The sequence below is a fragment of the Microbacterium pseudoresistens genome, from assembly GCF_013409745.1.
In the GTDB taxonomy this organism is placed as follows: Bacteria; Actinomycetota; Actinomycetes; order Actinomycetales; family Microbacteriaceae; genus Microbacterium; species Microbacterium pseudoresistens.
Genome location: NZ_JACCBH010000001.1, coordinates 1797864 through 1854536 on the forward strand (window position 1 = coordinate 1797864; position 56673 = coordinate 1854536).

The following is a 56673-nucleotide window of genomic DNA, read 5'->3' on the forward strand; positions in this document are numbered from 1 at the left end:
CGGTGGACGCGCGCGTGCTCTCGCACCGGCATCCGATCACGCCGTACGACGGGCGTGAGCTCACCGGCGTCGTGCGCGCCTCGTACCTGGCCGGTGAGCGGATCGATCCGCAGGTTCCGCGCGGCCGTCTGCTGCGCAACGACGGAGGCGTGACGCCGCGCCTGCGCCGACCCCTCCGAAACCGACTGACCACGCCCCACGGGGCGGAGAAGGAGAAGACCGCATGAGCGAGACCGCAACCAGGCTCGAGGTCGGCCAGGACGCGCCGGACTTCACGCTGAACGACGCGCAGGGAACGCCGCAGTCGCTGGCCGATCATCGCGGCACTCCGGTGATCGTGTACTTCTACCCCGGCGCGTTCACACCCGGCTGCACCACGGAGGCGTGCGACTTCCGCGACAACCTCGCCTCCTTCCAGGGCGCCGGCTACACGGTTCTGGGCATCTCGCCCGACCCGGTCGCCAAGCTCGCCGAGTTCGCCGAGGCAGAGCAGCTGGCCTTCCCGCTGCTGTCCGACGAGGACTCGGCAGTGGCCAAGGCCTGGGGCGCGTGGGGCGAGAAGACCGTGCAGGGTCGTACCTTCGACGGTCTGATCCGCTCGACGTTCGTGATCGACGCCACCGGGCGCATCCAGATCGCCGAGTACGCGGTCGACGCGCAGGGCCACGTCGCGCGACTGCGCGAGGCGCTCGGCCTGTAGTCCGGACAACCCCGCTCGAGACCCCGCTCTCTCGTCGATACCCCTGATTGTGCGCATGCACAGGCAGGCGTCTCGACGACAGGGCGGGGTTTCGGCGTCGATGGGGTTGCCATGCGCGAAGAGGGTTGATAGAGTTACCGCATGCTGAAATAACAGTTCCACGATACGAAAGCAGCGAGTGACTCGGTGAAACGGGAAGCTCGATGAGTTCGTATTTGTACGCCGTGGATGCCAGCAGAGACAGAAATGGATCAAGCAATGCTGCTTGAGGAGTTCAATGGAGCCGATCGCCTCGAGGCGATCGCCGCGCTCCGACCGTGCGTCGATGTGACGCGCTGGTGCGAGCACCTCGTCGACCATCGCCCGTACGACTCGATCGAAGCCCTCGAGGCGGAGGCGGCCGAGGCCGCTGCACCGTTCACGCAGGCCGAGGTCGAGGCGGCACTGGCGCACCATCCCCGTATCGGGGAGCGTGCCCAGGGCGAGAGCCGTGAAGCGTCGCTGTCCCGCTCCGAGCAGGCCGGGCTCGCCCCGGATGCGTCGGTGCAGGATGCGCTGCGAGACGGCAATCGGGCCTACGAGGATCGCTTCGGCCGGGTCTTCCTGATCCGCGCCGCCGGCCGCACGAGCGAGGAGATCCTCGCCGCGCTGCAGGAGCGCCTGCGCAACGACGACGACACCGAGGAGCGCATCGTCGCGGAGCAGCTGAGGCAGATCGCCCTGCTGCGCCTGAAGGGAGCCGTGGTCGCATGACCGTGTCGCACATCACCACTCACGTGCTCGACGCTGCTCAGGGGCTGCCTGCCCCTGGCATCGCCGTGCAGCTGTTCGCGAAGAACGCAGGCGAGTGGACGCTCGTCGCCGAGGCGGTGACGGATGCGGATGGGCGCGCCAAGCAGCTCGGACCCGAACGGGTTCCCGGCGGCACGTACCGTCTCCACTTCGACACCGGCTCCTACTTCGCCTCTCGCAACACCCCCACCTTCTACCCGGAAGCGGTGCTCACGTTCGTCACCGACGATGAGGCGGCGCACTACCACGTGCCGCTGCTGCTGAGCCCGTTCGCCTATTCCACTTACCGAGGAAGCTGAAAGACATGACCGACATCCTGACCAACCCCGTCGAGACCACCGCCACCGATTCGGGCATCGTCCTGGGCGCGAACCAGTACGGCAAGGCCGAGGTGCGCGTGGTGAAGATCACCCGCGACTCCGAGCGCCACGAGATCGATGACCTCAACGTCACCTCGCAGCTGCACGGCGATTTCGAGGCAGCCCATCTCGAGGGCGACAACGGCCACGTCGTGGCCACCGACACGCAGAAGAACACCATCTTCTCGTTCTCGCGCGACGGCATCGGCACCCCCGAGGCCTTCCTCCTGCGTCTCTCGGACCACTTCACCAGCTCGTTCGACTGGGTCTCGGGCGGCCGCTGGGAGGCCGAGAAGTACGAGTGGGAGCGCATCCAGGTCGATGGCGAGGGCCACGACCACTCCTTCGTCCGCAAGGGCCAGGAGACGCGCACCGCGTACGTTCTCGCCGACGGCGACGAGCGTCACGTCGTGCAGGGTCTGAAGGGCCTCACGGTCCTCAAGAGCACCGAGGCCGGCTTCGTGGGCTACCCGAAGGACCGCTACACCAGCCTGCAGGAGACGACCGACCGCATCCTCTCGACCGATGTCACCGCCCGGTGGCGCTTCGCCGAGGGCTCGCGCGACCTCGACTTCGACGCGATCTACGCCGACGTCAAGCGCATCCTCCTCGAGGAGTTCACACGTCGCTACTCGGCCGCGCTGCAGACGACCATGTTCGACATGGGCCGCGCCGTGCTCGAGGCTCACCCGGAGATCGCCGAGATCCGCATGTCGATGCCGAACAAGCACCACTTCCTCGTGGACCTCTCGCCGTACCAGCTGGACAACCCGGGCGAGGTCTTCTTCGCTTCGGACCGCTCCTACGGTCTGATCGAGGCTTCGGTCACCCGTGAGGGCTCGGACCCCGCGCTGAAGGTCTGGCAGTCCGCGACCGCGTTCTGCTGATCGCATCCGGTCCGTAAGGATCACGCCCGCACGCCGGGTCCGACGCTCGCCGCGTCGGGCCCGGCGTGCGGCATTTCCGGGAGCGGCAATGCGGGCGTGAGCACCTAAAATCGCTGGGTGGCCACTCCGAAGATCGTCTTGTTCTACGCGTTCGCGCCGTTGCCCGATCCCGAGGCGATCCGGCTGTGGCAGCGCGATCTGTGCGCCTCGCTGCAGATACGAGGGCGCATCCTGATCTCCGCCGACGGCATCAACGGCACGCTCGGGGGAGACCTGCCCGCCGTCAAGCGCTGGCTGCGCTCGTTCCGTGCCTACCCGGCCTTCCGCGACGCGGATGTGAAATGGAGCGAGGGTACCGCGATCGACGCCGACGGCTTCAGCACCGACTTCCCCGCGCTCAGCGTGCGGGTGCGCGACGAGATCGTCTCGTTCGGAGCCCCGCACGAGCTGACCGTCGATGAGCGCGGTGTCGTGGGCGGCGGCGAGCGGCTGAGCCCCGAAGAACTGCACGAGCTGGTGGCCGCGCGCGGCGAGGAGCTGGTGTTCTTCGACGGCCGCAACGCCGTCGAGGCCGGGATCGGCCGCTTCCGGGGCGCGGTGGTGCCCGAGGTCGACAATACCCGGGAGTTCGTCGGGCTGCTGGATTCCGGCGCCTTCGACGACCTCAAGGGCCGCCCCGTGGTGACGTACTGCACGGGCGGCATCCGGTGCGAGGTGCTCTCGGGGTTGATGAAGACGCGCGGCTTCGACGAGGTGTACCAGCTCGACGGCGGCATCGTGCACTACGGCGAGACCTTCGGCGACGACGGGCTGTGGGAGGGCTCCCTGTACGTGTTCGACGGCCGCGGATCGATCGACTTCAGCGACCACGCCGCCGTCATCGGGCGGTGCGCCGGGTGCGGCGGCGCGACCAACCGCACCGCGAACTGCCCGGATGCGTCGTGCCGCCGCCAGTTCGTCGTGTGCGCCGACTGCGCGGCTGTGCCGTGCGAGGACCACGCCGAGCGCGTGAACACCGACCGAGGCCGTTAGGGCGTGTCTGACAAAGCGAGCGGTCGCGCCAACAAGCCCTCGCGTTAGCCGTTCCGAGGGCCGACTTGCAACGTGCACACGGTCCATATACGCTGTGTCTACGCGCGTAGCTGTGCCGTAGATATTGGAGTGCAATGGAGCCTGCAGAGTCGGGTCAGAACACACATGTGCTGACGATCGGATCGATTCATCTCGACCAGCAGTTTCTGGTGGATTCGCTCCCGCAGCCCGGTGAGACCGTTGTCGCGCACGCTGTCACCCGCGGGCTCGGCGGCAAGGGCGCGAACCAAGCCGTCGCTGCTGCGCGCTCGGGCGCCCGGTCGGAGATGGTCGGATTTGTCGGAGACGACAGCAAGGCCTCAGAGCTCCTTGCTTGGTTGAACGAGTTCGGGGTGTCGACGCCCGGCCTCATCACCGTCGACGATGCAGAGTCGGGTGTGGCCGCGGTCGTGCGGGACGCTGCGGGGGCGAACCAGATCATCGTGAGTCCCGGGGCGAGCTCAATCGGTGAGATCTCCGACGCGGCGCTCCGCGCAGCGATCGGCCGGGCCCGGATTCTGGTGCTCCAGGGGGAGATCCCGGTGTCGCTCTCCCGTCGGGCTGCGACGATTGCACACGCCAGTGGCGTGCGCACCCTGATCAACCTCGCCCCCGTTGTCGATTTCGGCGAAGCCCTGCGCAACGCCGATCCGTTGATCGTCAACGAGATCGAGGCCCGTCAGCTGCTGGCTCTGGAGGGACCGCACGACGATTTGACACTCGCCTCGCTCCTGTCCGAAACGGCACGCAGCGTCGTGGTGACCATCGGAGATCGGGGCGCCATGCTGGCAACGACGGAGGGCACCATCCACGTGCCTGCGCCCCGACCTGAGCGGGTCGTCGACACGACCGGGGCGGGAGACGCCTTCGTCGGTGCGCTCGCTGCGCGGCTCGCGTTCGGGGCCGACCTCGAGAGCAGCGTGAGGTTCGCGGTGGCGGCGGCGACGATGTCGGTGGAATCGGCGGGAGCGGCGGCGAGCTATCCCCTATTCGAGGAGGTGCTCCGGTGAGTGCCAAGCGTGTGAGCCGCGACGATGTCGCTCGGCTCGCGGGAACGTCGGTCGCAGTCGTGAGCTACGTCATCAACGGCGGCCCTCGCAACGTGAGCCCGGAGCGGCGTGCGCGCGTGCTCGCGGCGATCGAGGAGCTCGGTTACGTACCCAACCCGATCGCTCAATCGCTCGCGGGAAGCGGTACGGGCACCGTCGGAATGATCGTGCCCAATCTCGACAACAGCTTCTTCGCCGAGCTCGCGCTCGCGGTCGAGGAGGCGGCATTGCAGTCGGGGCGCCTGGTCTTCATCGGCAACTCCGCCGAGGCGCGCGAGCGCGAGACCGCGTACGTTAAGTCCTTCGTCAGTCACCGCGTAGACGGGATGATCTTCATCGGCGTGAGCAAGCAGATGTCTCTGCAGTTCGCGGTGGATGCCGATATCCCGGTCGTGGTCGTCGACCGCTCGAACCCGCACAGCATGATCCGCTCGGTGAGCATCGATCACATCGACGCCGCGGATGCCGCGACCACTCATCTGCTCTCGCACGGATACGACTCGTTCGCGTGCGTCACCGGAATCGAGAGCACGTTCGTCAGCGACGACCGCATGGAGGGCTTCGCGACGGCTCTTCGACGCGAGGGCCGCGAGCCCCATGCGATCGTGCGCACCGCCTATTCCTTCGCCGGCGGCGTCGAGGCGTGGGCGCGCCTCCGAGAAGGCACGCGCGCGGTGCTGCCGCGAGCGGTGTTCTGCGCGAGCGACGATCAGGCGCGTGGTTTGATCTCGGCCGCCACCGCTGATGGCGTTGCGGTGCCCGAGCAGCTGGCCGTTGCGAGCATCGACGGCACGAAGCAGGCAGCGACGCTCCGGCCGACGCTGACCACCGTGCGTCAGCCGAGCGAAGTGATCGCCCGCGCCGCGGTACGTCGCCTGTTCGACGACAGCCAGGCAGAACTTCATTGGGAAATCCCCACCGATCTGATCATCGGCCGATCCTGCGGCTGCACGCCCTGAAACGAGGAGAGAACAGTGGTCAACGGAGATCCGGTCGGCGAGCGGTCGCGCGCTGTCACCCTGCGGGTGGCCGGCATCACGAAATCGTTCGGTGCCGTCGTCGCGCTGCGCAACGGCGAGCTCGCCCTGCGAGCGGGGTCCGTGCACGCCCTGATGGGGGAGAACGGTGCGGGCAAGTCGACGATGGTGAAGATCATCGCGGGTCTGTACTCACCCGACGCCGGTGTCATCGAGATGGACGGGGCAGAGATCGCCTTCCGCAACACCGCCGATGCCAAGGCCGCTGGTATCGCGATCGTGTACCAGGAGCCGACGCTGCTGCCCGACCTGTCGGTCATGGAGAACATCTTCATGGGCCGGTTCCCGCGCACCCGGATCGGCAACGTCGATCGCTCGCGCATGCGCAAGCAGTCGCAGGCGCTCTTCGCCCGACTGGGCGTGCACATCGACCCCGACCGCGTCGCCGAGGGGCTCTCGATCGCCGATCAGCAGATCATCGAGATCGCCAAGGCCATTTCCATGGACGCACGCGTGCTGATCATGGATGAGCCCACTGCCGCTTTGAGTCCGGCGGAGGTGCAGCGACTGTTCACGATCGCACGCGCGCTACGCGACGAGGGCTGCGCGATCCTGTTCATCTCGCATCGGTTCGAAGAGGTGTGGGATCTCTGCGACACCGTCACGGTCATGCGCGACGGCGCCTACGTCTCGACGGCCACGATCGCCGACACCACCGAAGACGAGGTCGTGCGCCGAATGGTCGGCCGCGACGTCGAATCGCTGTACCCGCGTGGAGAGCGCGACTCCGGCGACGTCGTGCTCGAGGTGCGGGGTCTGACCGCCCTCGGCGTCTTCCACGACATCGACCTCGAGGTCAGGGCTGGTGAGATCGTCGGACTCGCCGGGCTCGTGGGTGCGGGCCGCAGCGAGGTCGTCCGTGCGATCTTCGGAGTTGACCGCTATGACAGCGGCGAGGTGCGCGTCGGCGGCGTCGCTCTGCGCCGCCACGACGTCCCCGCCGCCATGTCGGCGGGCATCGGCCTCGTTCCCGAGGACCGGCGTCATCAGGGACTCATCCTCGATTTCGGACTCTCCCGCAACGTCGCGCTCGCCGTACGTCGCACCCTGGCCAGGTTCGGCCTGCTCACGACACGGCGCGAGAACAGGATGTCGGGCACCTGGCTCGCTCGGCTCCAGGTGAAGGCTCGGGCACTCGACACTCCCGCAGGCACGCTGTCGGGCGGCAACCAGCAGAAGGTCGTCCTCGCGAAGTGGCTCGCGTCCCAGCCCCGCCTGCTGATCGTCGACGAGCCCACGCGCGGCATCGACGTGGGGACCAAAGCGGAGGTGCATCGCATCCTCGCCGAGCTCACGCACGCAGGCCTCGGCATCCTCATGATCTCCTCCGACCTGCCCGAGGTGCTCGGCATGGCCGATCGCATCCTGGTGATGCGTGAAGGCCGCGTGATGGAGGAGTTCGATCACGCAGACGCAACCGCCGAGAACGTCATGTACGCAGCCACCCACGGAAAGGGGGTGTCGGTATGAGCGTGCCGACCCGCACGGAGGGCAGGCCCGCCTGGCAGCGCTTCGCCGCCCGCACTCTCACCTCGCGCGAGGCCGCGGTGGCCATCGTGCTCGTCCTCCTCATTCTGGTGGCGACCATCCAGCGTCCGAGCTTCCTGTTCGGCCAGGACGGCATCCGCGACCTGCTGCTGACGCCGTCGATCCTTGTTCTCCTCGCAGTGGCGCAGGCAGTGGTGCTCATCACGCGCAACATCGATCTGTCGGTCGCGTCGACGCTCGGATTGAGCGCGTGGCTCGCCGGCACCGTTGCATCCAACATGCCGGGCGTGCCGTTGCCCTTCGTTGCGCTGGCGGCTCTCGGCATGGGAGCGCTGCTCGGATCGGTGAATGCCGTTCTGATCGCCGTGGTCGGCGCCCCGGCGCTCGTCGTCACACTCGGCACCCTGTACGCCTTCCGCGGGATCAACGTCATGTGGGCGGGCGGGAAGACGATCAGCGCGTCGGACATGCCGGCAGACTTCCGCTCGTTCGGGGTGAGCTCCGTGTTCGGCGTGCCGACGCTGAGCGTCATCGCGCTCGTGCTCGTGTTCGTCGTCGCCTGGTATATGCGATACCGCCAGAGTGCGCGCGAGCTCTACGCGATCGGTTCCGACCCGGCAGCGGCACTCATGCTCGGCCTTCCCTCGAAGCGGCTCGTCTTCCTCGCTTTCGTCGCCAGCGGTGCGATCGCCGGTCTCGCCGGATTCCTGTACGCCGCCCGGTACGGTGCCGTCGACTCGCAGGCAGGCAGCGGCTTGGAGCTCTCTGCCGTCGCCGCCGCCGTCCTGGGCGGGGTCGCGATCTTCGGCGGATCGGGCACCGTGTGGGGCGCGGCGATCGGAGCCGTGCTGCTCATCACGATCAACCGCACTCTGCCCCTGCTCGGCGTTCCGCAGTTCTGGCAGCAGGCAGTGGTCGGCGCGCTCATCATCGGTGCGATCATCCTCGACCGCCTGCTGTCGTTGCAGCGAGCACGCAGGCTTTCCGCGATCCGGGAGAAGGAAAATGACTGACGTCCTGGCACCTCGTCCCGCGACCGCTCCCCGGACGTACCTGACGCATTCTCAGCCGCTGTGGCGTCGGATGCTGATGACGCACGACGCCGTGATGATCGCCATCCTCATCGTGGTGTCGGTGGTCGCGGTCAGCTCGATTCCGCGATTCGGTACCCCGCTCACCCTCAGCTACCTGCTCCTGGATGTCACGCCCATTCTGCTGTGCGCGCTGCCGGTCGCGCTCATCCTCATCTCCGGCGATATCGACCTGTCGGTCGCGAGCGCGGTCGGCATCAGCAACGTGATGCTGGGCTGGTTGTACGCCCAGGGCGTCGGGATCGAGTTCGCGATGCTCGCCGGCGTCGCCTGCGGACTCGTGGTGGGCGTGGTGAACGGTTTCCTCGTCGCGGTGCTCGGTCTGCCTTCGCTCGCCGTCACCATCGGAACGCTCGCGCTGTTCCGCGGAATCGCCATCGGCATGCTCGGCACCGATTCGATCACCGCCTTCCCCGTCGAGCTGAAGTCGCTCGCGAACGCCAACTTCCCGGGATCGGGTGTGCCGCTCGTGACGGTCGTGCTCGTGCTCGCGATCGTCGTGTTCGCGATCGTGCTCCATCTGACACCTTTCGGCCGCTCCGTGTACGCGATCGGTCGCGGGCGCGACACGGCCCGGTTCTCGGGGGTGCGCACGGCTCGAGCGACCTTCCTGCTGTTCGCGCTCAGCGGGCTCGTCGCCGGTCTGGTCGGCGTGTTCTACACCTTCCGATACGGCAGTGCGCGCGGCGACAACGCCGAGGGCCTCGAACTCGCCGTCATCGCGGGCGTCGTGCTCGGCGGGGTCTCCATCTTCGGTGGACGCGGTCGCATTGCGGGCGTGGTCGCGGGCGTCCTGCTCATCGGGCTGCTCCAGAGCGTGCTGCGCTTCCTCAACAATTCGGCCGACGTGATCAACATTGCGATCGGCGGCCTTCTCGTCCTGTCCGTCGTGATTCCGCTGCTCGCGGGACGGATCTCTCAAGCTGTCGCTTCAGCGCGACGCCCGAGCCTCGCCTCCACAGCGGCGGGGCATGAACCTCACCGAAAGGGAGACAAATGATGGAACGCTCAATGAAGAGCCGCCGCTGGCGGGTCGCAGCGGTCGCGGTCGCCGTGGCGGGGGCCGTGACTCTCGCCGGGTGCACGGGCACGGACGGCGGTGACGCCGCAACCTCGGAGGGCCTCAGCATCGGCTACGTGCCCAAGATGCTGGGCAACCCCTACTTCGACCAGGCCGGGCTGGGCGCCGAAGAGGCGACTGCAGAACTCGGCGGCGAATATGTCGAGGTCGGCCCTGAGGTCGGTGCTGCCGACGCGCAGGTTCCGTATCTCAACACCCTCGCCCAGCAGGGTCGCAACGGGATCGTCCTCTCGGCCAGCGATCCGAGCGCTCTCGGGCAGGCCCTGTCGGCCGCGCGGGACAACGGCACGAAGGTCGTGACGTTCGACTCGGACGTCGAACCCGACTACCGCGACCTGTTCGTGTCGCCGGTGCCCGATATGGCGCTGTCGGAAGCGATCGTCGAACAGCTCGTCGCGCAGATCGGCGACACCGGGGAATTCGCCATCCTCGGCGCCTCACCCAACGCGAACAACCAGAAGGCGTGGATCAGCGGCATCGAAGAGTACGTGGCCGAGACGTACCCGGGGCTGACCATCGTCGAGACGTTCTACGCCAACGACGATGACCAGGAGTCCTTCGACAAGACCGCCGCATCGTTGCAGAACAACCCCGGTCTCGACGCGATCGTGTCCACATCAACCGTGGGAACCGCCGCCGCCGGGCGCTACATCTCGGAGTCGTCCTACGCGGGCAACGTGACCCTGACGGGAATCGGAATGCCGAACGCCACGCGTGCCTACCTCGAGGACGGAACCATCAAGAGCTTCGTGCTCTTCGATCCCGCCGACATGGGCTGGGTCGCCACGTATGCGATCCGGGCTCTCCTCGACGGCGACATTACGGGTGCGGAGGGCGACACCTTCACGGCGGGAGACCTCGGCGAGTACACCGTCGAAGAGGGCGGCATCATCCAGGCGGGCGAGCCCATCGTGTTCGACCTCGACAACATCGATGAGTACGACTTCTGACATTCGTTCGTCGCAGGCGCGTCTTCGCGGACGCGCCTGCGACACCGTCGCGCGATTCGCGCTCTGCGGAGCCGTCGCTATCGCGCTCATGGCCACAACCGCCAATCCCATCCCCTGAACACGAAGGAGAACACACATCATGGCCAAGACCCGCATCATCCTCGACACCGACATCGGCACGTACTACGACGACGCGGTAGCCGTCATGTTCGCTGCACAGAGTCCGGAGCTCCAGGTCGAGGGCGTCACCGTCTGCTACGGAGACACGCACCTGCGTGCCCAGATCGCCGCGAAGGTGCTCGAAGTGTGCGAGCGCCCCGACATCCCCGTCTTCAAGGGCATCGGCGTGCCCATGCGCGACGAGGCTCTCATGTTCGGCTTCGAGGGCGACGGCATCCTCGAACCCGGCGAGGAGCCCGCGTACGACGAGCGTCACGCGGTCGACTTCATGATCGAGACGATCATGAACAATCCCGGTGAGATCACGGTCGTCACCCTGGGCACCGTCTCGAACATCGCGCACGCGATCATCAAAGAGCCCAAGGTCGTCGACAACATCAAGGAACTCATCATGATGGCGGGCGTGATCGTCCCCATCGTGGACGAGAAGGGTGTGCGCCGCTCGCCGGTGGAGGAGTACAACTTCAACAACGACAAGATCGCCGCCGAGCTGGTCATGAACTCGAAGATGCCGATGACGCTGATCCCTATCGACGTCACTCTCGGTGCGCCGCTCCTCGACGAGGATCTCGAACGCATCCGTCAGTCGGACAGCCCGATCGCGAAGCTGACCACGCGGATCTTCGACCTGTGGCCTCCGCAGGAGAAGCTCATATACACGGCCGTGGGCATTCCGACCGAGCACACGGCGCTCTGGCTGCACGACCCGCTCACCGTCATGCACGCGTTCAACCGCGAGCTGATGACCACCTACCCGCTGCACATCAAGACGGAGTACAACCTCTCGCCGATCGAGCGGGAGATGTACATCCACAATGGCAACGGGCGGCAGGAGATGCTGCGCACGAACCCGAAGAAACTGCCGGCGAACATGGACGTCGCACTCGAAGTCGATGGCAGAGCGGTGAGCAAGCTCTTCGCCGACCGGCTCGCGGCCCCCAACGGTCTCGGCCTGGCCTGACGGATTCTGTAGGTCGGTGCGTGGAGTGGCCGGGACTCGAGGGTCTCGTCCACTCCACTGCATGCGGTATCCATCGACACCGACTGGGTGCGCTACACGGCGACTCGCCCATGTTCCTGCCGTTGATGGCGCACCTGCGGATCGCCCGGGACATCGGCCGGCCCCAAACCCGACCGGACGGGGTGCGGGCGACAAGGCGTATTCGTCTCGGGCGATCCGCGGGCACCTGCGCTCCCGCAGGATCAAGGCCGTGATTCCCGAGCCCGACGACCAGAAGGGCCACCGCAAGCAGCGCGGATCACGCGGCGGCAGGCCCGTCGGGCTCGATGTCGCCGACTACAAGAACCGCAACGTGATCGAACGCCGGTTCTGCCACGTCATGCGGTGGCGTGGCCTCGCAACCCCATACGACAAACACGCCATCGTCTACCGCGTCGCGGTCCTCATCCACGCCGCCATCGCGTGAACCCAGCAATTATCAGACACCCCTAGCCGACGGAGCGTGCGGGGAGCCGGGCGCCGAGCAGCGAGCGCGGCAGCACGAGCGCGCCCACGCGGTCGCGCGTGCTCGTGCTCGCGCGAAGATCGGCGAGGATGCGCCGGGTCGCCCTCGCGAGTTCGTCGCCGTCGGCGGGGAGCGCGGGGTGCCCGGATGACTGACCGGGCGCGTAGCTCGCGTGCTCGACGGCGCCGACGAGCACGGCGACCGCATCCGGATCGACCCCGCGGTCGGCGGTGAGCCGCGCGCCGCGCATCCGCGGGGAGTCAGCAGCCGACGCGGGCAGACCGAGATCGCGCAGCGTGTCGGCGACCTCGCGCCATGCGGGCAGCGCATCCCCGTCGCGGATGCGCGAGAACCGCACGGCGCGTACGACCGCACGGATCGCGGCGGGCAGGAGCAGCGCGGCGAGGATGCCGAGCACGGTCCACAGCACGGGCGACGGGTCGAGCGGGCGCAACACGGGCGCGTCTCCACCGCCGGCCGCCTCGTCGCGGTCGAGGCCGTCGCCCGGATCGGGCGCGGCGCTGGGCGCGGTGCCCGGGTCGGTTCCCGGGGAGGGGACGTCCGTGCCGTCGCCGGCGCCCGACTCGAACCGGGTCGCCACCCCGCGCGTCGCCGTCGGTTCGAACGGGATCCAGCCGAGCCCCTCGAAGTACACCTCGGGCCAGGCGTGCAGCTGGTCGCTGGTCACCTGGTACACGGGTTCGCCCTGTTGCTGGTCGGTGGGCGTGCCGGGCAGGTAGCCGACGACGATGCGGGCGGGCATGCCGAGCGAACGCGCCATGAGGGCGAAGGCCCCGGCGAAGTGCACGCAGTACCCCTGGCGCACCTCGAGGAACCGCGCCACGGCATCCACGCCCGTGCCGTCGAATCCCTCGGAGACCGGGGTCTCGAGCGAATAGCGGAACCCCGCGCGGAACCAGGTCTGCAGCGAGATGAGCCGGTCGTAGTCGGTCGGTTGCGCCCCGGCGATCTCGGCGGCGGCCTCGGCGATCGACGCGGGCATGTCGACGGGCAGCTCGCGCAGCTCGCCGACGGCGGCGGCTCCCGAGGCGGTGGATGCGCGGATCTGCTCGAGCGTGGGCGCCGCGGTGCTCGTCTCGACGGTGTAGTTCTGGTTCTGCGCATCGGCGTTTGAGGCGACGACGGTGCGGTTGTCGGCCATCGCCAGCCAGACGCCCTCCAGCCCGCGGACCTCGGTCGCCTGATACGGCAGAGGAAGGAAGTCGCCGCTCACCCCGGTGATGCGGATGCTCGTGCGATGCTCGTCGACGGCCGCGCCGGGGACGGAGACGTCGCCGAGACCCTCGCTCAGCGCATCCGTGCGCGAACGGTCGGCGTGCCACACCTCGCCGTCGAACATCGACAGCGTGGCGATGCGCAGGTACGGCGCGCGGTCGTCGTCGGTGATGAGCGTCAGCGCGGCGGTGGGTGCGGGGCGGCGCAGGTCTTCGCCGAGGCGCAGGGTGGGGTTCAGCGCCGTGCTCGCACCGAGCGAGAATCCGGTGGCCGACACCGGAAGCACGGGGGCGACGAGGAGGCTCAGCGCGACAGCCGCCGCACCGATGGTCGCGGCGGTACCCCAGCGCGGGGGAGCATCGCTCACCGCGTCGGTGCGCGGCGAGGTGTCTTCCGCATCCGCACGTGCGGCATCGACGCGGAAGACATCCACGCGAACGACGAGGAGCAGCAGCAGGGTGACCGCCAGCGCGAGGAACCACGGGATATCGACGCCGCCGCCGACAGCGACCGACGGTACGACGCCGACCCCGGTGACGACGACGACGGCCACGAGCGGCAGCCGGGCGCCGATGAGGGCGTCGAGCACGATGGCCGTCACTCCCGCGCCCAGGGCGATGGCGACGGTCACCCCGTGCGTCGCTGCGAGCGGCGCCGCACCGAGGGCGACCTCTTCGCCCGCCTGCGCGAGCGCGTCGCCGACGCCCTGCACCACGGCGGGAGAGGGCAGCAGATTCCATAGCCCCTCGTCGCGGAACCCGAGCACGGTGACGGCGATCGCCAGAGCGACGAGCTGGGCGACGGCGACGGCCGCGATCATCGGCACCCGCGCCACGACGCGCGTGCGCAGCACGAGCCGCACGATCACCCCGACGACGAGTACGACTGCGGCGGTGGCCACGGCGTGCGCGCTCCAGCGCCCTGGTGCGATCACCGTCGTGAGCGGCCAGATCGCCACGGCGGTGCCGAGGGCGGCCATCAGCGCCGCCCCGACCGGTCCCGCCCGGCCGGGGCGGCGCAGCACGGGCATCGCATAGGCGCCCTGACCGGGGCGTGCCGTCGCGCCCGCCGGAGCCTCGCCGCCCCCGCCGGAGCTCATGACGCGACCTCCGGATCGGCATCCTGATCCCGGCTGGATGCGGATGCGGGAGCGGACGACGGTGCCGGCGAGGAGGACACAGCCTCGGCCCAGCTGGCGGCGATGTCGTCGCCGAGCCGGCTCGCCGACCAGCCCTGTGCTCTGGCCGCGGCCAGCGCGTCGGGGGAAGGATCGGTGGGCAGCAGCACCGGGGTTCCCGCTCCGCGGTGCGCGAGGGCCGCGGCGTCGTCGGCGCCGATCGCGCCCGTGATCACGACCAGCGGACCGATCAGGTGTCCGTCGGATGCCGCGGTCATCCGCTCGTCGCGCTCGCCCGAGCGCGGGGCGGTCGCCGCGAGCGCGACGAGCAGCGCATCCCGATCGTCCTCCAGACCCCGCAGCCGGCCGATCAGGGCGTTGGTCGCATCCACGACGTCGACCCCGTAGCCGTGCTCCGACAGGTGCAGCGCGAGCGAGGCGCAGGCGGAGACGGCGCGCTCGAACACGGGATCCGCCTCGCCGTGCGCCGCCGCGGCAGACGACGAGCGCGGCCACCGGACCCCCGCCCGGTCGAGCACGATGATCGCGTCGGGGCTCGACTCCTGCTCCTCCTGGCGCACCATGAGGTCGCCCCGGTGGGCCGTCGCGCGCCAGTGCACGCGGCGCATCGAGTCTCCCGTCACGTAGCGTCGCGGGGCGAGATTGTCAGCGCCCTGCCCGATCCGGCTCGACGAGGTCTGGGCCGTTCCCGCGGCGGCCCCCGCACGATCCGCGAACGGGCCGATCGCGACGACCTCGGGCACCACGGTGATCCGTCGGACCTCGCCGAACTTCTGGCGGCGGCGCACGAGGGCGAACGGGTCGCCGGTGGTGAGGGCGAGGGGGCCCAGCGCCCAGAGCCCTCGTCGCACGCCGCGGATGTCGTACGACAACTCGATCGGGATGCCCTCCGGCCCGCGCTCGCGGCGGCCCGAACCGGCCGGGGGGAAGCGTCCGGAGGCGTCGGCGGCGACCGCCGCGGGCAGTGCATCCTCCCAGCGGCCCACGGGCGGCCCGAACGCCGAGCGGAGCCCGAAGCGCACGAGCACGTGCGACTCCTCGCCCACGGTGAGCAGGTCGGTCGCGATCGTGCGGGTCACCGTGCCCTCACGGCGGGGCAGGTGCACGAGGAGCGCGGCGAGCACGACGAGCAGCACGAGCAGCACGCCGAGATACAGCAGCACCGGCGCCCCGAACACGTTCGCCGCGATCATGCCGACGGTGCCCAGCGTCAGGGCCCCCGCGCCGCGCGCAGTCAGGGGACGGTGCCGCACGGCCGCGGGGCCGTGCGACCTCGTCTCGGAGCCGCGTCGCATCGGTGCGGTCTACCGGCCGGCGCCCACCGGCACCGGGATGCGCTCGACGATGCGTGTCAGGGCGGACTCGATCGGGCGCGCCCCCGCACGGTGCGCACCGCGGGCGGGGATGAGGCGGTGGGCGAAGACAGCGGGCAGCAGCGCCGAGAGGTCGTCGGGGACGACGTACTCGCGCCCGTCGAGGGCGGCGGTGACCTTCGCCGCGCGCACGAGCTGCAGTGTCGCGCGCGGGCTCGCTCCCAGGTGCAGGTTCGGATCCGACCGCGTCGCCTGGGCCAGCGCGACCGCGTATTCCTCCACCGCCGGAGCCACGTGCACGGCGCGCGCCCACGCGATCAGCGCACGCACGTCATCCGCCTCGAGCACGGGGCGGATGGCCGAGAGCGGGTTGACCGTGTCGCGCTGGCGCAGCATCATCGCCTCCGCGGCGGCATCCGGATAACCCATCGAGATGCGCATCATGAAGCGGTCGCGCTGGGCCTCGGGCAGCGCGTAGGTGCCCTCCATCTCCAGTGGGTTCTGCGTGGCGACCACGAGGAACGGATCCGGCAGCGCCCGGCTGCGTCCGTCGACGGTGACCTGGCCCTCCTCCATCGCCTCGAGCAGCGCCGACTGCGTCTTGGGGGAGGAACGGTTGATCTCGTCGGCGATGACGATGTGCGCGAAGACGGCGCCCGGCTTGAACTCGAACTCGCGCTCGACGGGGTTGTAGACGCTCACCCCGGTGATGTCGCCCGGCAGCAGATCGGGTGTGAACTGGATGCGCCGGACGGTGGCGTCGATGCTCACGGCGAGGGCGCGCGCGAGCATCGTCTTGCCCACGCCGGGAACGTCTTCGATGAGCAGGTGGCCCTCGGCGAGCAGGCAGATCAGCGCGCTGCGCAACGCAGCGTCCTTGCCGTCGATGACTTCGGCCACCGACGACAGCACGGCCGCGGTCTTCGTCTCGAACGTCTCCGCGTCCATCGCGGGCGGGGCGGACTCCATGCGATCCCTTCTCGCGTCTCGTGCGGGCGCATGCGCCCCGATGCGTTCTGCGATCCTAACCCGCGAGGACCAGGATGCGGCGGGGAGTGCTCTCGGGCGCGAGCGCATCCGCTCTGCGAGGATGAGGGGGTGTCTGATCAGCGATCATCGTCAACGCCGCGGCTCGGCAGGTTCGCCGCCCCGGTGATCCTGCTCGCGCTGATGTGGGCGATCCAGTTCGCCGACGCGGTCCTGCCCGGATCGTTCACCGGCTTCGGACTGAGGTCGTGGGACGTCGCGGGGCTGCCCGGCATCGTCATCGGACCGCTGCTGCACGCGAGCTGGGCGCATCTGATCGGCAACTCGGTGCCGTTCCTCGTGCTCGGATGCCTGGTGGCCGCCGACGGGGCCGGCCGGTTCTGGGCGGTCACGGCGGCCTCGGCGCTGGTCGGCGGGGCGGGAACCTGGCTCGTGAACGCCCCTGGCGCGGTCACCGTCGGCGCATCCGGGCTCGTGTTCGGATACTTCGGCTATGTCGTGGCGCGCGTGTTCGTGCCTGGCCGCGTCGCGCATCGGATCGGATACGCCGCGATCGCCCTCGTCGTGATCGTGCTGTACGGCGGATCGATGCTCGCCGGCGTCGTCGGCGTGCGCGAGGGCGTGTCGTGGCAGGCACACCTGTTCGGCGCCCTCGGCGGCGCGCTCGCCGCCCTCGTGCTCGGCCGCAGCAGGGCGCGCAAGGCCCTGCCGAGCGCCCTGTAGACTGATTCCCGGCCCTCCGCGTGACGACATCCAGGCCAACTCCCCCAGGGCGGAAACGCAGCAAGGGTAACCGGGCTCTGCCGGGTGCGCGGAGGGTCTTCTCGTCCCTTCCGGGCCTCCGCCGCATCCGCTGTCCTGTGACCGGGAGGCCGCCCGGGCCGGTTAGGGTCGCGGCATGAGCCTCGATCGCTTCACCGAGACCGACGGGCGCGCGCGGGTGCTCATCCGCACGCTCATCGTCGTGATCATCCTCGCGATCGCTGCGCTCGTCCTCGTCGGCACCCGGGTCTTCGGGCTCGCCGGTGCGGCGGATCCCGTCGGGCCGGGGGAGGGCTCAGAGGCGACGGTTGGCGCCTCTCCCACGCCGACGCCCTGGGCCACACCCGATGCGGAGTCGTTCTCACTCGTCGAACAGACCGAGCTCGACGACATCCTCACCGACCCCGCCGCGCACGTCGGCGAGTACGTCATCGTCTACGCCGAGGTGCTGCAGGCCGCCGACTTCGACTCGACCTCGATACCGGGAACGGTCGCCTACCTCGTGTCGTTGAGCGCCGAGCAGCCGCGCGACAACATCGAGTTCGCCGTGACCGAGGCCATTCTGCTCGCCTCCGCCGACCTGCCGACGCCCATCGCGACGGGCGATCTGCTGCGCGCCCGCGTCACCGTCCCGCCGCCCGACGAGGCGCCGGTGTCGGTGTACCGGGAGGCCGGACTCGCATACCCCGAGCTGCGGATGCTCGGGGCGGAGCAGGCCGAGTACCGCGATCTCGCCCTCGACGTGACGGTGGGCGAGGTCGACTGGGACGGCGAGCTGCCCGTGCTGCCCGTGAGCGTGCGCAACAGTGCGGCGCGTCCGATGACGTACGCGATCGATCTCATGGCCGTGATGCCCGACGGCAGCGAAGCGGCGGCATCGACGGCGTGGACGGAGGAGATCGCACCAGGCGAGACCGGATCGGCCGACGTCACGCTCTACGGCACCGTGCCCGACGGCGTGCTGTTCCGCGTCGATTCCGTCGATCGCTACGAGCGGTAGACCGCGCGCCGCCGTCGCGTCGGCATCCGCTCCCCTGCGCGACTTCTGCGGGCGCAGGACGGGCACTACGCTGGCCTGATGGCCTCGCTCGACCTGCCCGATCTGCGCCGCGCGAAGGGCGTGCTGTTCGACCTCGACGGCGTGCTCACGCCCACCGCCGACGTGCACATGCGCGCATGGCAGGCGGTCTTCGACGACGAGTTCGCCGCGCGCGGGATCACTCCGGTCTACACGGATGACGACTACTACGCCTACGTCGACGGCAAGAAGCGCTACGACGGCGTCGCGAGCCTCATGCGCAGCCGTGGCGTCGAACTGCCGTGGGGGAGTGTCGACGACCCGCCCGAGGCCGGCACGGTGTGCGGCATCGGCAACCGCAAGAACGCCGCGTTCGCACAGGCGCTGCGTCGCGACGGGATCGCGCCGTACCCGGGATCTGCTGCTCTCGTCGACCTGCTGCGCGCCGAGGGCGTGCCGATGGGGGTCGTGTCGAGCTCGAAGAACGCCGAGGAGGTCCTGGCCACCGCAGGTCTGCGCGCGTCGTTCCTCACCGTCGTCGACGGCGCCCTCGCGGAGCGGGTGGGACTGGCGTCCAAGCCCGCCGCCGACTTCTTCCTCGCCGGTGTCGAGGGCCTCGGCGTCGAGCCCGCCGACTGCATCGCCGTGGAAGACGCCACCTCGGGCGTCGCCTCGGCGGCCGCCGCGGGCTGCGGCATCGTCATCGGCGTCGATCGCGGCGCCGGCGCCGAGGCGCTGCGCGCGCACGGCGCGACCCACGTCGTCGCCGACCTGTCCGACCTCCTGCCCTGATCGCTGTGTGCATCCCGACCATCCCGACCGTCCTCGCCGACCGATTCCCGTCCGACCTTTCCGTTCGTCCTGGAGAACCCGCATGATCGACCGCGACGTCTTCCCCGTCGACCCCTGGCAGCTCGTCGAGACACGCTTCCCGCATGAGGAGCCTGGTGTGCCCGAGACGCTGTTCGCCCTCGGCAACGGCTACCTCGGTCTGCGCGGCAACCACATCGAAGGCCGCGACGCCCACGAGCACAGCACGTTCATCAACGGCCTGCACGAGACGTGGCGCATCCGCCACCCCGAGCAGGCGTACGGCTTCGCCGAGGTGGGCCAGACCATCGTGAACGCCCCCGACGCCAAGGTCATGCGGGTGTACGTCGACGACGAGCCGCTGAACTTCGACGAGGCGGATGTGCGCGAGTACCGCCGTGCGCTCGACTTCCGCACCGGGGTGCTCCGTCGGGAGCTGCTCTGGGTCACGCCGTCGGGCAAGCGCGTGCGCATGAACGACGAGCGGATGGTCTCGTTCGACGAGCGTCATCTCGCCGTGCTGCGACTCGAGGTGACGATCGAGAACGCCGACGCGCCGGTGACGATCTCCTGCCAGCTGCTCAACCGCCAGGACGGTGAGGACGTGTACGGCGGTGTGCCGTCGATGACGGCGACGGCGGGCAAGGCCGGTTTCGATCCGCGCAAGGCCGAGCGGATCTCGGAGCGCGTGCTCGAACCCGCCGAGTACTGGCAGGACGACCTGCGCTCGGCGCTGTCGTACCGCGTGGCCGATTCGGGGATGACGCTGGCCGTCGTCGCCGATCACATCATGGAGACCGAGAACGAGTTCACGGCGCGCCGCCTCATCGAGCCCGACATCGCCAAGAACGTCTTCCGCGTGCAGGCCAAGGCAGGCGTACCCACCCGCGTCACCAAGCTCGTGAGCTACCACAGCTCGCGCGGGGTGCCGCCCCGCGAGCTCGTGGACCGCTGCCGCCGCACCCTCGACCGCGTCGCGTTCGAGGGTGTTCAGGAGCAGTTCGGCAAGCAGGAGCGCTGGCTGCGCGGCTTCTGGGAGCGGTCGGATGTGACCATCGCCGCGCACGACGACCTGCAGCAGGCCACGCGCTGGTGCCTGTTCCAGCTCGCCCAGGCCGCCGCGCGGGCCGACGGCGCCGGGGTGCCGGCCAAGGGCGTCTCCGGATCGGGATACAGCGGACACTACTTCTGGGACACCGAGGTGTACGTGCTGCCGTTCCTCACGTACACCTCGCCGCAGTGGGCCCGCAACGCCCTGCGTGCCCGCGTGCTCATGCTGCCGGCCGCCCGCGCCCGCGCCCGCATGCTCAGCGAAGAGGGGGCGCTGTTCCCGTGGCGCACGATCAACGGCGAAGAGGCATCGGCCTACTACGCCGCGGGCACCGCGCAGTACCACATCAACGCCGACATCAGCTTCGCGCTCGGCAAGTACGTGCGGGCCACGGGCGATGACGAGTTCATGCTCCACGAGGGCGTCGACGTCGCCGTGGAGACGGCGCGGATGTGGACGACGCTCGGGTTCTGGCGCACCGGCGGGGATGCCGAGACGTTCCACATCCATGGCGTCACGGGGCCCGACGAGTACACGACGGTGGTCGACGACAACCTCTTCACCAACGTCATGGCCCGTTACAACCTGCGCTTCGCCGCGCGGGTCGTCGGCGAGATGGCCGAGTCCGCGCCCCATGAGTACGCCGCCATGGTCGAGCGCCTTCACCTGCAGCCCGGCGAGACCGACGGCTGGGAGCGCGCCGCCGAGGCGATGTACATCCCGTTCAGCCCGTCGCTGGGTATCCATCCGCAGGACTCGCAGTTCCTCGAGTGCGAGGTCTGGGACCTGGCGAGCACGCCGCCCGAGCATCGTCCGCTGCTGCTGCACTTCCATCCGCTGGTCATCTACCGCTTCCAGGTGCTCAAGCAGGCCGACGTCGTGCTCGCGCTGTTCCTGCAGGGCAATCACTTCACCCAGGCCGAGAAGCTCGCCGACTTCGAGTACTACGACCCGCTGACCACCGGGGACTCGACACTGTCGGCCGTGGTGCAGTCGATCCTCGCCGCCGAGGTGGGCTATCAGGATCTCGCGCACGAGTACTTCGCACAGGCGCTGTTCGTCGATCTCGCCGACTTGCACCGCAACGCCTCCGACGGCGTGCATGTCGCGTCGGCCGGCGGGGTGTGGAGCATGCTCGTGAGCGGCTTCGGCGGCATGCGCGACTACGACGGCGGACTCAGCTTCGATCCGCGGCTGCCGGCGGACTGGCCCGAGCTGTCGTATCCGCTGCGCTGGTTCGGCTCGCAGCTGCGGGTCACGCTCACGCGGAGCGAGCTGTGCGTGGAGATCGTCGCGGGCGACCCGGTCGACTTCACGGTGCGCGGGGAGAAGCACCGTGCGTCGGCGGACGCCCCCGCCCGCGTCACCCTGCCGGATCAGGGGCCGGTGATCGCCGGGAGGCCGGAGCTGGGTGCCACCGCGCGCCGCGAGGACGGCACGCTGCTGTCGGCCTCGGTCCCCAGCACCTCGGCCATCCCGATCGTCACCCCGTTCCTGCCGATGGAAGCGCCCGATGCCTGAGCGACGAGGCGGCCCCGCCGCGATGTCGGCGCCACGGCATAGGCTGGTGCGGTGACCACAGCCCTGTACCGCCGCTACCGGCCCGAGACGTTCGCGGAGATGATCGGGCAGACCCAGGTCACCGATCCGCTGATGACGGCGCTGCGCGGTGACCGGGTGGGCCACGCCTATCTGTTCTCGGGCCCGCGCGGCTGCGGCAAGACGACGTCGGCGCGCATCCTCGCCCGTTGCCTGAACTGCGCCGAGGGCCCGACCGATACGCCGTGCGGCACGTGCCCGAGCTGCGTCGAGCTGTCGCGCGCAGGCGGCGGCTCGCTCGACGTCGTCGAGATCGACGCCGCCAGCCACAACGGCGTCGACGATGCGCGCGATCTGCGCGAGCGCGCGACGTTCGCGCCCAGCCGCGACCGCTACAAGATCTTCATCCTCGACGAGGCGCACATGGTGACCCCGCAGGGGTTCAATGCGCTGCTCAAGCTCGTGGAGGAGCCGCCGCCGCACGTGAAGTTCATCTTCGCGACCACCGAGCCCGAGAAGGTGCTCGGCACCATCCGCTCACGCACCCATCACTATCCGTTCCGGCTTGTGCCTCCGGCCGCGATGCTGGAGTACGTCGAGAAGCTGTGCGGCGAAGAGGGGGTGAGCGTCGAGCAGGGCGTGCTGCCGCTCGTCGTGCGGGCCGGCGGCGGATCGCCCCGAGACACCCTCTCGCTGCTCGATCAGCTCATCGCCGGATCCGACGCCTCCGAGTCGGGGGCGGTGGAGGTGCGCTACGAGCGCGCCGTCGCCCTGCTCGGGTACACGCATGCGGCGCTGCTCGACGAGATCGTCGACGCGCTCGCCGCGGGTGATGCGGCGGCCGTCTTCCCGGCCGTCGACCGCGTCGTGCAGACCGGGCAGGATCCGCGGCGCTTCACCGACGATCTGCTCGAGCGGCTGCGCGACCTGATCCTCATCGCCGCGGTCGGCGACGACGCGGCGGCCGTGCTGCGCGGCGTGCCCGCCGACGAGCTCGCGACGATGCGCGCGCAGGCGGCGGCCTACGGATCCGAGCGGCTCTCGCGCACGGCCGATATCGTCAGCGCCGCGCTGGACGAGATGAGCGGCGCCACCTCGCCGCGTCTGCAGCTGGAGCTGATGGTGGCGAGGGTGCTCACCGCATCCTCGGCGGGGGCGACCGCGGCTGATCCTGTTGCTGCACCCGCTCCCGCTGCACCCGCTCCCGTTGCTCCTGCTCCCGCGTCGGCGTCGTCGCAGAACTCGATGCCTGCTCCGGCTCAGGCGACCGCGCCCGAGCCTGCGGCGCAAGAAGCGGCGTCCACGCAGGCATCGCCTGACCTCGTCGCGGACGCGCCGTCGGGACCGGTCGACTTCGATCGTCTGCGCGAGGCCTGGCCCGCCGTGCTCACCGCGCTGGAGGGTATCAGCCGATCCTCCTGGATCGTGGTGACGACGGTGCAGCCGCTCGCCTTCGACGCCGACTCTGACGTGCTCACCCTGGGCTTCGCGGGGCCGAGCGATGTCGCCCGGTTCAAGGGCACGACCCCGGGCAACGGCGTCTCCGACCACCTGCGCACCGCCATCGAGCGCACCGTCGGCGTTCGAGTGAAGTTCCTGCCCGCACCGCTGCCGGCCTCCGCCGCGCGACCGCGGTCGGAAGCGGATGCGGGTTCCGGCTCGGGCGCGGGTGATGCCGCATCGGATGCTCCGGCATCCGACCCCGACCCGGCCACGTCTTCTGTCACGGCCCCGTCTTCTGGCACGTCCTCCCCTTCTGGCACGCCCTCGTCTTCTGTGACGGAGTGGGCGGTCGCGTCGATTCCCCGTGCGGGCACCGAGACGGGCACCGAGGCCGAGGGAAGCACGCCGACTGCAGCGGCCGCTCCGCGCACTCCGCCGGCGCAGCTGGCCGTCGACGAGGAGCCGGCCGAGGTCGAGGCGACGCCCGCATCGGGCTGGTATGAGCCTGCGCACGACGGGGACGTGCTCGAACCGTCGCCGTCGTATCCCGAGGACGACGAGGAGTTCGTCACGCCGCCCGACGATGCCTATCCCGGCGCCGCCGAGCCCGCCGCGAAGGCGTCTGCCGCCGCCTCGGTCCCGAGCGTCACCGCACGGGCGCCGCGTGGGGGAGCGCAGCGATACGGCGAAGCCGTTGTCCGCCAGGTGCTCGGCGCCACATTCGTGCGTGAAGAGCCCTACGAGCCACCCACGAGGTTCTCCTGATGTACGACGGCATCGTCCAAGAGCTGATCGACGAGTTCGGCCGCCTTCCCGGCATCGGACCGAAGTCGGCGCAGCGCATCGCGTTCCACATCCTGCAGACGCCGTCCTTCGACGTCGCCCGCCTGGCGGAGCTGCTCACCGGCATCCGTGAGCGGGTGCGCTTCTGCGAGCAGTGCGGCAACGTGTCCGAGCAGGACCGCTGTGCGATCTGCCGCGATCCGCGGCGCAACCCCGCACTGATCTGCGTCGTGGAAGACGCCAAGGACGTCGCTGCGATCGAGCGCACGCGTGAGTTCCGCGGGCTCTACCATGTTCTCGGCGGCGCCATCAGCCCGATCGCGGGCATCGGGCCCGACGATCTGCGGATCGCTCAGCTCATGACGCGTCTGGCCGACGGCACCGTGCAGGAGGTGATCCTCGCCACGAACCCCAACCTCGAGGGCGAGGCGACGGCCAGCTATCTGAGCCGGCTTCTCGTGAGCATGCAGATCACCGTGTCGCGGCTGGCCTCGGGGCTGCCGGTGGGCGGCGACCTCGAGTACGCCGACGAGGTCACCCTCGGTCGGGCATTCGAGGGCCGGCGCGTGCTGTGAGCCACGGGGCCGGGATCAGCCGGCGCGGATGGCTGCTGCTGGCCGCGATGTCGGTGCTCTGGGGCGTGCCTTACCTGTTCATCCGCATCGCCGTGGACTCGTACTCGCCGCCGGCGATCGTCGCGGGCCGCACCCTCCTCGCTGCCGTGCTGCTACTGCCGTTCGCGCTGCGACGAGGAGCCCTGCGTGCGGCGTGGCGGCACTGGCCGTGGGTGCTGGCGTTCGGCCTCGTCGAGATGGGTGGCCCGTTCCTGCTGCTGGGGCATGCCGAGCAGTCGCTGCCCTCGGGCCCGACCGGGCTGCTCGTGGCGACCGTTCCCCTGTTCGCCGCACTCATCGCGCTGACGGGCGGCGATCGCACTGTGCTGCAGCCGGCGCGCATCGCGGGGCTCGTCATCGGCTTCCTCGGCGTGGCGGCCGTCGTCGCCGGCCCGGGGCTGTTCGGCGGTGAGATCAACTTCGTCGCGGTCGGCGAGGTCCTGCTGGTGGCGGTGCTCTACTCGATCGCGCCGTTCATCGTGGCGCGCAAGCTCGGCGATGTGCCGTCGATGGGCACGGTCACCCTGGCGATGCTGTTCATCGGCACGTTGTACCTCCCGATCGCTCTGGCGACTCAGCACGAGGTGCCCACGCCCACGGCGACGGTCGCGGTCGTCGTGCTCGGCGTCGTGTGCACCGCCGTCGCCTTTCTCGTCTTCTTCGCCCTCATCCGCGAGGTGGGGCCGGTGCGCGCCCCGCTGTTCACCTACGTCAATCCCGTCGTCGCGCTGCTTCTCGGCGCACTCGTGCTCGCCGAGCCGCTCTCGCCGGGGCTCGCCATCGGGTTTCCGCTCATCGTCGTCGGGTGCTGGTTCGCCGGCACCGGCGGGCGCATCCGTCGCTCCGACGCCGAAGACCTCACGCCCGTCGACGAGTCGGTCGCCGCGGCCTCGGTGGGTGCCACGGGAGAGGCGTGCGCGGCGACCGCGATCGTCGAGCCCGAGGCGGTCACAGGAACCGTGCGGATCGCCGATCCCGGCACGGATGCGCCTCCGACGGCCGACGACTGATCTCGCGAAGTCGTCAGGGCACGGGCGAACCTGCGTCAGGTGAACATGACGCGGGGTGGGGGTGTGTCGGTGTAGTTGTGTCCGGTTGGTGTTGTCCATTGGATGGTTCCGCCGGGGAGTTGTTTCGCGGTCCATCGCCATCGGTCGTCGTGGTCGGGGTGTTTGAGGGCGTGGTGTGCGGGGCAGAGGTGTGCGAGGTTTCGTAGGTCGGTGGGTCCGCCTTTGGCGTGGTCGTGGTTGTGGTCGAGGTGGCAGCGTCGGGCGGGGGTGCGGCATCCGGGGAACCGGCAGTGTCTGTCTCTTGCTCACAGGTATCGTTTCATGTCGTTGGTGGGGGTGTATCGGTCGACTCGGGTGACCATTCCGGTCTGGTCGAGGAAGAGTCTGGACCATGAGGTGGCGTGTCCGGCGAGGCGTCGGGCGATGTCGGGGTGGAGGGGTCCGTGTCCGTCGAGTTCGGCGGGCTTGTCGTCGAGCCCGGCGAGGGTGGTCGCGGCGATCGTGACCTGCACGGTGGCGTGAACCCCGTCGAGCCCGGCGTCGGTGGTGATGGTGGTGGTGCCGGTGAGGAGCAGGTCGGCGGCGATGTCGGCACGGATCTCGTCCAGAGTCCGGTCGTCGACCGTGGGGGTCTCGTCCTGGCCGGACAGGAGCTGGTCGTCGATGTCGTCGTCGGATCTATCCGCATTGTCGCGGATGCCGCGGGCCGCGTTGTCGCGAATCCCGCGGGCTGTCGCAGACACCCGGTCCATGATCCCGTGGGCCTGCACGGAGGGAAGGATGAGTGTCAGGATCGATAGTCCGTCTTCAAGGTCGGATACCGACACGGAGCGTCGCCTGCGTGCCCGTTCATGCCGTTCGACGACGGTTTCGGGTGCGACCGCTGCGGCGACGGATTTCGCGAACGCTTCGGTGCGGGCGGCGGTCTCTTCCGTCGCGTAGGGCATGACCTGCGCCTCGAATGCCGCGATCGCCTCGACGTTCTCGCGGGGGATGGGGGCTGCTGCTGCGGTGATCACCGTCGCGTGGCGGAATGAGATCTCGCCTGCGGCCAGTGCGTCGCGGGTGGCGGGGAAGCGGTCGTAGATCACCCACGACGTCGCCAGCATCCGCATGGCTGCGCCGCGTGTCACATGCAGCGCCGCGGAGATCTCGCAATCCATGGACCGTTCAGCCTGCTCGAACCCGTGCCGCCCGGGCGGGATCTCATCCAGCAGCAACACGACTCGCTCGGCCAACAGCTCCGCCCGCTGTGCTTCGAGTCGGGCGATCTCGGTGCTGATGGCCCCGCACTCCTCGGCGATCTCCCGTGAGCGGGAGAGGTAGTCACCGGGCGTCGTTCCCATGACCCAATACTAGTACAAAAGTACGAAACAAAGAACGTGCAGATCAAGGAAAGGGGAACAAAAACACGGTATTCGCCGACCGTCGGACACATGGCCCGAGGGGTATGCGCGTCACTCGTAGACTATGCGCAGCGCCGAATCCGGTGCAGACATCCCCGGGAGTGATACGTGGCCCTCATCGTGCAGAAGTACGGCGGCTCATCCGTCGCCGATGCAGAAGGCATCAAGCGGGTCGCCAAGCGCGTCATCGACACCCGCCGCGCGGGGCACGATGTCGTCGTCGCGGTGAGCGCCATGGGCGATACGACCGATGAACTGCTCGAACTCGCCGGCGAGATCACTCCGATCCCCGCGCCGCGCGAGATGGACATGCTGCTCTCCAGCGGCGAGCGCATCTCGATGGCGCTGCTGGCCATGGCCATCCACTCGATGGGATTCGATGCCCGCTCGTTCACGGGCCCGCAGGCCGGAATGCGCACCGACAGCCGTTACGGTGCCGCGCGCATCGTCGAGGTCACCCCCGATCGGCTGCGCGAGGCGCTCGACGAGGGCGCCATCGTCATCGTCGCGGGCTTCCAGGGGATCAACGACGACACGCAGGACATCACGACGCTGGGGCGCGGCGGATCGGACACCACCGCGGTCGCGCTCGCCGCGGCACTCGACGCCGATGTGTGCGAGATCTACAGCGACGTGGAGGGCATCTTCACCGCCGATCCGCGGGTGATCCCGCTGGCCCGCAAGCTCGATCGGGTCAGCAGCGAAGAGATGCTGGAGCTCGCCGCCAACGGCGCGAAGGTGCTCTACATCCGCGCCGTCGAGTATGCGCGCCGTCACGGCGTGCTCATCCACGCACGGTCCACGTTCACGTCGAACGAGGGCACCTACGTTCTGGGCGAGGGGATGGCAGATCCCCGCGGCACCGAGGGAGAAGACATGGAAGAGCCGATCGTCGCCGGGGTCACGACCGACCTCAGCCAGGCCAAGATCACCGTCGCGGGCGTGCCCGACGTGCCCGGCAAGGCCGCCGAGATCTTCAAGACGGTCGCCAAGGCGGGCGCCAACGTCGACATGATCGTGCAGAACGCCGCCTCGACGGGCCGCACCGACATCTCGTTCACCGTGCCGAAGTCCGACGCCGCGGTGGTGCTGAAGGCGCTGGGCGCCGAGCAGGAGACGCTGTCGTTCGAAGGACTCGTGCACGACGACCAGATCGGCAAGCTGTCGGTCGTGGGTGCGGGGATGCGCACGCACTCCGGCGTCTCGGCGATCCTGTTCGAGGCATTGTCGGCCGCGGGCATCAACATCGAGATGATCTCCACCTCCGAGGTGCGCATCTCGGTCGTGCTCCGTGGCGACGAGCTCATCGACGCGGCCCGCAAGGTGCACACCGCCTACGGACTCGACGGCGATATCGAGGCCGTCGTCGCCGCCGGCACCGGACGCTGATCCGCGGGCGTCTTCCCCTCGCGGATGCCCGGGCGCGGGATCGGCTAGAATCGCCGGAACCCTGTCATCGGCGTCAGGAGCGGCCCGCCCGCCCGGCGACCGCGCCCTGCCGTCCTTTCCGCTCGACGCCGAGGAGCACCCCATGACACGCATCTCCGATTCCGGACTCTCCGTCGCCGTCGTCGGCGCCACCGGCCAGGTCGGCCGCGTCATGCGCGACATCCTGCAGGAGCGCTCGTTCCCCATCCGTGAGCTGCGCCTGTTCTCCTCGGCGCGCTCGGCGGGCACGGCCATCGACTTCGGGGGCACCGAGGTCATCGTCGAAGACGTCGACACGGCGGATGCGTCGGGCATCGACATCGCCCTGTTCTCCGCGGGGGCCACGGCCAGCCGCGCGTACGCGCCCCGCTTCGCCGAGTCCGGCGCGGTCGTCATCGACAACTCCAGCGCATGGCGGATGGACCCGGAAGTCCCGCTCGTCGTCAGCGAGGTGAACCCGGAAGCCGCCGCCGACGCGCCCAAGGGCATCATCGCCAACCCGAACTGCACCACCATGGCGGCCATGCCCGTGCTCAAGGCGTTGCACGACGAGGCGGGGCTGGAGCGCCTCATCGTCTCCACCTACCAGGCCGTGAGCGGCTCGGGCCTCGCAGGCGCCGAAGAGCTGCTCGGTCAGGTCGAAGGCGTGCTGGCCCAGGGCGACACGCTGCGCCTTGTGCACGACGGGTCGGCCGTGGACTTCCCGCAGCCGGAGAACTACGTCGCACCCATCGCCTTCGACGTGCTGCCACTGGCCGGATCGGTCGTCGATGACGGACAGAACGAGACCGACGAGGAGAAGAAGCTCCGCAACGAGAGCCGCAAGATCCTCGGCCTTCCCGACCTGCGCGTTGCGGGCACCTGCGTGCGAGTGCCCGTGTTCACCGGGCACTCGCTGTCGATCAACGCGGAGTTCGCGCGCGAGATCACCCCTGACCGCGCCCGCGAGGTGCTCGCATCCGCTCCGGGCGTGCTGCTGGAAGAGGTGCCCACTCCGCTGCAGGCGGCGGGCAAGGACCCGAGCTTCGTCGGTCGCATCCGCGCCGACCAGTCGGCTCCCGACGGCAGGGGACTGGTGCTGTTCATCAGCAACGACAACCTGCGCAAGGGCGCCGCGCTCAACGCCGTGCAGGTCGCCGAAGTCGTCGCCGCCACCCTCGCCGCAACCGTCGCCGTCACCCCGGCCGGCTGAGAGAGATCCCCGCCCGCCGATACCGGTCGTGGAAAGGCGACGCGCCCGAGCGGCCTAGACTGGTCGGGTGACAGAATCCGTCGACGTCGTCCTCATCGGTGGTGGCATCATGAGCGCCACCCTCGGCACCCTACTGCACGAACTGCAGCCGAAGTGGAAGATCACCGCCTTCGAGCGGCTGAGCGATGTCGGGCAGGAGAGCTCGAACCCTTGGAACAATGCCGGAACCGGGCACGCGGCGCTGTGCGAGCTGAACTACATGCCCGAGGGCGCCGACGGCATGCTCGATCCGGCCAAGGCTGTCTCGATCAACGAGCAGTTCCAGCAGAGCCGCCAGTTCTGGTCCTCGCTCGTGGAGCGCGGCGTGCTCGAAGAGCCCTCGACGTTTGTCAACTCCACCCCGCACATGACCTTCGTGCGCGGAGAGAAGGACGTCGACTTCCTCCGCCGTCGATACGAGGTGCTCAAGGAGCAGCCGCTGTTCGCCGGCATCGAGTACAGCGAGGACTCGCGCGTCATCAACCAGTGGGCGCCGTTGCTCATGCAGAAGCGTCGCAAGGGCGAGCCGTTCGCCGCCACGCGCGTGCCCTCCGGCACAGACGTCGACTTCGGGTCCCTCACCCACCAGCTCTTCTCGCACCTGTCCGACACGGGCACCCAGGTGCTCACCAATCACGAGGTGCACAGCCTCAAGCGGCAGAAAGACGGCACCTGGCTCGTCAAGTACCGCAACAGCCTCGGCCGCACGCCTGGCGAGATCAAGGCCCGCTTCGTGTTCGTCGGCGCCGGCGGATGGGCGCTCAAGCTGCTGCAGCGCTCCGGCATCCCCGAGATCAAGGGCTACGGCGTGTTCCCGATCGGCGGGCAGTTCCTCAAGACGACGAATCCGGCCATCGTCGCCCAGCACCAGGCCAAGGTCTACTCGCAGGCCTCCGTCGGTGCTCCGCCGATGTCGGTCCCGCACCTCGATGCCCGGATGGTCGACGGCGAGGCCTCGCTCCTGTTCGGTCCGTTCGCGACGTTCAGCCCCAAGTTCCTCAAGCAGGGCTCGATGCTCGACATCATCGGGCAGGTTCGCTCGCACAACCTGTGGCCGATGCTGCGCGTCGCCTTCGCCAACCCCGACCTCATCACCTATCTGCTCGGCGAGCTCATGAAGACGCACGCCAAGAAGGTCGACAGTCTGCGCGTGTTCATGCCGACGGCGAAGGATGACGACTGGTCGATTATCCAGGCCGGCCAGCGCGCCCAGGTGATGAAGAAGGATGCGAAGAAGGGCGGCGTGCTGCAGTTCGGCACCGAGGTGATCGCCTCGGCCGACGGCTCGATCGCGGGCCTGCTGGGCGCCTCTCCCGGCGCCTCCACCGCCGTGCCGATCATGCTCGGCCTGCTCAAGCGCTGCTTCCCCGAGCAGTACCCCGAGTGGGAGCCGACGCTGCGCGCGCTCATCCCCACGCTCGACGAGCACCTCAACGACGACCCGGCGGCGGCCGAATCGTCGATGTCGGCCACGGCCGCGACCCTCGACCTCACCGCCTGAGGTCGTCGTGGCGAAGCTGTACTTCCGCTACGGCGCGATGAACTCCGGCAAGTCCACCGGACTGCTGCAGGCCGCCTACAACTACGAGGAGCGCGGGCAGCGCGTGCTGCTCGCCAAGCCGCGGATCGACACCAAGGGCGCCACGCAGATCGAGAGCCGCCTCGGGATGACCCGCGAGGTCGATTTCCTCCTCGGCCCCGACGACGATCCGCGGGCGCTGCTTGCCGAGGCGCGGGGCGATACCGGTGCCGGCGTCGCATGCCTGCTCGTGGACGAGGCGCAGTTCCTCACCGCGGAGCAGGTCGATCAACTCTTCCGAGTCGCCGTGGACGACGACATCCCGGTGCTCGCGTACGGCATCCGCAACGACTTCCTTACGCATGCCTTTCCGGGCTCTGCCCGCCTGCTCGCGATCGCGCACACGCTCGAAGAGCTCAAGACCATCTGCCGGTGCGGACGCAAGGCGGTCTTCAACGGGCGGCGCATCGGCGACGATTTCGTGTTCGACGGCGAGCAGGTCGCCATCGACGGGGCGGGCGACGAGCTCGTCACCACCTACGAATCGCTGTGCGGGCACTGCTACCTCGAAGAATCCGGCGGGCGCCTGGGCTGAACGGCACAGGGCGCCCGATGGCGACTCAGCGCGGCGGCAGGGTCTCCAGGAGCGCGTCGAGCAGTTCTGCCGTCTGCTCCCAGCCCTCCACGGCCACCGAGGGTACGCCGAGCGCCTTGACGGGATAGTCGTTGCCGCCCTCATCGAGACGGTCGCCGTAGAAGAGCATGTCGCCGAGCGCGATGCCGGTGTGCTCGGCGAGCTCGGTCATGCCGTACGCTTTGTCGATCCCGGCGCGCGTGATGTCGATCGACGTCGACCCTCCCGAACGCACCTCGAGGTCGGGCACGAGCGGGGCCACGGCATCGCGCAGCGCGGCCCGCTTGGCGCCGTCGGGATCCCAGGCCCGCTTCGCCTCTCCGGGGGCGCGCTGGCCCAGCGCCGAGAACGTGATCTGCGAGCCGCGATCCTCCAGGATCGGGCCCCACGGCTCCGCCTCCCAGATCCCCAGCCGCCGCGCCTCCGTCTCGAGCGCATGCAGCGCCGTGGATGACTGCTCCGGCGTGAGATCGCGCGCATAGACGAGTGCGAAGTCGCTTCCGTCGTGCCGCAGGTAGCGGGTGCCGCACGTGGGCATCAGATGGAGGTGCGCGAGGGTCGCCGCATCTGTCTCGGGCAGCTGCGCGATCACCTGCGAGCGGAACTGCTCCTCGTTGCCGCCGGAGATGATCGCCACCTCCACACGCTCGGCGAGGGCGAGCAGCAGACGGGCGATGCGCGGATCGATCGTGCTCTTCGAGGGGGCGAGCGTGTCGTCGAGGTCGAACGCGACCAGGCGAGGCGGGGTCATGATGGGGCCAGTTTATCCGGGGTGGGAGGTGGCCTGGGACCGCCGACCGAATGGCTGAAGGCCGGCCCGATGGGCCGGCCTCTGGTCGGGGTGACAGGATTTGAACCTGCGGCCTCTTCGTCCCGAACGAAGCGCGCTACCAAGCTGCGCCACACCCCGTGGCAACCGTTCGAGTCTATACCGAAACGCAGTCGCCGCCGAATCGGCGGCCACACCGCGAGGGTCGCTCAGGCCGTCGGCAGCAGGGTCAGCAGCGTCGCCTCGGGGAAGCACGCGAAGCGCACCGGGGCATAGATCGAATGCCCGCAGCCGGCGCTCACGTTCAGCGGCGCGCTGTGCCCGCCGTGCGTCCACGTGCTCAGCCCTCTGGCTTGTTTGCGCGGGATGTCGCAGTTCGCCACGATCGTGCCGTAGCCGGGCAGCCGCACCTGTCCGCCGTGTGTGTGGCCGGCCAGCACCGCGTCAGCCCTCAGATCGACGAACGCGTTCAGCACCCGCTGATAGGGCGCATGCGTCACACCGAGCACCGGTGTCTCGGCTGGCCGCTCACCCAGCTCGGAGATCGCGTCGGGCAGCGCATCCAGGTCATCCCAGTCGCGGTGTGCGTCATCGACTCCGAACAGGTCGATGCGGCGCCCATCGACCTCGAGGCTCGTGGCGGTGTTGTTCAGCCCGTGCCAGCCGAGGTCGTCGGTGAAGAAGCGATCCAGCGCGTCGGTGTCCAGCCGCACCGTCTTCGGCGACGACGCCGACGGGCCCAGGAAATATCGCAGCGGGTTGCGCGGAGCCGGGGCGTACACGTCGTTCGACCCGTGCACGAACACGCCGGGCACCCCCGCGAGCGGTGCGAACGCACGCCGAACGCCTGCCAGACCCTCCGAGTGGCCGAGATTGTCGCCCGTGTTCACCACGAGATCGGGCTCGAGCTCGGCGAGGGAGGCGAGCCAGCGCTGCTTGCGGTTCTGCCACGGCGCCATATGCGCATCCGACACATGCAGGATGCGCAGCGGCCGAGCCCCTGCGGGCAAGCACTCGGCGTGCGCATGGCGCACCGTGAACAGATACCGCTCGATGCCGATGCCCCACACCGCGGCCGCCGCACCCGCGGCGGTCACGGCGCCGAATACGCCGAGCGCCGGGTGAGCCGGTCGCGGCACTACGGGCATTCCTGCTTGGAGTAGTTCAGCGTGATGGTCGTGTTCTTGCCCACGACGGCTCCGGCGGCCGGATCGGTCGAGGTGACCGATCCCGACGGTCCGCCGCTGCCGGCGGTGCACTTGCCCATCGCGACGTTGCGGAAGCCGGCGTCGTTGAGCTTGCTCAGCGCATCCGACGGACTCATTCCCGTCACCTTCGGCACCGTGGTTCCGTTGCCGGTGCTCGGCCAGATCGTCACCGTCGTTCCACTGGAGACCTGACCGGCACCCGGGTCCTGCGCGGCGATGAGGCCGGCACCCATGTCGCTGTCGACCGGGGCGCCCACGGTCACGCCGAACCCGGCGTCGTCGAGGGTGGCGATGGCCTGATCCTGCGTCATGCCGACGACGTTGGGCAGGTCGATGAGCACCCGGCGGGTGAGCGTGCTCGATGGCGTCGGGAAGTCGTCGCCGCCCTGGGTCACCGCGTTGGCGACGCTCTGGATCGCCTGGGCGAACCCGAATCGGATGTCCGGGATGTTCCTGCCGTTGGCGTAGAAGTCGAAGATGTCGACGTCGCCCTGGACCTGACCGACCCACACGGCCGTCGTCGCACGGGTGCTCGACTCGATGAGCATCGTCTGCGTGGTGTTGTGCGTACCCGTCTTGCCGATGAGCGGCGTGCCGTCGTACGGGTTGCCTCGCGAGCCCGTCCCGCCGTCCATCACACCCTGCAGCGCGTAGGCGGCCGCGGCCGCCACATCAGGATCGATCACCTGCGTGCACGAAGTGGCGGGCAGCGTCAGATCGGTCCCATCAGGGCCGACGATGCGATCGATCGCGTGCGGCGTGCAGTAGACGCCCTTGTTCGCGACGGTCGCGTAGGCCGCGGCCATGGCGATGGGAGCGATCGCCTTGGAGCCCAGCACATCGAACGGCACGTTCTGATCGGTGACCTTCTCACCGGTTCCGAGGGTCACGCCCATCCGGTCGGCGACGCGGTTGATGTCGCAGACGTTCAGCTTCTCGGCCATGGCGAGGAAGCCGCTGTTGAGCGAGTCGCGCGTGAACTGCATGATCGTGCCCGTGTAGCCGGGGTTGCCGGCATCGTTGCGGATGATCTCGCTCGTGTTCCAGATCGGCGAGCCGTCGCAGTTCATCTTCGTGAACAGCCTGTTGCGCCCGTTGAGCACTTCGTTCACCGAGTGGCCCTTCTCGAGCCAGTCGATCAGGGTGAAGATCTTGTACGTCGATCCCACACTGAAACCGATGGACGAGCCGTGATCGGCATCGGCGGCGTAGACCTGTGACGAGTAGCCCGGAGGCGAGCCCTCCTCCTCGCTGAACATCGTGTTCTGCGCGATCGAGAGGATGCGCCCGGTCTCGGGCTGGATGGTGGTGGCCGCGGCACCGAAGACCAGTCCTTCGGCCGTCGGCGGCGTGTACTCCGCGACCGCGGCGAGCGTGCCGTCCTGGATGTCGAAGTTCAGCGACGTGTAGACGTCCATGCCGCCGCGCAGCAGGTTCTCCCGGCGCTCGTCCTCCGTGGCGCCGAAGGCCGGGTCGTTCTCGAGCGTCGACTTCACGTACTGGCAGAAGTACGCGTATCCGCCGGCGGCCACGCATCCGGAGCTCGGCGGCTGGATCGCCGGGGTGATCGGCTCGGCGACCGCGGCGTCGTGCTGCTCTTGCGTGATCTTGCCGTCGATGAGGAGGCGGTTGAGCACATAGTTGCGGCGCGTGAGCGTCTCGGAGTAGCCGTCTTCAGCGGAGTTGTACCAGGAGTCCGTCTCTGCGTCGTACATCGACCCTTCGGGCTGGTCGATGCGATACGAGTTCGGGTTCTGCACCATGCCGGTCAGCGTCGCCGCCTGCGTCAGCGAGAGGTTGGCCGCCGACACGCTGAAGTAGCGCTGCGCGGCCGCTTCGATGCCGTAGGTCGTGCCGCCGAAGTTCACCAGGTTCAGGTACCCGATGAGGATGTCGTCCTTCGAGTAGACCTTCTCGATCTGGATCGCGTACCGCATCTCCTGCAGCTTGCGCTCGATGCCCTTCGCGCCGTCGGAGGACGCGGCGTCCTCCCAGCACTTGTCGAGCTTCTCGGAGCGCTTCTCGTCGGTAAGGCTGACCTTGCGCTCGCACTCCTGCAGGAGCACGTTCTTCACGTACTGCTGGCTGATCGAGGATGCGCCGCGCGATGACTTGCCGGTCAGGTTGTCGAGAAGCGCCTTCGCGGTGCCGGCGAGATCGATACCGCCGTGCTCGTAGAAGTGCTTGTCCTCACTGGAGAGCAGTGCATCGCGCATCACCGGTGCGACCTGCTCGAGGGTCACCGGGATACGGTTCTGGTCGTAGAACCGCGCCAGGGGGAAGGGGCTGCCGTCACGGGCCGTGGCGTAGATCGTCGTCGGCTCCATGGGCCGGTCAGGCTCGAGCTTGGAGGGGAGCTTGTCGAACAGGTCGATGGACTGCGCGGCGGCGGCGCCCGCGACGGCGAACACGGGGGTCACGGTCGCGGTCACGAGGATCCCGGCGACGACGCTGAGGCCGATGAGGCCGGCGGCTCCGCCGAGCACACTCTTGAGCGTGCGTTTCGTGTGAGGCATACGCTAGATGCTAGGGGAATTCCCTGAGTGCCATCTTCGACGCGCGCATCCGCGCGCGTGGGCCGTCCGTCCATATCGTCGGGAGAATCATGACCACCTGGGAGTATCTGACCACTCCGCTGCTGATCCACAACACCGCAGCCATCCTGAACAACTGGGGCAAGCAGGGCTGGGAGCTCGTGCAGGTGATCACCGGGCCCGAAGGGGGCCTGGTCGCCTATTTCAAGCGTCCGGTGACCGACGCGGGCTCGGCGAACGCCGGTCTCGCCGCTGCCGCTGAGGCCGCGCGCCAGTTCGAGGAGGGGGCGGCATGAGCGTCGCGGAACGTCTGGCCGAGCTCGGCATCGATCTGCCCGCCGTCGCGGCGCCCGTGGCCGCCTATGTGCCCGCGCGTGTGCACGGCGGGCTCGTGCACACGTCCGGCCAGCTCCCGTTCGCCGGCGGCACCCTGCCCGCCACGGGGAAAGTCGGCGCCGAGGTCACGGCCGACGACGCGAAAGCCTATGCGCGCGCCTGCGCATTGAACGCGCTCGCGGCGGCGGCGGATGCGGCGGGCGGCGTCGACCGCCTCGCCGGCGTTCTGCGCGTGGGCGGCTTCGTCGCATCCGATCCCGCCTTCACGGGCCAGCCGGGCGTCATCAACGGCGCGAGCGAGGTGCTGGGCGAGATCTTCGGAGATGCCGGACGCCACGTGCGCGCCGCCGTCGGTGTGAGCGTGCTCCCGCTCGACAGCCCGGTCGAGGTCGAGGTGAGCTTCCTCCTGGCGTAGCGCGTTTCATCCGCCGCCAGTGTGCGGCTCATCGCCGAGTGCACGGCCTCCCGACGTAGGAAAGCCGTGCACTCGGCGATTTCCCGTGCGCTCGCGTGAGCGCACGGGGCGGGTGGCCTCAGCGCACCTGGGCGGAGATGACGCTCATCACGGCCGTGTCGGCGAGGGTCGTCGTGTCGCCGACCTCGCGGCCCTCGGCGACATCGCGCAGCAGGCGGCGCATGATCTTGCCGGAGCGGGTCTTGGGCAGCTCGCCCACGATGTACACGTCGCGGGGGCGGGCGATCGGGCCGATCTGCTCGCCCACCCAGCCGCGCAGCTGCGCGGCCAGGCCCTCGGGGGAGTGCTCGGAGAGGTAACTCTCCTTGATGATGACGAAGGCGACGACGGCCTGCCCGGTCGTGTCGTCGGATGCCCCCACGACGGCGGCCTCGGCGGTGGCCTCGTGCGCGACGAGCGACGATTCGATCTCGGCGGTCGACAGACGGTGACCCGAGACGTTCATCACGTCGTCGACGCGGCCGAGCAGCCACAGGTCGCCGTCGGTGTCGAGGCGGGCGCCGTCACCGGCGAAGTAGTAGCCCTGGGCGGCGAACTTGTCCCAGTACGTCTCCTTGAACCGCTCCGGGTCGCCCCAGATGCCGCGCAGCATGCTCGGCCACGGCTCGGTGATCACGAGCAGGCCGCCGGCGCCGTTGCCCACTTCTTGACCGCCTTCGTCGACGACGTCGATCGAGATGCCCGGCAGCGGAACCTGCGCGGAGCCCGGCTTGGCCGCTGTGACGCCGGGCAGCGGCGAGACCATGATCGCCCCGGTCTCGGTCTGCCACCAGGTGTCGACGATCGGGGTGGTCCCGGCGCCGATCACGTCGCGGTACCACATCCATGCCTCGGGGTTGATGGGCTCGCCCACCGACCCGAGCACGCGCAGGCTCGACAGATCGTACTTCTTCGGGATGCTGCGGCCGATCTTCATGAACGAGCGGATCGCGGTGGGCGCCGTGTAGAAGATCGTCACGCCGTACTTCTGGATGATCTCCCACCAGCGGCCCTGGTGCGGGGCGTCGGGCGTGCCCTCGTAGAGCACCTGGGTCGCGCCGTTGGCGAGCGGGCCGTAGGTGACGTACGAGTGCCCGGTGACCCATCCGATATCGGCGGTGCACCAGAAGACGTCGCTCTCGGCGTGCAGGTCGAACACGTTCTTGTGCGTGTACGCCACCTGCGTGAGATACCCGCCCGAGGTGTGCAGGATGCCCTTGGGCTTTCCCGTGGTGCCGGAGGTGTACAGGATGTACAGCGGGTTCTCCGCGGGGAACGCCTGCGCCTCGTGCTCGGCCGGGGCGGCGGGGACCACGTCGTGGTACCACAGGTCGCGGCCCTCGACCCAGTCGACCTCGTTCTCGCCGCGCCGCACGACGATCACGTGCTCGACCGTGGCCTGCTCGCCGTCGCCGCGGTCGCTCAGCGCCTGATCGACGGCGGGCTTGAGTGCGGAGACCTTGCCCTTGCGATAGCCGCCGTCGGCCGTGATGACGACCTTCGCGCCCGCATCGTCGATGCGCGAGCGGAGACTGTCGGCGCTGAATCCGCCGAAGACGACGGAGTGGATCGCTCCCAGACGCGCCACGGCGAGCATCGAGGCCACGGCCTCCGGGATCATCGGCAGGTAGATGGCGACACGGTCGCCGTGGCCGACTCCCAGGCCCGCCAGCACGTTGGCGAGGCGCTTGACCTCATCGGTCAGCTCCGCATAGGTGATGCGCCGCTCATCGCCCGGCTCGCCCTCCCACAGCAGGGCGACGCGGTCGCCGTTGCCGGCTTCCACATGGCGGTCGAGGCAGTTGTAGGCGACGTTCAGCTCGCCATCGGCGAACCACTTCGCGAACGGGGGCGTGCTCCAGTCGAGGGTCTCGGTGAACGGCGTGTGCCAGTGCAGCAGCTCACGCGCCTGGTCGGCCCAGAACGCCTCGCGGTCGGCAGCGGCGCGCTCGTACAGCTCGGGCTTCGCGACGGCCTGCGCGGCGAACTCGGGGGACGGCGGGAACTGCCGGGACTCCTCGAGGAGGTGATCGATCTGGCTGCTCATACGAGGAAGCGCTCCTTTGCGACTGGCGGTGCATCGTCGAACGGGTGACGACAGGGCGAATGTAATCCCCGGTTCGTTTCGACAGTACCGCCTAAAGTCGGTAGTCACGACAATCGCCGCCCCGACGCCGCTGTGCGGGGTTCTCCTGCACAGGCGACCGATTCGACGAGTTCTCCACCATCCGTGGCGGAAGGCCCACGGGCACGGTGCCGGACTTCTAGCGTCGCCGTATGCCCGAGCCCTTCGTCATCGTCCCCCGCACGGCGTCGCCTGCCGACGAGCGTCGTCGCGGGTTCGCGGTCGACGTCGATGCGGTGTTCGGCGAGCTCGCGCCACACTGCGCCGATGAGCGCGTGACCGACCTCTTCGTGAACGGCGCCACCGGGCTGTTCGTCGACCGGGGCGCCGGCGTCGAGCGCGTGGCCGGCTGGTCGGCCTCTGAGCGCGAAGTGCGCGATCTGGCCGTGCGACTGGTCGCCCGAGGCGGGCGTCACCTCGACGACCAGTCGCCCTGCGTCGACGTGCGGCTCGGGTCGGGCATCCGCGTGCACGCCGTGCTCGCCCCGGTCGCCACCGAAGGCACCGCGCTGTCGGTGCGCATCCCTCGGGTGCGGGCCGCTGACCTCGACGACCTCTGCGCGCTGGGGGCCCTGAACCGCGTGCAACGCGTCTGGCTGGAGGGCATCGTGGCGGCGAGGGAGAATCTGCTCATCACCGGGGGCACAGGCACCGGCAAGACGACGATGCTGGCCGCGATGCTCGCCCACGTCGCGTCCACCGAGCGCATCGTCACGATCGAAGACGTCGCCGAGCTGCGCCCGCGGCATCCGCACTATGTCGCACTGGAGGCGCGACAGGCGAACCTCGAGGGCGCAGGCGGGATCACCGTGTCGCGCCTCGTGCGCGAATCGCTGCGGATGCGGCCCGACCGGCTCGTGGTGGGCGAGTGCCGCGGCGAGGAAGTGCGCGATCTGCTCACTGCGCTGAACACCGGCCACGACGGGGGAGCGGGCACGCTGCACGCGAGCGGGCTGGCGGAGGTACCCGCGCGGATGGAGGCGCTGGGCGCCCTGGCGGGCATGGATCCACCGGCGCTGGCCCGTCAGGTCGTGAGCGCGTTCGCGCACGTGCTGCATCTCGAACGTGAGGCGTCGGGAGCGCGACGGCTGGTCAGCGCGGGCCGTTTCGTCCTGCGCGGGGAGCGGCTGTCGATCGAGGAGGTGCGGCCATGGTGATGCGGACGATGGCGAAGCGCCGAGTGCTGAGGCGGAAATCGGGGGAGGAGGCGATGCCGATCGAGGCCGTGCGCACGCTCGCCGTGCTGCTGCAGGCCGGGGCGACGCCCGTGGCGGCGTGGCGGCACCTCGCCGAGACGGGCGAGTCCGCAGCGGCGGCCGTGAGCACGGGGCTCGAGCGCGGCCGATCGCTGACCGAGGCGATCCGTGCCCGGGGCGGCGCGTGGCGGGAGGTCGCGCAGGCGTGGGCGATCGCCGCGACGGTGGGCGCCCCTCTCGCCGAGGCGCTGCGCGTCATCGCCGACGCCCTCGATGACGCGTCGGCCACCTCCGACGAGGTGCGCGTCGCGCTCGCCGAGCCCGCGGGCACCGCCCGGCTCATGCAGTGGCTGCCGCTGGTCGGTCTCCTGCTCGGTGCCGGACTCGGTTTCGACACGCTCACCGTGCTCTTCACCACGGGCGCCGGGATCGGCTGCCTCATCGCCGGAGCCCTGCTCATCGTGCTCTCCCGCGTGTGGACGGCCGCGCTCGTGCGGCGTGCGACGCCGCCGCCGGGAATCCCCGGGTTCCATGCCGAACTTCTCGCCGTCGCGCTGTCGGGCGGAACCTCGATCCCGCGGGCGCTCGCCCTCGTCGAGGAGGAGACCGAGGCTGACCCCAGGGCGTCGCAGAGCATCCGTCGCGTGCTGCAGCTGTCATCGTCGGCCGGCGTTCCCGCCGTGGAGCTGCTGCGGGCCGATGCGGCGCGCGAGCGCCGGGAGGCGCGCGTGCAGGGGCGGCTCGGCGCCGCCCGCCTGTCGGCGCGCCTGCTGTTGCCGCTCGGCGCGTGCACGCTGCCCGCGTTCCTGCTGCTGGGCGTCGCCCCGCTCATCCTCAGCGTGCTCGCCACCACACCGCTGCCGTTCCTGACCTGATCCACCCGCACAAAGACCACAGAGAAAGGAGAGAGAAGATGAACCCGCTTCTCACCACCCCCGTCCGCCCGTTGCCGCGCGCCCACCGCGCCGCGCCGCCCTCCCTGCCGCCGTTGACGCGGCACCGGGCGGCGGCGCTGTTCGGCGATGACACCGGGGCCGCCACCGCCGAGTACGCCGTCGCCACGATGGGCGCCGTCGCCTTCGCCGGGCTGCTGGTGGTCATCATGCGCTCGGACGAGGTGCGCGGCATCCTCACCGACCTCGTCCGCCGGGCGCTGACGGTGTCGTGAGCGCGCGCATCCACCTACCCCGCGAAGGGGAGCGCGGATCGGCGGCCGCCGAGCTTGCGATCGCCCTCCCCGTGGTCGTGCTCATCCTCCTGCTCGGCTTCGGTGCGGTCGGTGCCGGGATGAAGCAGGTGGCGCTGCAGGATGCCGCGGCCGATGCGGCGCGCCTGCTCGGCCGCGGGGAGGATCCGGGGGCCGCCGCAGCGGCCGTCGCCCGCGCCGACAGCGCCGCGCAGATGGACGTGTCGCACGCTGACGGACTGGTGTGCGTCGTCGCCTCGGGCGAGGCGGGGTTCGCGGGAGCGGCGGTGCTGCCGCTGCGGGCCTCGTCGTGCGCGCTGGACGGCGGGCGCTGATGGCCGGCACAGCAGCTGCGCTTGGAGCGGCGACCGCCGCGGCCGCTCTCGCGTTCGGTGCGGCGCTGCTCGGCGGTGCGGCCACGGTGTCGCAACGGGTGGCCGGGGCGGCGGATGCGGCGGCGCTCGCCGCGGCCGACGTCGCCTCGGGCGCCGTGCCGTCCGCCGCCGACGCCTGCACGGTCGCGGCGCGGGTCGCGCGGGCGGCCGGAGCGCGTCTCGACGACTGCGCTGTGGATGAACAGGTGGCGGTCGTGCAGGTCTCGGCGGCGTACGCTGGAACTCACGCCGTCGCTCGTTCCCGCGCTGCACCACCCGAATCCGCAGCAGACGACGGCTCACCGCGCTGAGAAGACCCCAGAAGCGCGGTGTGTATGGTGTGCTTCGAAGAAAGGACGCACCCGTGGCGCAAGGCAAGAAGCTCGTCATCGTCGAGTCTCCGACGAAGATGCGGTCCATCCAGGGCTACCTCGGCGACGACTACGAGGTGCTCAGCTCGGTCGGTCACATCCGAGACCTGGCCGACAAGAAGGACATCCCCGCCGAGGACAAGAAGGCGTACGGCAAGTACTCGATCGACGTCGAGAACGGTTTCGACCCCTACTACGTGGTCAGCGATCGCAAGACCAAGACCGTCGCCGAGCTCAAGCGCGCGCTCAAGTCCGCCGACGAACTCCTGCTCGCCACCGATGAAGACCGCGAGGGAGAGGCGATCGCCTGGCACCTGCTGGAGACCCTCAAGCCCAAGGTTCCCGTCAAGCGCATGGTGTTCCACGAGATCACCAAGGATGCGATCCGCGCCGCCGTCGACAAGACCCGCGACCTCGACCTCGCGCTCGTCGACGCGCAGGAGACCCGCCGCATCCTGGACCGCCTCTACGGCTGGGATGTCTCTCCCGTGCTCTGGTACAAGGTCAAGTCGGGGCTCTCCGCCGGCCGCGTGCAGTCCGCAGCGACCCGGATGATCGTCGACCGCGAACGCGAGCGGATGGCGTTCGTCTCGGCCGAGTACTGGGACGTCGAGGCCCGCGCGGCCAAGGGCGAGAACGGCGGATTCCAGGTGCGCCTCGTGCGCCTGGACGGCGGGCAGATCGCCCGCGGATCCGACTTCGACGAAGACGGCAAGCTCAAGAAGGCCGTCGTCGTGCTCGACGAGGCGAAGGCGCAGGCCCTGTCGGAGGCGATCGATGCCGCGGCGGCAGGAACCGTGTCGAAGGTCGAGGCCAAGCCCGGCACGCGCAGCCCGTACGCCCCGTTCACGACCTCGACGCTGCAGCAGGAGGCGGGGCGCAAGCTTTCCATGACGGCCAAACAGGCGATGAGCGTCGCCCAGCGGCTGTACGAGAAGGGCTACATCACCTATATGCGCACCGACTCGACGGCGCTGAGCACCCAGGCGGTGCAGGCGGCGCGAGCGCAGGCGGTGGCCCTCTACGGCGATGCCGCGGTGCCCCTCAAGCCCCGCGTCTACAAGAGCAAGAGCAAGAACGCGCAGGAGGCGCACGAGGCGATCCGTCCCTCGGGCGAGACCTTCCGCACGCCCTCGTCGTTGTCGAGCCAGCTCGACCGCGAGGAGCAGCGCCTGTACGACCTCATCTGGAAGCGCACGGTCGCCAGCCAGATGGCGGATGCGAAGTACGAGACGACGACGGTCACGGTCACCGTCGACGCGAACGGGCAGGCCGCAGAGTTCACCGCCTCGGGCACCGTGTACACGTTCAAGGGCTTCCTTGAGGCGTACGAGGAAGGTCGCGACGAGCGCCGGTCCGACAAGGACGCCGCCGAGAGCCAGTCGCTGCCGGTCGTCGCCGTGGGCGATGCGCTGGTCGTCTCCGACTCGGAGGCCAAGCCGCACCGCACCACCCCGAAGCCGCGCTATACCGAGGCTTCGCTGGTCAAGGCGCTGGAAGAGCACGGCATAGGCCGCCCTTCGACGTTCGCAAGCATCATCGGCACGGTCATCGACCGCGGTTACGCGACCAAGCGCGGGCAGGCGCTCGTGCCCACCTGGCTGGCTTTCAGCGTGGTGCGGCTGCTCGAGCAGCACTTCGCCGACCTCATCGACTACGACTTCACCGCGGCGCTGGAAGACGATCTGGATGCCATCGCCCGCGGCGAGCAGAAGCGCGTGGAGTGGCTGCGCTCGTTCTACTACGGCTCGGATCGTCACGTGGGGCTGCGTCAGGTCGTCGACAACCTCGGCGAGATCGACGCGCGTGCCCTGAACGCGACGCGTATCACTGACACCGCCACCCTGCGCTTCGGCAAGTACGGCCCGTATCTCGAGATCGCCGACCCTGCGAACCCCGAGGCCAAGCCGCGCATCGTGAACGTTCCCGAGGACCTCGCGCCCGACGAGCTCACCGCCGAGAAGGCGCAGGAGCTCATCGACGCCCCTGTGGCCGGGGATCGGGTGCTGGGGGAGAATCCCGAGAACGGGCGGAGCATCGTCGTCAAGGACGGCCGGTTCGGACCCTACGTGCAGGAGAATCTGCCGGCCGATCCCGACGAGGCCGAGCCGCTCGTCGACGCGGCGACGGGTGAGGTCATCGACGCGCCGGCGAAGAAGAAGACCAAGAAGGATGCCGCCCCCAAGCCGCGCACCGCGTCGCTTTTCCGCTCGATGTCGGTCGACACGATCGATCTCGACACGGCGCTGCGGTTGCTGAGCCTGCCGCGCGTCGTGGGTGCGGATCCCGAGTCGGGCGAGGAGATCACCGCGCAGAACGGCCGCTTCGGCCCGTACTTGAAGAAGGGCGCCGACTCGCGCTCGCTGGAGGGCGAGCAGCAGATCTTCGACATCACTCTCGACGAGGCGCTGGAGATCTACGCACGGCCCAAGTACGGCGCAGGATCTCGTCGCGCGGCCAGCGCGCTGGCAGAATTCGAGGCCGACCCCGTGAGCGGCAAGCCCATTCGCGTGCGCGACGGCCGGTTCGGTCCGTACGTCACCGACGGCGAGACGAATGTGACCATCCCGCGCGGCCAGAAGCCGGAGGACGTCACCTTCGAGATCGCCGTGCAGATGCTCGCCGACAAGCGCGCGAAGGGTCCGGCGCCCAAGCGCGGCGCGAAGAAGGCTCCCGCCAAGAAGCCGGCAGCCAAGAAGACCTCGGCGAAGAAGCCCGCCGCCAAGAAGGCGCCGGCGAAGAAGACCGAGTCGTGACCGACGGCCTGTGGATCACGCTCGAAGGCGGAGACGGCTCGGGCAAGACCACGCAGGCCGCCCTGCTCGAGGCGTGGCTGTCCGCGCAGGGACGCACCGTGCTGCGCACGCGCGAGCCCGGTGGATCCGAGGTGGGTGCGCTCATCCGCGACATCGTGCTGCATCACCGCGGCGACATCGCCCCGCGCGCGGAAGCGCTGCTGTACGCCGCCGACCGCGCGCACCACGTCGCCACCGTCGTGCGCCCCGCGCTGGAGCGCGGCGACGTCGTGCTGCAGGACCGCTACCTCGACTCCTCGGTCGCCTATCAGGGGGCGGGCCGGGTGCTCGACGCCGACGAGGTGCGCGACCTGTCGCTGTGGGGGGCCGAAGGCGCGCTGCCCGACCTCACCGTGCTGCTCGATCTCGACCCGGCCGCGGCACGCCGGCGCTTGGACGCCGCCGACAAGCCGTTCGACCGCCTCGAAGCGGAGCGCGAGGAGTTCCACGGGCGCGTGCGCGCCGCGTACCTCTCGCTCGCCGATGCCGAGCCCGATCGCTTTCTCGTGCTGGATGCCGACGACGCTCCGGAGCGCATCGCCGAGGCGGTTCGGGCGCGGGTCGAGCCGCTCCTGCACCCTCGCTGACGGCGATAGCCGCGGGCGACGACCGGGCCGTGTCAGCGGCGCCGGTTAGGCTGAGTGCATGACCGCCGCGGATGCCCCGACCATGTCGCCCGCGGCGCCCGATCACCCCGACGATGCCTTTCCATGGACCGACGTCTGGGGGCAGAACGATGCGGTCCGCACGCTGCGCGCGGCGGCGGCCGATCCGGCATCCCTCTCGCACGCCTGGCTCATCACCGGGCCGCCCGGATCGGGCCGATCCACCCTCGCCTACGCGTTCGCCGCGGCGCTCGTCGCCGAAGGTCCTGACGATGAGCACGCGATGCGACAGGTCATGGCGGGCACGCATCCCGACGTCACGGCGCTGCGCACCGACAAGGTCATCATCACGATCGCCGAGGCGCGCGCACTGGTCGAGCGCTCCTATTTCTCGCCCTCGTCGGGTCGGTACCGTGTGATCGTCGTGGAGGATGCGGATCGCATGGTCGAGCGCACGTCCAACGTTCTGCTCAAGGCGCTCGAGGAGCCGCCGGAGAAGACGGTGTGGATACTCTGCGCCCCCAGCGATGCTGATCTGCTGCCCACCATCCGCTCCCGCGTGCGCACGTTGCGGCTGCGCGAGCCCGACGTCGATGACGTCGCCGCGCTCATCGTGCATCGAACGGGGACCGATGCCTCCGTCGCCGAACAGGCGGCCAGACACGCGCAGCGGCACATCGGCATGGCGCAGCGGCTCGCGACCGATCCGGCTGCGCGCAGCCGACGAGAGCAGATGCTGCGCGCCGTGCTCGGCGCCAGGGGAGTCGGTGACGCGGTGGAGGTCGCCGGACGCATCGTGCAGGCCGCCACCGACGACGCCAAGGCGCTGACCGCAGAGCGCGATGCCGCCGAGCGCGCGACGCTCCTGCGCACCGTGGGCATTGCCGAGGGCGCGCCGGTGCCGCAGGCGTTGCGCGGACAGATCTCGGTGCTGGAAGACGAGCAGAAGAAGCGCGCCACGCGCAGTCTGCGCGACGGCATCGACCGCGTGCTCACCGACCTGCAGTCGATGTTTCGCGACGTCGTCATGCTGCAGTTCGGGCGGCGTGACGGCCTCATCAACCGCGAGCTCGGCGACGACCTCGCGGCGCTCGCCGACGCCTGGCCGCCCGCGCGTACGCTTGTCGTGCTCGATCATCTGGCAGAGACCCGCGACGCCTTGGAGCGCAACGTGGCCCCGCTGCTCGCCCTGGAGAGTCTGCTCATCACCGTCACCAGCGGGAGGAAGCCGTGAACACATCCTCGACCCGGCGCGCACGCCGTCTCCTCGGCGCCGTCGCGGGGCTCGCCGTGTCGGTGCTGACGCTGTCGGGCTGTCTGTACTCGATGATCCCCGTTGCGAGCACGCCGCGCCCTGACCGCACCAACGCACCCGACACGAGCGGAGTCTCGGAAGACCTGCTGCCGTTCTATTCGCAGACGCTGACGTGGGGCGCCTGCGGCAGTGGGATGGAGTGCACCACCGTCACCGCGCCGTTGGACTGGAACGATCCGGGCTTCGGCGAGATGAAACTGGCCGTGGTGCGCCATTCTGCGACCTCCACGCCCAAGGGTTCGCTGCTCATCAACCCCGGCGGCCCCGGCGGAAGCGGGGTGGAGTTCGTACGCGACAGCCTCGACTACGCCGTCGGCCCCGACCTCATCGACAACTACGACGTCGTCGGCTTCGACCCGCGCGGGGTCGGGGAGTCCACGGCCGTGACCTGCCTTGGGCCCGAGCAGATGGACGACTACCTGTACACGCTCTCGGACGCCGAGCGAGGCAGCGACGAGTGGAAGGCGCAGCTCACAGACGCCAACGCGCGGTTCGCGCAGGCGTGCGACGAGAACAGCCAGGGCATCCTGCCGTACATCACCACCGTGAACTCGGCCCGCGACATGGATCTGCTGCGCGCGGTGCTCGGCGACAGCGAGCTCAACTACCTGGGGTACTCGTACGGCACCTTCCTCGGCGCCACCTATGCCGACCTGTACCCCGAGCGCGTCGGCCACCTCGTGCTCGACGGCGCCCTTGATCCCTCGGTCTCCGGGCTCGAGGTGGGTACGACGCAGGCGCTCGGATTCGAGTCGGCCCTGCGCGCCTACATGCAGGACTGCCTCGACACGAAGGGCTGTCCGTTCGCAGGCACGGTGGACGACGGGATGGCCGACCTCGCCGCCCTGCTCGCCAGCGTGGATCGCGTGCCGCTGCAGAACGGCGACGGGCGGATGCTCGGGGCGGATGCGCTGATGACGGCGATCATCGCGGCGCTGTATTCGACCGACAGCTGGTCGTACCTCACGCAAGCGCTCGAAGCGACGCTGCAGGGCGACCCCAGCACGGCGTTCTTCCTCGCCGACTTCTACAACGGCCGCGACGACAACGGCACCTATCTCGACAACTCCACCGAGGCGTTCCGCGCGTACAACTGCATGGACTATCCGCTGGAGAACGATGAGGCGGCCCAGCAGGCGGCCGATGCGACCATCGCCCAGGGGGCGCCGACGATCGCGCCGTACTGGAGCGGGCCGGATCCGTGCGAGGTATGGCCGTATCCGGCGACGGGTTCGCGCGGCGAGATCCACGCGACCGGGTCGGGCCCGATCCTCGTGGTTGGCACGACGAACGATCCGGCCACTCCGTACGACTGGTCGGTGGCGCTGGCCGAGCAGCTCGACGAGGGCGTGCTCATCACGCGCGTCGGCGAGGGGCACACCGGTTACAACAAGGGCAACACGTGCGTCGACAAGGCCGTGGAGGCGTACTTCCTCGACGACGTCGTGCCCGACGCCGAGGTGCGCTGCGGATAGGAAAAGCGGCTCAGAAGAGCCGGTCGGGAGGGGGGATCTGCTCCCCGTCCTCTGCGGGGGCGACGCGGATCCGCTCGGCGATCGGCGCTGAGGCCGACACCGCCGCATCGATGAGGGCACCGCGCGCATTCGGCACGGTGAGCCACTCCTCGGCGAAGCCGGGGTTGATCAGCAGCGGGATCCGGTCATGGATGTGCGCGAGGTGTCCGGGAGCGGGCTGCATGACGATGCTGTAGCAGGTGTAGTCGACCCCGTCGGCGGTGCGGCCGGGTCTGGTCACTGCGGCCAGGCCCAGAAGCGCGTCGTCGGGCGCGTCGAAGCGGTGCCACACCCGTGAAGGCTTGGCCATCTCGCGCCAGTACGAGACCGGGACGATAGCGCGCTGCGGGAGGGCGCCTTTGGTGCCGGCGAGCCGCTCGGAGCGGGTATTGATCGATGCGAAGGAGGCCGGCGCGCCGCCCACGAGGTATCCCCACCAGGCGAACTTCAGAGTCGAGGGGTCCGTGATGAGCGGATTGAGATTGCGCAGGTTCTTGCCCGTCGGTCGCAGGATCTCGCCCGCACTGTCCTTCGCCCAGGCCCGCAGGCCGTCGAGCACCGCCGTGTCGACGGCATCGCGGAAGTCGCGGTCGTCGAACCGCGGATCCAGCCCATAGCTCGCGCAGATCAGCTGCTCCTCATTTCGGATGCCGCCAGCTTACGTCCGGTCGACGATGCTCCGCGATGGCGAAACCCCCGGAATCTCACGGATTTCCGGGGGTCTGACGGAGCCGCCTAAGGGAATCGAACCCTTGACCTATTCATTACGAGTGAATCGCTCTGCCGTCTGAGCTAAGGCGGCGTGCACGGCGAACCGCACGGTGAACGATCTTACCCTGTCTGCGGGGGTGCTGCGAATCGCTTCGGCGTACGCTCAGAGCATGAGCCGAGCACTTCTCATCGTCGACGTGCAGAACGACTTCACGGAAGGCGGTGCCCTCGCCGTGTCCGGAGGTGATGCGGTCGCGGAAGGCGTCACGGCCTTCCTCGCCGCGCACGCCGCGGGCTACGACGTCATCGTCGCCTCGCGCGACTGGCACGATGCGGAGGGTGACAACGGCGGGCACTTCGCCGAGAGTCCCGACTTCGTCGACACCTGGCCCGTGCACTGCGTGGCGGGCACCGGCGGAGCCGACTATGACCCGCTGCTGCGCACCGACGCCATCACCCACCACGTCCGCAAGGGGCAGGGCGTGCCGGCGTACTCAATGTTCGAGGGCGCAGCGGATGACGGATCGAGCGTCGCCGACATCCTGTCGTCCGCCGGCGTGCTCTTCGCCGACGTCGTCGGCATCGCCACCGATCACTGCGTGCGTGCCTCGGGGCTCGACGCCATCGCGCACGGCGTGCATGTGCGCATCCTCACCGATCTCGTCGCCGGCGTGGGGGAGGAGTCATCCCACGCGGCGCTGGCCGAACTCGCGCACGCGGGGGCGGAACTCATCGAGAGCGCGGCGGTGTGAGCGCCGTCGAACGCTGCGTCCTGTTTCTTCGGGCGGTCAATGTGAGCGGTCGCAACCGCGTGCCGATGGCAGAGCTGCGCGCGCTGATCACCGAGCGTCTCGGGATCGCCGACGTGACGACGTACATCGCGAGCGGCAACGTCATCGTTCCCGAGCCCGACGATCCTGCCGCGCTGTGCTCGAAGGTGAGGGCTCTCATCTCCGAGGCGTTCGACGTCGATACGCCGGTGATCCTGCGCACGCGGACCGAGCTCGTGGCGATGCTCGAGGGCAACCCGTTCCCGGATGCCGCCGCGGACAAGCTCCTGCACGTGATGTTCCTCGAGGGCGAGGCGCAGCCCGGGGCCGTCGAGGCGCTGACGGATCGGCTTGTCGAGGGCGAACGGATCGCCCTTCTCGGGCGGGAGCTCTGGATCGATTACCCCGCGCAGGGCGTGCACGCCACCAAGCTCACCCGCGCCGTGCTCGATCGTGCGCTGGGCGTCGAGGGCACGGCGCGCAACATCCGCACCGTGCGCACCCTGGTCGACCTCACGGCATGACGTCGAGCTGAGTCTCGCGGCTCATCGCCCGCGGTGGCATGCCGGAGGGTGCCTGCGCATCCACGCGCCGCGCCGCGCATCCGATGCAGTGCACGTACACGACGACGCCCTCGGATGTGGGATGCCGGGACTCGGTCGTCCAGGCGTGCTCGTGCGTGCGCGGCGCGGTGGGTGCAAGGGGGATCGGGAGCGTGACGGGTGCGGTCATGACTCTACGATGATGTAATGGCCTTATGCATCTCAACCCTTACGGTGAGTATGCGGTGCTCATGGCTGCATCGCTCGCGAACGACTGGCCGCAGACGCGGAGCGGCATCGAGCAGCGCACCCGCGAGTTCGGCATGACCATGGCCTTCCGCGACGCGCCGGACGATCACCTGCGCGTGCGCGCCGTGGTCGATGAGTGGCTTCGCATCGTCGACGCCGATGACCACGCCGAGCGTGCGCGACTGCTGAACCGGATGATGGCGGAGTCGGCCGCGCATCCCTACCTCACCGATCATGACGGCGAGGGCTGGCACCTGCACTACCGCGAGCCCGACGACGCCCTGCCGCTCGTACTGCGCGCGGTGATCTCGGTCGGCACCTCCCTGCACCTCGTCGGGCGGGGGATGCACAGGCTCGGGCGGTGCGCCGCGGATCCGTGCACGAACGTCGTGGTCGACGTCACCCGCAACGGCCGCCAGCGCTACTGCTCGGTGCGATGCGCCAACCGGGACGGGGTGCGGCGGCACCGTGCTCGGGCATCGACTCCGAGCTGACAGGGATCAAGCGGCGCGCCGCTTGCGCGCCAGTCTCGCGGACTCCCGCGCATTCACGGCAGCGAAGAACCGGTTCTTCTTCGTGTTCTGGAAGGCGGCGCACCGCCACTGGTCCGACTCTCTGACGAAGACGAACGTCTGCGCCTTGTCGTGCGCGATGTGCCTGCCCTTGCCGATGCCGCCCTCGGTCACGACGACCACGACATCGTCGCTGAGGGGAGTCGCCGACAGGATGCGCATCGACATGCGACTGCCGCGCTGCCATGTCGAGAACAGCGGGATGTGATCCTCCTCGATCCGAGCGCGACCGGTCGAGACGGTGCCGATGAAGATCACGTAGCTCGCGTCGTCCGTGAACTCGGCGGCGTAGGCGGCGGCGTCGCCCGCATCCCACGCGAGGCGCATCCGCTCCAGAGTCTCGATGACACCGGTGGGGACGGTGGTGTTCTGGTCGATGGCGATCTCGGTCATGATGACTCCCTTGATAGTGCAAGTTGCAATAAATAAATAATGCAAAATGCATCAATAGGTGTCAAGACGTAGACTCGGCCTGTGAGCGAGAAGGGTGCACGCGTCGGCCGCGTCGAGCGGGATCTGCCCGCACTCACCGTGCTCGCGCTGCTCACGCAGGGGCCCCGCCATCCGTACGACATCCATCGCTTCGTGGTCGAGACCCGCAAAGATTTCGTCGCCGGTGTGCCGCGCAGCATCTACCACGCGGTCCAGAAGCTGCACGCGGCCCATCTGATCGAAGAGGTCGGCTCGGAGCAGGAGGGCGGTCGTCCGGAGCGCACGGTGTTCGCGCTCACCGAGGCCGGTCGATCCGAGCTTCGCCGCCGCGTGACGCTGCTGCTGTCCGTGCCACAGCCCGATCGCACGGTCACGATCGCGGGGCTGTCGTTCCTCGCCGTGCTGAGCCGCGACGAGGCGCTCCTCGCGCTGCGTGCCCGCATCGCCGCGCTCGCGGCGGATATCGCCGTGAAAAGCGCCGATATCGCCACCACTGGGCATCTGCCGCCCCTTCTGGTGGTCGAGGCGGAGTACGAGCGGGATCAGCTGCAGGCCGAGCACGCCTGGATGGATGCCCTGCGGACCCGCCTCGAGGAGGGCGATCTCCCGTGGTTGTCTGATCCTCCGCCTGTCATCCCCTGACAGGACTCGCCATCGAACACGGCTGCGTGCGATGCTGCGGTGGAGTCAACGGAGCGCTGCGGGAACCGCGCGTTCCGCAGCGTTTCATGGCTCGACGATAACGTCGACCGCTGACAACGGGTGGGCCCCGAGGGGCTCGAACCCTCGACCCGCGGATTAACATCCCACTTCGGCTTTCGCCGCCGCCTCAGGGCGTTCGTGGGCTGGACTGTCCCTTCACCATGGCTTGCGCTGTAGGTGCCACCCGTCCAGTCTCTACACCTTCCGGACGCACGTCCGGCTTGGCTCGGGATTGCCATCTGGTCTCCCAGGAAGGGTTCCCCGACTTTGAGTGGTGTCATCCCCAGGGTTTCCCCCGAGGCGCTCCTATTTTCTGTTGAAGTCCGATGCTCTGCCAACTGAGCTAGAGGCCCGTGTCTCCAGTCTATGGCCCCGCGCTGAGTGCCGTGTTGCATTGTGGCGCGTACCCTGAGTCGGTGCCCGAATCGTTCAAGCGTCCCGTCCGTCGACCCACGGAGTCGTTCGACAGCCTCGTCGGCGGCACGGATCCGGCCGATCAGGCGCGGGCCGCGCACCGTACGGCCTCGGCACTGCTGGCGCGCGTACGGGCCGATGAGAGCGGAATGAGCGCCGAGCGGCTGATCGCCTACACGCGCGAGCACGGCATCGACGAGATCGCCGAACTGTGGGCGGCGGCTCCGGCGCACTCGCTGCCCGGCGCGCTGTGGCGGCTGTACGTGCTGCAGGCGGCGATCCACGCCGACCCGTCGACGGCGGCGTTCCTGCACGAGCGCGGCCGGGTGGAGCTTCCCACGGCGGACGCCCTGGTCGCCGGCGCCCCGGTGCCTGCGAGCCCCGACGAGATCGTCTCGCTCATCGACACGATCCTGCACGGTGCCTTCCGCGGCGACTTCTCCGTCGCGCTCGAGCGCGCGGCGGCCTTCTGCCGTGTGCAGGCGTCGGGCGCGACGCACATCGCCGACGATTACGAGCCCACCGAGCCGGTGCGGGGCAGCGAGCTGACGACCCGTGCCCTGCGACTCAGCGGTTACGCCGACGACCTGGCGGCCTCGGCGGCCGCCTGGCGGCGCGGGATGCTGGACTGAGGTCCGCACCGCACCAAGAAAGAGTAAGACCGGGCCGCAAGAACGCCTCTCGGCGGAAGGCCGCTCGCAGCGGCAAAATTTGGAGCCCGGGGTTATGCGGCCCGGCCGATCAAGTGTAACGCGTCGCTCCCGGTGGTATCCCCGAAAGGTGCGAACGGGGGATGCGCGGTCGGCACCCTAAGCTCGGATCATGCAACGGCGCTTCGCTCTCATGATCTCTCCGGTGGCCGCCGACGACGAGCGCGACGACTTCGATGACACCTTCACGACCGTGGATGCCTCGGCCCCCGCCCTCAGCGTGGGCGAGCTGAGCACGCAGCGCGGCGACGGGGTGTTCGAATCGATCGGTGTCGTCGACGGTCACGCGCAGGAGGCGGAGGCGCACGTGCACCGCCTGGCGCACTCCGCGATGCTCTGCGACCTGCCCGGGCCCAACGCCGCGCAGTGGCGCCGGGCGATCGAGGTCGCCGCGGCGCAATGCGCGCCGGGCGAGGCGGTCATCAAGCTCATCCTCAGCCGCGGTGTGGAGCACGGCCCGACTCCCACGGCCTGGGCCACGGCGGCGCCGGCCGGCGACTTCGCCGCGGCACGACGAGACGGCGTGCGGGTGGTGACCCTGGATCGCGGCTACGACAGCGGCGCATCCGAACGCGCACCGTGGCTGCTGCTGGGCGCGAAGACCCTGTCGTACGCGGTGAACATGGCTGCGCTGCGCGAGGCGCACCGGCGCGGCGCCGACGACGCGATCTTCGTCTCCAGCGACGGCATCGTGCTCGAGGCGCCCACGGCATCCCTCATCCTGCGCCGCGGCGACACGTTCACGACCCCGGCGCCGACGGGCGGCATCTTGCACGGCACGACCCAGCTCAGCGTCTTCGAGTACCTGGCGGCGGAGGGGTTCCGCACCGCGTACGAGACCATCCCCGTGGCAGGGCTCGCCACCGCGGATGCGGCCTGGCTGGTCTCAAGCCTGCGCCTGGCCGCTCCGATCCGGGCGATCGACGGCGCGGCGCTCCCCGTGGACGGAGGGATCACCGCATCCCTCAACCGGTATCTGCTCTCCCCGCGGAACTGACCCGCGCACGGAACCCGCGCATCCGGAAGCCTGAACCCACCGCCCGTGCGGGAAAGGGGACACCCGAATCAGGCATCCGGCCGGTAATAGGCAGAATCCGCGGAAGACTGCCTGCTGCCGGGCGGATGCCCGAGCCCGGACGCCGGATCACCCGAAGCGGCCGGAGACGTAGTCCTCGGTGGCCTGCATGGCGGGGGTGGTGAAGATCGTGGCGGTGTCGTCGTACTCGATGAGCTTGCCGGGCTTGCCGCTGCCGGCGATGTTGAAGAACGCCGTCTTCTCGGACACGCGGCTCGCCTGCTGCATGTTGTGCGTGACGATCACCACCGTGTACTCGTTCTTCAGCTCGCCGATGAGCTCCTCGATCGCGTACGTCGAGATGGGGTCGAGTGCCGAGCACGGCTCGTCCATGAGGATCACCTCCGGCGAGACGGCGATGGCCCGCGCGATGCACAGGCGCTGCTGCTGGCCGCCCGAGAGGCCCGAGCCCGGCCGATCGAGGCGGTCCTTGACCTCGTTCCACAGGTTGGCGCCGGTGAGCGCCTTCTCGACGAGGGCATCCTGATCCGACTTCGACATGCGGGTGTTGTTGAGCTTCACGCCCGCCAGCACGTTCTCCTTGATCGACATGGTGGGGAACGGGTTGGGCCGCTGGAACACCATGCCCACCTGGCGACGCACGAGCACGGGATCGACGTCGGCGCCGTAGAGGTCCTTGCCGTCCAGCAGCACCTCACCCTGCACGCGGGCGCCGGGGATCACCTCGTGCATCCGGTTGAGGGTGCGCAGGAAGGTCGACTTTCCGCATCCCGACGGACCGATGAAGGCGGTGACGCTGCGCGGCTCGATCTCGAGCGAGACCCCCTCGACGGCGAGGAAGTCGCCGTAGTAGACGTTGAGGTCGTTGACTTCGATGCTCTTGGACACGTGAGCTCCTTGGGGTGGTCCGGCTCAGCGGCCGGAGGTCTTGGGGGCGAACACCTTCGCGATCAGGCGCGCGAGCAGGTTCAGCACCATGACGATGAGGATGAGGGTGAGCGCGGCCGCCCACGCGCGGGCGATGGCCGAATCGGGGCTGGTGCCCTGGTTCATGTACTGGTTGTAGGCGAAGACCGGCAGCGTCATCATCTGCCCGTCGAAGATGTTCGTGTTCAGGCTCATGGTGAACCCGGCGGTCAGAAGCAGCGGGGCGGTCTCGCCGATCACACGGGCGATGGAGAGCATGACCGAGGTCATGATGCCCGCGATCGAGGTGGGCAGCACGACCTTGAGCACGGTCAGCCACTTCGGCACGCCGAGCGCGTACGACGCCTCGCGCAGCTCGTTCGGCACGATCCGCAGCAGCTCCTCGCTGCCGCGGACGACGACGGGCGTCATCAGCACCGCGAGTGCCAGGGCGCCCATGAATCCCATCGAGATGCCGGGTCGGATGATGAGGGCGAACACAGAGTAGATGAACAGACCGGCCACGATCGAGGGGATGCCGGTCATCACGTCGACGAAGAACGTGATGGCCTTGGCGACGGGGCCGCGGCCGTATTCGACGAGGTAGATCGAGGTCATCAGACCGATCGGCACGGAGATGATCGTCGCTGTCAGAGTGATGAGCACGGTGCCCCAGATCGCGTGCACGATGCCCCCGCCCTCGCCCACGACGTTGCGCATCGTCCAGGTGAAGAACTCGGCGTCGAAGCGCTCCAGTCCGTTGGCCACCACGGT

At 69.4% G+C, this 56673-nt stretch carries 53 protein-coding genes, 2 tRNA genes, 1 other RNA gene and 2 pseudogenes (2 of these 58 running past the window's edge); 43 read left to right on the forward strand and 15 right to left on the reverse strand.

Translation table 11 applies throughout. The features are described from left to right. From allB to BKA02_RS08990, 14 genes and pseudogenes are all read left to right on the forward strand, one after another. Positions 1–146 (forward strand): annotated as a pseudogene (gene allB / locus BKA02_RS08925) (allantoinase AllB); its annotated part reaches 1219 nt to the left of the window's first position; the annotation flags it as partial. Between the two features lie 77 nt (positions 147–223). After that, positions 224–700 (forward strand): thioredoxin-dependent thiol peroxidase, encoded by a 477-nt coding sequence (gene bcp, locus BKA02_RS08930; RefSeq protein WP_179433252.1) that lies wholly within the window; start codon positions 224–226, stop codon positions 698–700. A 246-nt stretch (positions 701–946) separates the two neighbouring features. Continuing rightward, the gene (gene uraD, locus BKA02_RS08935; RefSeq protein WP_281370273.1) at positions 947–1453 is read left to right on the forward strand and encodes a 2-oxo-4-hydroxy-4-carboxy-5-ureidoimidazoline decarboxylase; all 507 of its coding nucleotides are present in this window, start codon (positions 947–949) and stop codon (positions 1451–1453) included. Continuing rightward, entirely contained in the window at positions 1450–1791 is a 342-nt protein-coding gene (gene uraH / locus BKA02_RS08940; protein ID WP_179433256.1) for a hydroxyisourate hydrolase, read from the forward strand. Before uraD ends, uraH begins: the two co-directional genes overlap by 4 nt. A 5-nt stretch (positions 1792–1796) precedes the next feature. After that, on the forward strand, positions 1797–2738 hold the full coding sequence (pucL, locus tag BKA02_RS08945) for a factor-independent urate hydroxylase (RefSeq protein WP_179433258.1): 942 nt from the start codon (positions 1797–1799) through the stop codon (positions 2736–2738). Between the two features lie 117 nt (positions 2739–2855). Then, positions 2856–3770: an oxygen-dependent tRNA uridine(34) hydroxylase TrhO gene (gene trhO, locus BKA02_RS08950; RefSeq protein WP_179433260.1), complete on the forward strand. Its 915-nt coding sequence runs from the start codon at positions 2856–2858 to the stop codon at positions 3768–3770. 134 nt (positions 3771–3904) lie between these two features. Beyond that, on the forward strand, positions 3905–4819 hold the full coding sequence (locus BKA02_RS08955; RefSeq protein WP_246286005.1) for a ribokinase: 915 nt from the start codon (positions 3905–3907) through the stop codon (positions 4817–4819). Then, on the forward strand, positions 4816–5817 hold the full coding sequence (locus BKA02_RS08960; protein WP_179433264.1) for a substrate-binding domain-containing protein: 1002 nt from the start codon (positions 4816–4818) through the stop codon (positions 5815–5817). The genes BKA02_RS08955 and BKA02_RS08960 overlap by 4 nt, the downstream gene beginning before the upstream one ends. A gap of 15 nt (positions 5818–5832) precedes the next feature. Continuing rightward, entirely contained in the window at positions 5833–7365 is a 1533-nt protein-coding gene (locus BKA02_RS08965; RefSeq protein ID WP_179433266.1) for an ATP-binding cassette domain-containing protein, read from the forward strand. Further along, entirely contained in the window at positions 7362–8396 is a 1035-nt protein-coding gene (locus BKA02_RS08970) for an ABC transporter permease (RefSeq protein WP_179433268.1), read from the forward strand. The genes BKA02_RS08965 and BKA02_RS08970 overlap by 4 nt, the downstream gene beginning before the upstream one ends. Continuing rightward, the gene (locus BKA02_RS08975) at positions 8389–9474 is read left to right on the forward strand and encodes an ABC transporter permease (RefSeq protein WP_179433270.1); all 1086 of its coding nucleotides are present in this window, start codon (positions 8389–8391) and stop codon (positions 9472–9474) included. Before BKA02_RS08970 ends, BKA02_RS08975 begins: the two co-directional genes overlap by 8 nt. After that, entirely contained in the window at positions 9471–10505 is a 1035-nt protein-coding gene (locus BKA02_RS08980) for a rhamnose ABC transporter substrate-binding protein (protein ID WP_246286006.1), read from the forward strand. Before BKA02_RS08975 ends, BKA02_RS08980 begins: the two co-directional genes overlap by 4 nt. A gap of 139 nt (positions 10506–10644) precedes the next feature. Beyond that, on the forward strand, positions 10645–11646 hold the full coding sequence (locus tag BKA02_RS08985; protein WP_179433272.1) for a nucleoside hydrolase: 1002 nt from the start codon (positions 10645–10647) through the stop codon (positions 11644–11646). Beyond that, a pseudogene (locus tag BKA02_RS08990) lies at positions 11619–12112 on the forward strand (transposase); the annotation flags it as partial. The gene BKA02_RS08985 and the pseudogene BKA02_RS08990, both read left to right, overlap by 28 nt. Before the next feature lie 22 nt (positions 12113–12134). On the opposite strand, the gene BKA02_RS08995 reads toward BKA02_RS08990, so the two are convergent. From BKA02_RS08995 to BKA02_RS09005, 3 genes are read right to left on the reverse strand one after another with little or no spacing between them, the layout of a single operon-like run. Continuing rightward, positions 12135–14486 carry a transglutaminase TgpA family protein gene (locus tag BKA02_RS08995; RefSeq protein WP_179433276.1) on the reverse strand — a complete coding sequence of 784 codons (2352 nt, stop codon included), beginning with the start codon at positions 14484–14486 and terminating at the stop codon, positions 12135–12137. Then, positions 14483–15820 (reverse strand): DUF58 domain-containing protein, encoded by a 1338-nt coding sequence (locus BKA02_RS09000; RefSeq protein ID WP_179433278.1) that lies wholly within the window; start codon positions 15818–15820, stop codon positions 14483–14485. The genes BKA02_RS08995 and BKA02_RS09000 overlap by 4 nt, the downstream gene beginning before the upstream one ends. A gap of 9 nt (positions 15821–15829) precedes the next feature. Beyond that, positions 15830–16807: an AAA family ATPase gene (locus BKA02_RS09005; protein WP_179433280.1), complete on the reverse strand. Its 978-nt coding sequence runs from the start codon at positions 16805–16807 to the stop codon at positions 15830–15832. Between the two features lie 129 nt (positions 16808–16936). Between BKA02_RS09005 and BKA02_RS09010 the strand changes: the two genes are divergently transcribed. The 8 genes from BKA02_RS09010 (at position 16937) to BKA02_RS09045 (ending at position 25855) form a co-directional block, all read left to right on the forward strand. Next, a complete protein-coding gene (locus tag BKA02_RS09010) occupies positions 16937–17548 on the forward strand; it encodes a rhomboid family intramembrane serine protease (RefSeq protein WP_343045382.1) in 612 nt (203 codons plus the stop codon). A gap of 7 nt (positions 17549–17555) precedes the next feature. Beyond that, positions 17556–17652, forward strand: an RNA gene (ffs, locus tag BKA02_RS09015) — signal recognition particle sRNA small type. Positions 17653–17723: 71 nt separating this feature from the next. Beyond that, entirely contained in the window at positions 17724–18587 is an 864-nt protein-coding gene (locus BKA02_RS09020; RefSeq protein WP_179433284.1) for a hypothetical protein, read from the forward strand. A gap of 78 nt (positions 18588–18665) precedes the next feature. Beyond that, on the forward strand, positions 18666–19397 hold the full coding sequence (locus tag BKA02_RS09025; RefSeq protein WP_179433286.1) for an HAD family hydrolase: 732 nt from the start codon (positions 18666–18668) through the stop codon (positions 19395–19397). An 82-nt stretch (positions 19398–19479) separates the two neighbouring features. Next, entirely contained in the window at positions 19480–21987 is a 2508-nt protein-coding gene (locus tag BKA02_RS09030) for a glycoside hydrolase family 65 protein (protein ID WP_179433288.1), read from the forward strand. 51 nt (positions 21988–22038) lie between these two features. Next, positions 22039–24213, forward strand: coding sequence for a DNA polymerase III subunit gamma and tau (locus tag BKA02_RS09035; protein ID WP_179433290.1), 2175 nt, complete (start codon positions 22039–22041; stop codon positions 24211–24213). Further along, positions 24213–24806, forward strand: coding sequence for a recombination mediator RecR (gene recR, locus BKA02_RS09040; protein WP_179433292.1), 594 nt, complete (start codon positions 24213–24215; stop codon positions 24804–24806). The genes BKA02_RS09035 and recR overlap by 1 nt, the downstream gene beginning before the upstream one ends. Further along, complete coding sequence (locus BKA02_RS09045) at positions 24803–25855, forward strand: EamA family transporter (protein ID WP_179433294.1); 1053 nt, start codon at positions 24803–24805, stop codon at positions 25853–25855. The genes recR and BKA02_RS09045 overlap by 4 nt, the downstream gene beginning before the upstream one ends. 305 nt (positions 25856–26160) lie before the next feature. Here the strand turns inward: BKA02_RS09045 and BKA02_RS09050 are convergent, their stop codons facing one another. After that, positions 26161–27201, reverse strand: a complete 1041-nt coding sequence (locus tag BKA02_RS09050; protein WP_179431688.1) for a DUF222 domain-containing protein — start codon at positions 27199–27201, stop codon at positions 26161–26163. Positions 27202–27369: 168 nt separating this feature from the next. On the opposite strand from BKA02_RS09050, the gene BKA02_RS09055 reads away from it, so the two are divergent. The 4 genes from BKA02_RS09055 to BKA02_RS09070 all read left to right on the forward strand — a co-directional run bounded on the left by BKA02_RS09055 (position 27370) and on the right by BKA02_RS09070 (position 32034). Next, a complete protein-coding gene (locus BKA02_RS09055; protein WP_179433296.1) occupies positions 27370–28650 on the forward strand; it encodes an aspartate kinase in 1281 nt (426 codons plus the stop codon). Between the two features lie 142 nt (positions 28651–28792). Continuing rightward, positions 28793–29881 (forward strand): aspartate-semialdehyde dehydrogenase, encoded by a 1089-nt coding sequence (locus BKA02_RS09060; RefSeq protein WP_179433298.1) that lies wholly within the window; start codon positions 28793–28795, stop codon positions 29879–29881. A 67-nt stretch (positions 29882–29948) separates the two neighbouring features. Then, the gene (locus BKA02_RS09065) at positions 29949–31421 is read left to right on the forward strand and encodes a malate:quinone oxidoreductase (protein WP_179433300.1); all 1473 of its coding nucleotides are present in this window, start codon (positions 29949–29951) and stop codon (positions 31419–31421) included. Positions 31422–31428: 7 nt separating this feature from the next. Beyond that, positions 31429–32034: a thymidine kinase gene (locus BKA02_RS09070; RefSeq protein ID WP_179433302.1), complete on the forward strand. Its 606-nt coding sequence runs from the start codon at positions 31429–31431 to the stop codon at positions 32032–32034. 25 nt (positions 32035–32059) lie between these two features. On the opposite strand, the gene BKA02_RS09075 is transcribed toward BKA02_RS09070, so the two are convergent. The 4 genes from BKA02_RS09075 to BKA02_RS09090 form a co-directional block, all read right to left on the reverse strand. Beyond that, positions 32060–32824, reverse strand: coding sequence for an HAD-IIB family hydrolase (locus BKA02_RS09075; protein WP_179433304.1), 765 nt, complete (start codon positions 32822–32824; stop codon positions 32060–32062). 82 nt (positions 32825–32906) lie between these two features. Beyond that, positions 32907–32983: transfer RNA gene (locus BKA02_RS09080), tRNA-Pro, on the reverse strand. 68 nt (positions 32984–33051) lie between these two features. Further along, positions 33052–33990 carry a metallophosphoesterase gene (locus BKA02_RS09085; RefSeq protein ID WP_179433306.1) on the reverse strand — a complete coding sequence of 313 codons (939 nt, stop codon included), beginning with the start codon at positions 33988–33990 and terminating at the stop codon, positions 33052–33054. Next, positions 33981–36566 (reverse strand): transglycosylase domain-containing protein, encoded by a 2586-nt coding sequence (locus BKA02_RS09090; protein WP_179433308.1) that lies wholly within the window; start codon positions 36564–36566, stop codon positions 33981–33983. Before BKA02_RS09090 ends, BKA02_RS09085 begins: the two co-directional genes overlap by 10 nt. Positions 36567–36655: 89 nt before the next feature. Between BKA02_RS09090 and sp36 the strand changes: the two genes are divergently transcribed. Both sp36 and BKA02_RS09100 read left to right on the forward strand, forming a co-directional pair. After that, complete coding sequence (gene sp36 / locus BKA02_RS09095; protein WP_179433310.1) at positions 36656–36880, forward strand: Sp36 family protein; 225 nt, start codon at positions 36656–36658, stop codon at positions 36878–36880. Further along, positions 36877–37335, forward strand: coding sequence for a RidA family protein (locus BKA02_RS09100; RefSeq protein WP_179433312.1), 459 nt, complete (start codon positions 36877–36879; stop codon positions 37333–37335). The genes sp36 and BKA02_RS09100 overlap by 4 nt, the downstream gene beginning before the upstream one ends. A 118-nt stretch (positions 37336–37453) precedes the next feature. On the opposite strand, the gene acs is transcribed toward BKA02_RS09100, so the two are convergent. Further along, positions 37454–39421, reverse strand: coding sequence for an acetate--CoA ligase (gene acs / locus BKA02_RS09105; protein WP_179433314.1), 1968 nt, complete (start codon positions 39419–39421; stop codon positions 37454–37456). Positions 39422–39651: 230 nt separating this feature from the next. Here acs and BKA02_RS09110 point away from each other — a divergent pair, with 230 nt between their 5' ends. The 9 genes from BKA02_RS09110 to BKA02_RS09150 all read left to right on the forward strand — a co-directional run bounded on the left by BKA02_RS09110 (position 39652) and on the right by BKA02_RS09150 (position 48816). After that, positions 39652–40656 carry a TadA family conjugal transfer-associated ATPase gene (locus BKA02_RS09110; protein ID WP_179433316.1) on the forward strand — a complete coding sequence of 335 codons (1005 nt, stop codon included), beginning with the start codon at positions 39652–39654 and terminating at the stop codon, positions 40654–40656. Then, positions 40650–41570 (forward strand): type II secretion system F family protein, encoded by a 921-nt coding sequence (locus BKA02_RS09115; RefSeq protein WP_179433318.1) that lies wholly within the window; start codon positions 40650–40652, stop codon positions 41568–41570. The genes BKA02_RS09110 and BKA02_RS09115 overlap by 7 nt, the downstream gene beginning before the upstream one ends. A 38-nt stretch (positions 41571–41608) precedes the next feature. Continuing rightward, positions 41609–41863 carry a DUF4244 domain-containing protein gene (locus BKA02_RS09120; RefSeq protein WP_179433320.1) on the forward strand — a complete coding sequence of 85 codons (255 nt, stop codon included), beginning with the start codon at positions 41609–41611 and terminating at the stop codon, positions 41861–41863. Further along, positions 41860–42216 carry a TadE family type IV pilus minor pilin gene (locus BKA02_RS09125; protein WP_179433322.1) on the forward strand — a complete coding sequence of 119 codons (357 nt, stop codon included), beginning with the start codon at positions 41860–41862 and terminating at the stop codon, positions 42214–42216. The genes BKA02_RS09120 and BKA02_RS09125 overlap by 4 nt, the downstream gene beginning before the upstream one ends. Beyond that, positions 42216–42566 carry a helicase gene (locus BKA02_RS09130; RefSeq protein WP_179433324.1) on the forward strand — a complete coding sequence of 117 codons (351 nt, stop codon included), beginning with the start codon at positions 42216–42218 and terminating at the stop codon, positions 42564–42566. Before BKA02_RS09125 ends, BKA02_RS09130 begins: the two co-directional genes overlap by 1 nt. Before the next feature lie 53 nt (positions 42567–42619). Beyond that, positions 42620–45382 (forward strand): type I DNA topoisomerase, encoded by a 2763-nt coding sequence (gene topA / locus BKA02_RS09135; protein WP_179433326.1) that lies wholly within the window; start codon positions 42620–42622, stop codon positions 45380–45382. Continuing rightward, on the forward strand, positions 45379–46008 hold the full coding sequence (gene tmk, locus BKA02_RS09140; protein WP_179433328.1) for a dTMP kinase: 630 nt from the start codon (positions 45379–45381) through the stop codon (positions 46006–46008). Before topA ends, tmk begins: the two co-directional genes overlap by 4 nt. Positions 46009–46090: 82 nt before the next feature. After that, a complete protein-coding gene (locus tag BKA02_RS09145; protein WP_246286270.1) occupies positions 46091–47260 on the forward strand; it encodes a DNA polymerase III subunit delta' in 1170 nt (389 codons plus the stop codon). Then, on the forward strand, positions 47257–48816 hold the full coding sequence (locus BKA02_RS09150; protein WP_343045384.1) for an alpha/beta hydrolase: 1560 nt from the start codon (positions 47257–47259) through the stop codon (positions 48814–48816). Before BKA02_RS09145 ends, BKA02_RS09150 begins: the two co-directional genes overlap by 4 nt. 10 nt (positions 48817–48826) lie before the next feature. On the opposite strand, the gene BKA02_RS09155 is transcribed toward BKA02_RS09150, so the two are convergent. Both BKA02_RS09155 and BKA02_RS09160 read right to left on the reverse strand, forming a co-directional pair. Next, positions 48827–49414, reverse strand: a complete 588-nt coding sequence (locus tag BKA02_RS09155) for an SOS response-associated peptidase family protein (protein WP_343045385.1) — start codon at positions 49412–49414, stop codon at positions 48827–48829. A 170-nt stretch (positions 49415–49584) separates the two neighbouring features. Further along, a tRNA-Thr gene (locus BKA02_RS09160) sits at positions 49585–49657 on the reverse strand. 79 nt (positions 49658–49736) lie between these two features. On the opposite strand from BKA02_RS09160, the gene BKA02_RS09165 reads away from it, so the two are divergent. Together BKA02_RS09165 and BKA02_RS09170 are read left to right on the forward strand one after the other, a co-directional pair. Beyond that, the gene (locus tag BKA02_RS09165) at positions 49737–50318 is read left to right on the forward strand and encodes an isochorismatase family protein (protein ID WP_179433332.1); all 582 of its coding nucleotides are present in this window, start codon (positions 49737–49739) and stop codon (positions 50316–50318) included. Continuing rightward, positions 50315–50860 carry a DUF1697 domain-containing protein gene (locus BKA02_RS09170; RefSeq protein WP_179433334.1) on the forward strand — a complete coding sequence of 182 codons (546 nt, stop codon included), beginning with the start codon at positions 50315–50317 and terminating at the stop codon, positions 50858–50860. Before BKA02_RS09165 ends, BKA02_RS09170 begins: the two co-directional genes overlap by 4 nt. Here the strand turns inward: BKA02_RS09170 and BKA02_RS09175 are convergent. Beyond that, positions 50850–51068 carry a hypothetical protein gene (locus tag BKA02_RS09175; protein WP_179433336.1) on the reverse strand — a complete coding sequence of 73 codons (219 nt, stop codon included), beginning with the start codon at positions 51066–51068 and terminating at the stop codon, positions 50850–50852. The genes BKA02_RS09170 and BKA02_RS09175 overlap by 11 nt on opposite strands. A gap of 25 nt (positions 51069–51093) precedes the next feature. Here BKA02_RS09175 and BKA02_RS09180 point away from each other — a divergent pair, with 25 nt between their 5' ends. Next, positions 51094–51621: a CGNR zinc finger domain-containing protein gene (locus tag BKA02_RS09180; protein ID WP_179433338.1), complete on the forward strand. Its 528-nt coding sequence runs from the start codon at positions 51094–51096 to the stop codon at positions 51619–51621. A 6-nt stretch (positions 51622–51627) separates the two neighbouring features. Here the strand turns inward: BKA02_RS09180 and BKA02_RS09185 are convergent, their stop codons facing one another. After that, on the reverse strand, positions 51628–52092 hold the full coding sequence (locus tag BKA02_RS09185) for an SgcJ/EcaC family oxidoreductase (RefSeq protein ID WP_179433340.1): 465 nt from the start codon (positions 52090–52092) through the stop codon (positions 51628–51630). Between the two features lie 81 nt (positions 52093–52173). Between BKA02_RS09185 and BKA02_RS09190 the strand changes: the two genes are divergently transcribed. The 3 genes from BKA02_RS09190 to BKA02_RS09200 all read left to right on the forward strand — a co-directional run bounded on the left by BKA02_RS09190 (position 52174) and on the right by BKA02_RS09200 (position 54954). Continuing rightward, positions 52174–52773: a helix-turn-helix transcriptional regulator gene (locus BKA02_RS09190; protein WP_179433342.1), complete on the forward strand. Its 600-nt coding sequence runs from the start codon at positions 52174–52176 to the stop codon at positions 52771–52773. A 476-nt stretch (positions 52774–53249) separates the two neighbouring features. Continuing rightward, positions 53250–53879, forward strand: coding sequence for a DNA-directed RNA polymerase subunit beta (locus BKA02_RS09195; RefSeq protein ID WP_179433344.1), 630 nt, complete (start codon positions 53250–53252; stop codon positions 53877–53879). 190 nt (positions 53880–54069) lie between these two features. Next, complete coding sequence (locus BKA02_RS09200; RefSeq protein WP_179433346.1) at positions 54070–54954, forward strand: aminotransferase class IV; 885 nt, start codon at positions 54070–54072, stop codon at positions 54952–54954. A gap of 147 nt (positions 54955–55101) precedes the next feature. Here BKA02_RS09200 and pstB read toward each other — a convergent pair whose 3' ends face one another. Both pstB and pstA read right to left on the reverse strand, forming a co-directional pair. Next, positions 55102–55881, reverse strand: coding sequence for a phosphate ABC transporter ATP-binding protein PstB (pstB, locus tag BKA02_RS09205; RefSeq protein ID WP_179433348.1), 780 nt, complete (start codon positions 55879–55881; stop codon positions 55102–55104). A 24-nt stretch (positions 55882–55905) separates the two neighbouring features. Then, positions 55906–56673 carry the 3' portion of a phosphate ABC transporter permease PstA gene (pstA, locus tag BKA02_RS09210; RefSeq protein ID WP_179433350.1) on the reverse strand. It continues 330 nt past the right edge of the window, so 768 of the gene's 1098 nt are visible here — the last part of the coding sequence; its start codon lies off the right edge, out of view; the stop codon is at positions 55906–55908.

What these genes read in the sequence shown, in the direction of transcription:
- bcp (WP_179433252.1), top strand. Translation starts at nt 224, where the DNA reads ATGAGCGAGACCGCAACCAGGCTCGAGGTCGGCCAGGACGCGCCGGAC.
- uraD (WP_281370273.1), top strand. Translation starts at nt 947, where the DNA reads ATGGATCAAGCAATGCTGCTTGAGGAGTTCAATGGAGCCGATCGCCTC.
- uraH (WP_179433256.1), top strand. Translation starts at nt 1,450, where the DNA reads ATGACCGTGTCGCACATCACCACTCACGTGCTCGACGCTGCTCAGGGG.
- pucL (WP_179433258.1), top strand. Translation starts at nt 1,797, where the DNA reads ATGACCGACATCCTGACCAACCCCGTCGAGACCACCGCCACCGATTCG.
- BKA02_RS08955 (WP_246286005.1), top strand. Translation starts at nt 3,905, where the DNA reads ATGGAGCCTGCAGAGTCGGGTCAGAACACACATGTGCTGACGATCGGA.
- BKA02_RS08970 (WP_179433268.1), top strand. Translation starts at nt 7,362, where the DNA reads ATGAGCGTGCCGACCCGCACGGAGGGCAGGCCCGCCTGGCAGCGCTTC.
- BKA02_RS08975 (WP_179433270.1), top strand. Translation starts at nt 8,389, where the DNA reads ATGACTGACGTCCTGGCACCTCGTCCCGCGACCGCTCCCCGGACGTAC.
- BKA02_RS08980 (WP_246286006.1), top strand. Translation starts at nt 9,471, where the DNA reads ATGATGGAACGCTCAATGAAGAGCCGCCGCTGGCGGGTCGCAGCGGTC.
- BKA02_RS08985 (WP_179433272.1), top strand. Translation starts at nt 10,645, where the DNA reads ATGGCCAAGACCCGCATCATCCTCGACACCGACATCGGCACGTACTAC.
- BKA02_RS08995 (WP_179433276.1), bottom strand. Translation starts at nt 14,486, where the DNA reads ATGAGCTCCGGCGGGGGCGGCGAGGCTCCGGCGGGCGCGACGGCACGC.
- BKA02_RS09000 (WP_179433278.1), bottom strand. Translation starts at nt 15,820, where the DNA reads ATGCGACGCGGCTCCGAGACGAGGTCGCACGGCCCCGCGGCCGTGCGG.
- BKA02_RS09005 (WP_179433280.1), bottom strand. Translation starts at nt 16,807, where the DNA reads ATGGAGTCCGCCCCGCCCGCGATGGACGCGGAGACGTTCGAGACGAAG.
- BKA02_RS09020 (WP_179433284.1), top strand. Translation starts at nt 17,724, where the DNA reads ATGAGCCTCGATCGCTTCACCGAGACCGACGGGCGCGCGCGGGTGCTC.
- BKA02_RS09025 (WP_179433286.1), top strand. Translation starts at nt 18,666, where the DNA reads ATGGCCTCGCTCGACCTGCCCGATCTGCGCCGCGCGAAGGGCGTGCTG.
- BKA02_RS09030 (WP_179433288.1), top strand. Translation starts at nt 19,480, where the DNA reads ATGATCGACCGCGACGTCTTCCCCGTCGACCCCTGGCAGCTCGTCGAG.
- recR (WP_179433292.1), top strand. Translation starts at nt 24,213, where the DNA reads ATGTACGACGGCATCGTCCAAGAGCTGATCGACGAGTTCGGCCGCCTT.
- BKA02_RS09050 (WP_179431688.1), bottom strand. Translation starts at nt 27,201, where the DNA reads ATGGGAACGACGCCCGGTGACTACCTCTCCCGCTCACGGGAGATCGCC.
- BKA02_RS09060 (WP_179433298.1), top strand. Translation starts at nt 28,793, where the DNA reads ATGACACGCATCTCCGATTCCGGACTCTCCGTCGCCGTCGTCGGCGCC.
- BKA02_RS09075 (WP_179433304.1), bottom strand. Translation starts at nt 32,824, where the DNA reads ATGACCCCGCCTCGCCTGGTCGCGTTCGACCTCGACGACACGCTCGCC.
- BKA02_RS09085 (WP_179433306.1), bottom strand. Translation starts at nt 33,990, where the DNA reads ATGCCCGTAGTGCCGCGACCGGCTCACCCGGCGCTCGGCGTATTCGGC.
- BKA02_RS09090 (WP_179433308.1), bottom strand. Translation starts at nt 36,566, where the DNA reads ATGCCTCACACGAAACGCACGCTCAAGAGTGTGCTCGGCGGAGCCGCC.
- sp36 (WP_179433310.1), top strand. Translation starts at nt 36,656, where the DNA reads ATGACCACCTGGGAGTATCTGACCACTCCGCTGCTGATCCACAACACC.
- BKA02_RS09100 (WP_179433312.1), top strand. Translation starts at nt 36,877, where the DNA reads ATGAGCGTCGCGGAACGTCTGGCCGAGCTCGGCATCGATCTGCCCGCC.
- acs (WP_179433314.1), bottom strand. Translation starts at nt 39,421, where the DNA reads ATGAGCAGCCAGATCGATCACCTCCTCGAGGAGTCCCGGCAGTTCCCG.
- BKA02_RS09110 (WP_179433316.1), top strand. Translation starts at nt 39,652, where the DNA reads ATGCCCGAGCCCTTCGTCATCGTCCCCCGCACGGCGTCGCCTGCCGAC.
- BKA02_RS09115 (WP_179433318.1), top strand. Translation starts at nt 40,650, where the DNA reads ATGGTGATGCGGACGATGGCGAAGCGCCGAGTGCTGAGGCGGAAATCG.
- BKA02_RS09120 (WP_179433320.1), top strand. Translation starts at nt 41,609, where the DNA reads ATGAACCCGCTTCTCACCACCCCCGTCCGCCCGTTGCCGCGCGCCCAC.
- BKA02_RS09130 (WP_179433324.1), top strand. Translation starts at nt 42,216, where the DNA reads ATGGCCGGCACAGCAGCTGCGCTTGGAGCGGCGACCGCCGCGGCCGCT.
- BKA02_RS09145 (WP_246286270.1), top strand. Translation starts at nt 46,091, where the DNA reads ATGTCGCCCGCGGCGCCCGATCACCCCGACGATGCCTTTCCATGGACC.
- BKA02_RS09165 (WP_179433332.1), top strand. Translation starts at nt 49,737, where the DNA reads ATGAGCCGAGCACTTCTCATCGTCGACGTGCAGAACGACTTCACGGAA.
- BKA02_RS09175 (WP_179433336.1), bottom strand. Translation starts at nt 51,068, where the DNA reads ATGACCGCACCCGTCACGCTCCCGATCCCCCTTGCACCCACCGCGCCG.
- BKA02_RS09180 (WP_179433338.1), top strand. Translation starts at nt 51,094, where the DNA reads ATGCATCTCAACCCTTACGGTGAGTATGCGGTGCTCATGGCTGCATCG.
- BKA02_RS09185 (WP_179433340.1), bottom strand. Translation starts at nt 52,092, where the DNA reads ATGACCGAGATCGCCATCGACCAGAACACCACCGTCCCCACCGGTGTC.
- BKA02_RS09200 (WP_179433346.1), top strand. Translation starts at nt 54,070, where the DNA reads ATGCAACGGCGCTTCGCTCTCATGATCTCTCCGGTGGCCGCCGACGAC.